Source organism: Neopusillimonas maritima, from assembly GCF_003576595.1.
In the GTDB taxonomy this organism is placed as follows: Bacteria; Pseudomonadota; Gammaproteobacteria; order Burkholderiales; family Burkholderiaceae_B; genus Neopusillimonas; species Neopusillimonas maritima.
On the sequence record NZ_NQOU01000001.1, the window covers coordinates 57,672 to 115,342 of the forward strand.

The 57,671-nt window shown below is 53.9% G+C and carries 52 protein-coding genes and 1 tRNA gene (2 of these 53 cut by a window edge); 28 read left to right on the forward strand and 25 right to left on the reverse strand.

Features of this window, described 5'->3' with window-relative positions:
- A protein-coding gene (gene lexA, locus CJO09_RS00285; RefSeq protein ID WP_119440599.1) for a transcriptional repressor LexA crosses the window boundary here: on the forward strand, nt 1-245 show its end. The gene continues 412 nt to the left of window position 1, outside the view; only the last 245 of its 657 coding nucleotides appear in the window; its start codon lies beyond the left edge, outside the window; it ends in the stop codon at nt 243-245.
- Between the two features lie 11 nt (nt 246-256).
- On the opposite strand, the gene CJO09_RS00290 is transcribed toward lexA, so the two are convergent.
- The 3 genes from CJO09_RS00290 to CJO09_RS00300 are packed head-to-tail and all read right to left on the reverse strand — an operon-like array spanning nt 257 to nt 3,424.
- Nucleotides 257-1,069 carry an enoyl-CoA hydratase-related protein gene (locus CJO09_RS00290; protein ID WP_119440600.1) on the reverse strand — a complete coding sequence of 271 codons (813 nt, stop codon included), beginning with the start codon at nt 1,067-1,069 and terminating at the stop codon, nt 257-259.
- A 19-nt stretch (nt 1,070-1,088) separates the two neighbouring features.
- Nucleotides 1,089-1,898 carry an enoyl-CoA hydratase/isomerase family protein gene (locus CJO09_RS00295; protein WP_119440601.1) on the reverse strand — a complete coding sequence of 270 codons (810 nt, stop codon included), beginning with the start codon at nt 1,896-1,898 and terminating at the stop codon, nt 1,089-1,091.
- Nucleotides 1,895-3,424 carry a class I adenylate-forming enzyme family protein gene (locus CJO09_RS00300; RefSeq protein WP_119440602.1) on the reverse strand — a complete coding sequence of 510 codons (1,530 nt, stop codon included), beginning with the start codon at nt 3,422-3,424 and terminating at the stop codon, nt 1,895-1,897. The genes CJO09_RS00295 and CJO09_RS00300 overlap by 4 nt, the downstream gene beginning before the upstream one ends.
- Before the next feature lie 134 nt (nt 3,425-3,558).
- On the opposite strand from CJO09_RS00300, the gene CJO09_RS00305 reads away from it, so the two are divergent.
- Nucleotides 3,559-4,332, forward strand: a complete 774-nt coding sequence (locus CJO09_RS00305) for an IclR family transcriptional regulator (protein ID WP_119440603.1) — start codon at nt 3,559-3,561, stop codon at nt 4,330-4,332.
- 14 nt (nt 4,333-4,346) lie between these two features.
- On the opposite strand, the gene lon is transcribed toward CJO09_RS00305, so the two are convergent.
- The 8 genes from lon to CJO09_RS00345 form a co-directional block, all read right to left on the reverse strand.
- Nucleotides 4,347-6,830 (reverse strand): endopeptidase La, encoded by a 2,484-nt coding sequence (gene lon, locus CJO09_RS00310; protein WP_119440604.1) that lies wholly within the window; start codon nt 6,828-6,830, stop codon nt 4,347-4,349.
- 111 nt (nt 6,831-6,941) lie between these two features.
- Nucleotides 6,942-8,255 carry an ATP-dependent Clp protease ATP-binding subunit ClpX gene (gene clpX, locus CJO09_RS00315; protein ID WP_114420666.1) on the reverse strand — a complete coding sequence of 438 codons (1,314 nt, stop codon included), beginning with the start codon at nt 8,253-8,255 and terminating at the stop codon, nt 6,942-6,944.
- A 100-nt stretch (nt 8,256-8,355) separates the two neighbouring features.
- Nucleotides 8,356-9,009 (reverse strand): ATP-dependent Clp endopeptidase proteolytic subunit ClpP, encoded by a 654-nt coding sequence (clpP, locus tag CJO09_RS00320; RefSeq protein WP_114420665.1) that lies wholly within the window; start codon nt 9,007-9,009, stop codon nt 8,356-8,358.
- Nucleotides 9,010-10,320: a trigger factor gene (gene tig / locus CJO09_RS00325; protein ID WP_114420664.1), complete on the reverse strand. Its 1,311-nt coding sequence runs from the start codon at nt 10,318-10,320 to the stop codon at nt 9,010-9,012.
- Nucleotides 10,321-10,425: 105 nt separating this feature from the next.
- Nucleotides 10,426-11,295, reverse strand: a complete 870-nt coding sequence (locus CJO09_RS00330; protein ID WP_119440605.1) for an SDR family NAD(P)-dependent oxidoreductase — start codon at nt 11,293-11,295, stop codon at nt 10,426-10,428.
- 15 nt (nt 11,296-11,310) lie between these two features.
- Nucleotides 11,311-12,126 (reverse strand): enoyl-CoA hydratase/isomerase family protein, encoded by an 816-nt coding sequence (locus CJO09_RS00335; protein ID WP_245961189.1) that lies wholly within the window; start codon nt 12,124-12,126, stop codon nt 11,311-11,313.
- Nucleotides 12,127-12,143: 17 nt separating this feature from the next.
- On the reverse strand, nt 12,144-14,018 hold the full coding sequence (locus tag CJO09_RS00340) for an AMP-binding protein (protein WP_119440606.1): 1,875 nt from the start codon (nt 14,016-14,018) through the stop codon (nt 12,144-12,146).
- A gap of 4 nt (nt 14,019-14,022) precedes the next feature.
- Nucleotides 14,023-15,204 (reverse strand): ABC transporter substrate-binding protein, encoded by a 1,182-nt coding sequence (locus CJO09_RS00345; RefSeq protein WP_245961190.1) that lies wholly within the window; start codon nt 15,202-15,204, stop codon nt 14,023-14,025.
- Between the two features lie 141 nt (nt 15,205-15,345).
- On the opposite strand from CJO09_RS00345, the gene CJO09_RS00350 reads away from it, so the two are divergent.
- From CJO09_RS00350 to CJO09_RS00375, 6 genes are all read left to right on the forward strand, one after another.
- A complete protein-coding gene (locus CJO09_RS00350) occupies nt 15,346-16,152 on the forward strand; it encodes a helix-turn-helix transcriptional regulator (protein WP_245961191.1) in 807 nt (268 codons plus the stop codon).
- 146 nt (nt 16,153-16,298) lie between these two features.
- Nucleotides 16,299-17,276: a COX aromatic rich motif-containing protein gene (locus tag CJO09_RS00355; RefSeq protein ID WP_218961002.1), complete on the forward strand. Its 978-nt coding sequence runs from the start codon at nt 16,299-16,301 to the stop codon at nt 17,274-17,276.
- On the forward strand, nt 17,273-19,402 hold the full coding sequence (locus CJO09_RS00360) for a cbb3-type cytochrome c oxidase subunit I (protein WP_119440607.1): 2,130 nt from the start codon (nt 17,273-17,275) through the stop codon (nt 19,400-19,402). Before CJO09_RS00355 ends, CJO09_RS00360 begins: the two co-directional genes overlap by 4 nt.
- Entirely contained in the window at nt 19,399-20,031 is a 633-nt protein-coding gene (locus tag CJO09_RS00365) for a cytochrome c oxidase subunit 3 (RefSeq protein WP_119440608.1), read from the forward strand. Before CJO09_RS00360 ends, CJO09_RS00365 begins: the two co-directional genes overlap by 4 nt.
- Nucleotides 20,028-20,354: a cytochrome o ubiquinol oxidase subunit IV gene (cyoD, locus tag CJO09_RS00370; RefSeq protein WP_119440609.1), complete on the forward strand. Its 327-nt coding sequence runs from the start codon at nt 20,028-20,030 to the stop codon at nt 20,352-20,354. The genes CJO09_RS00365 and cyoD overlap by 4 nt, the downstream gene beginning before the upstream one ends.
- A gap of 187 nt (nt 20,355-20,541) precedes the next feature.
- On the forward strand, nt 20,542-22,635 hold the full coding sequence (locus CJO09_RS00375) for a TonB-dependent receptor family protein (protein ID WP_119440610.1): 2,094 nt from the start codon (nt 20,542-20,544) through the stop codon (nt 22,633-22,635).
- A gap of 51 nt (nt 22,636-22,686) precedes the next feature.
- On the opposite strand, the gene CJO09_RS00380 is transcribed toward CJO09_RS00375, so the two are convergent.
- Nucleotides 22,687-23,385 (reverse strand): haloacid dehalogenase type II, encoded by a 699-nt coding sequence (locus CJO09_RS00380; protein WP_119440611.1) that lies wholly within the window; start codon nt 23,383-23,385, stop codon nt 22,687-22,689.
- Nucleotides 23,386-23,415: 30 nt separating this feature from the next.
- Nucleotides 23,416-23,500, reverse strand: a tRNA-Leu gene (locus tag CJO09_RS00385).
- A 123-nt stretch (nt 23,501-23,623) separates the two neighbouring features.
- Here CJO09_RS00385 and dapC point away from each other — a divergent pair.
- The 5 genes from dapC (at nt 23,624) to CJO09_RS00410 (ending at nt 29,747) form a co-directional block, all read left to right on the forward strand.
- Nucleotides 23,624-24,817 carry a succinyldiaminopimelate transaminase gene (gene dapC, locus CJO09_RS00390; RefSeq protein WP_119440612.1) on the forward strand — a complete coding sequence of 398 codons (1,194 nt, stop codon included), beginning with the start codon at nt 23,624-23,626 and terminating at the stop codon, nt 24,815-24,817.
- A gap of 98 nt (nt 24,818-24,915) precedes the next feature.
- Nucleotides 24,916-25,737 (forward strand): 2,3,4,5-tetrahydropyridine-2,6-dicarboxylate N-succinyltransferase, encoded by an 822-nt coding sequence (gene dapD / locus CJO09_RS00395; protein WP_114420642.1) that lies wholly within the window; start codon nt 24,916-24,918, stop codon nt 25,735-25,737.
- Complete coding sequence (dapE, locus tag CJO09_RS00400; RefSeq protein ID WP_119440613.1) at nt 25,737-26,867, forward strand: succinyl-diaminopimelate desuccinylase; 1,131 nt, start codon at nt 25,737-25,739, stop codon at nt 26,865-26,867. Before dapD ends, dapE begins: the two co-directional genes overlap by 1 nt.
- Nucleotides 26,868-26,880: 13 nt before the next feature.
- Complete coding sequence (gene prmB, locus CJO09_RS00405) at nt 26,881-27,777, forward strand: 50S ribosomal protein L3 N(5)-glutamine methyltransferase (RefSeq protein ID WP_119440614.1); 897 nt, start codon at nt 26,881-26,883, stop codon at nt 27,775-27,777.
- The gene (locus CJO09_RS00410) at nt 27,774-29,747 is read left to right on the forward strand and encodes an ABC-F family ATP-binding cassette domain-containing protein (RefSeq protein WP_119440615.1); all 1,974 of its coding nucleotides are present in this window, start codon (nt 27,774-27,776) and stop codon (nt 29,745-29,747) included. The genes prmB and CJO09_RS00410 overlap by 4 nt, the downstream gene beginning before the upstream one ends.
- A gap of 15 nt (nt 29,748-29,762) precedes the next feature.
- On the opposite strand, the gene CJO09_RS00415 is transcribed toward CJO09_RS00410, so the two are convergent.
- From CJO09_RS00415 to purN, 4 genes are all read right to left on the reverse strand, one after another.
- The gene (locus CJO09_RS00415; RefSeq protein ID WP_119440616.1) at nt 29,763-32,048 is read right to left on the reverse strand and encodes a UvrD-helicase domain-containing protein; all 2,286 of its coding nucleotides are present in this window, start codon (nt 32,046-32,048) and stop codon (nt 29,763-29,765) included.
- Nucleotides 32,045-33,256: a DesA family fatty acid desaturase gene (locus CJO09_RS00420; protein ID WP_114420637.1), complete on the reverse strand. Its 1,212-nt coding sequence runs from the start codon at nt 33,254-33,256 to the stop codon at nt 32,045-32,047. The genes CJO09_RS00415 and CJO09_RS00420 overlap by 4 nt, the downstream gene beginning before the upstream one ends.
- 77 nt (nt 33,257-33,333) lie before the next feature.
- Nucleotides 33,334-34,560, reverse strand: a complete 1,227-nt coding sequence (locus tag CJO09_RS00425; protein ID WP_119441324.1) for an RsmB/NOP family class I SAM-dependent RNA methyltransferase — start codon at nt 34,558-34,560, stop codon at nt 33,334-33,336.
- Between the two features lie 148 nt (nt 34,561-34,708).
- Entirely contained in the window at nt 34,709-35,392 is a 684-nt protein-coding gene (purN, locus tag CJO09_RS00430; RefSeq protein WP_119441325.1) for a phosphoribosylglycinamide formyltransferase, read from the reverse strand.
- A gap of 106 nt (nt 35,393-35,498) precedes the next feature.
- Between purN and CJO09_RS00435 the strand changes: the two genes are divergently transcribed.
- The 6 genes from CJO09_RS00435 to dut are packed head-to-tail and all read left to right on the forward strand — an operon-like array spanning nt 35,499 to nt 42,126.
- Entirely contained in the window at nt 35,499-36,464 is a 966-nt protein-coding gene (locus tag CJO09_RS00435; protein ID WP_119440617.1) for a bifunctional riboflavin kinase/FAD synthetase, read from the forward strand.
- Nucleotides 36,454-39,288, forward strand: coding sequence for an isoleucine--tRNA ligase (gene ileS, locus CJO09_RS00440; protein WP_119440618.1), 2,835 nt, complete (start codon nt 36,454-36,456; stop codon nt 39,286-39,288). Before CJO09_RS00435 ends, ileS begins: the two co-directional genes overlap by 11 nt.
- Nucleotides 39,281-39,781: a signal peptidase II gene (lspA, locus tag CJO09_RS00445; RefSeq protein ID WP_119440619.1), complete on the forward strand. Its 501-nt coding sequence runs from the start codon at nt 39,281-39,283 to the stop codon at nt 39,779-39,781. Before ileS ends, lspA begins: the two co-directional genes overlap by 8 nt.
- Nucleotides 39,774-40,982 carry a bifunctional phosphopantothenoylcysteine decarboxylase/phosphopantothenate--cysteine ligase CoaBC gene (gene coaBC / locus CJO09_RS00450; protein ID WP_119440620.1) on the forward strand — a complete coding sequence of 403 codons (1,209 nt, stop codon included), beginning with the start codon at nt 39,774-39,776 and terminating at the stop codon, nt 40,980-40,982. Before lspA ends, coaBC begins: the two co-directional genes overlap by 8 nt.
- A gap of 33 nt (nt 40,983-41,015) precedes the next feature.
- The gene (locus tag CJO09_RS00455; protein WP_119440621.1) at nt 41,016-41,648 is read left to right on the forward strand and encodes a DedA family protein; all 633 of its coding nucleotides are present in this window, start codon (nt 41,016-41,018) and stop codon (nt 41,646-41,648) included.
- A gap of 19 nt (nt 41,649-41,667) precedes the next feature.
- Nucleotides 41,668-42,126 (forward strand): dUTP diphosphatase, encoded by a 459-nt coding sequence (gene dut, locus CJO09_RS00460; protein ID WP_281270716.1) that lies wholly within the window; start codon nt 41,668-41,670, stop codon nt 42,124-42,126.
- A 53-nt stretch (nt 42,127-42,179) separates the two neighbouring features.
- Here dut and CJO09_RS00465 read toward each other — a convergent pair whose 3' ends face one another.
- From CJO09_RS00465 to clpS, 5 genes are all read right to left on the reverse strand, one after another.
- Complete coding sequence (locus tag CJO09_RS00465; RefSeq protein WP_119440622.1) at nt 42,180-42,869, reverse strand: PqiC family protein; 690 nt, start codon at nt 42,867-42,869, stop codon at nt 42,180-42,182.
- Between the two features lie 11 nt (nt 42,870-42,880).
- The gene (locus CJO09_RS00470) at nt 42,881-44,539 is read right to left on the reverse strand and encodes a PqiB family protein (RefSeq protein ID WP_119440623.1); all 1,659 of its coding nucleotides are present in this window, start codon (nt 44,537-44,539) and stop codon (nt 42,881-42,883) included.
- Complete coding sequence (locus CJO09_RS00475; protein WP_119440624.1) at nt 44,529-45,785, reverse strand: paraquat-inducible protein A; 1,257 nt, start codon at nt 45,783-45,785, stop codon at nt 44,529-44,531. The genes CJO09_RS00470 and CJO09_RS00475 overlap by 11 nt, the downstream gene beginning before the upstream one ends.
- Complete coding sequence (gene clpA, locus CJO09_RS00480) at nt 45,786-48,128, reverse strand: ATP-dependent Clp protease ATP-binding subunit ClpA (RefSeq protein ID WP_119440625.1); 2,343 nt, start codon at nt 48,126-48,128, stop codon at nt 45,786-45,788.
- A gap of 170 nt (nt 48,129-48,298) precedes the next feature.
- Nucleotides 48,299-48,622 (reverse strand): ATP-dependent Clp protease adapter ClpS, encoded by a 324-nt coding sequence (gene clpS, locus CJO09_RS00485; protein ID WP_114420625.1) that lies wholly within the window; start codon nt 48,620-48,622, stop codon nt 48,299-48,301.
- A gap of 174 nt (nt 48,623-48,796) precedes the next feature.
- Between clpS and CJO09_RS00490 the strand changes: the two genes are divergently transcribed.
- Nucleotides 48,797-49,045: a cold-shock protein gene (locus tag CJO09_RS00490; RefSeq protein WP_114420624.1), complete on the forward strand. Its 249-nt coding sequence runs from the start codon at nt 48,797-48,799 to the stop codon at nt 49,043-49,045.
- Nucleotides 49,046-49,074: 29 nt separating this feature from the next.
- Nucleotides 49,075-49,557, forward strand: a complete 483-nt coding sequence (locus tag CJO09_RS00495) for a DUF192 domain-containing protein (protein ID WP_119440626.1) — start codon at nt 49,075-49,077, stop codon at nt 49,555-49,557.
- On the opposite strand, the gene pcaF is transcribed toward CJO09_RS00495, so the two are convergent.
- The 3 genes from pcaF to xseA form a co-directional block, all read right to left on the reverse strand.
- Nucleotides 49,554-50,759, reverse strand: a complete 1,206-nt coding sequence (gene pcaF, locus CJO09_RS00500; protein ID WP_119441327.1) for a 3-oxoadipyl-CoA thiolase — start codon at nt 50,757-50,759, stop codon at nt 49,554-49,556. The two genes, CJO09_RS00495 and pcaF, sit on opposite strands and share 4 nt — an antisense overlap.
- Before the next feature lie 116 nt (nt 50,760-50,875).
- Entirely contained in the window at nt 50,876-51,454 is a 579-nt protein-coding gene (gene sodB / locus CJO09_RS00505) for a superoxide dismutase [Fe] (RefSeq protein ID WP_119440627.1), read from the reverse strand.
- A gap of 73 nt (nt 51,455-51,527) precedes the next feature.
- Complete coding sequence (xseA, locus tag CJO09_RS00510; RefSeq protein WP_119440628.1) at nt 51,528-52,892, reverse strand: exodeoxyribonuclease VII large subunit; 1,365 nt, start codon at nt 52,890-52,892, stop codon at nt 51,528-51,530.
- Between the two features lie 540 nt (nt 52,893-53,432).
- Between xseA and CJO09_RS00515 the strand changes: the two genes are divergently transcribed.
- The 7 genes from CJO09_RS00515 to CJO09_RS00545 form a co-directional block, all read left to right on the forward strand.
- Nucleotides 53,433-54,059 carry a MotA/TolQ/ExbB proton channel family protein gene (locus CJO09_RS00515; protein WP_119440629.1) on the forward strand — a complete coding sequence of 209 codons (627 nt, stop codon included), beginning with the start codon at nt 53,433-53,435 and terminating at the stop codon, nt 54,057-54,059.
- A gap of 2 nt (nt 54,060-54,061) precedes the next feature.
- Nucleotides 54,062-54,466 carry an ExbD/TolR family protein gene (locus tag CJO09_RS00520; protein WP_114420619.1) on the forward strand — a complete coding sequence of 135 codons (405 nt, stop codon included), beginning with the start codon at nt 54,062-54,064 and terminating at the stop codon, nt 54,464-54,466.
- Between the two features lie 6 nt (nt 54,467-54,472).
- Complete coding sequence (gene lpxK / locus CJO09_RS00525) at nt 54,473-55,570, forward strand: tetraacyldisaccharide 4'-kinase (RefSeq protein WP_119440630.1); 1,098 nt, start codon at nt 54,473-54,475, stop codon at nt 55,568-55,570.
- A gap of 43 nt (nt 55,571-55,613) precedes the next feature.
- Complete coding sequence (locus tag CJO09_RS00530) at nt 55,614-55,811, forward strand: Trm112 family protein (RefSeq protein WP_119440631.1); 198 nt, start codon at nt 55,614-55,616, stop codon at nt 55,809-55,811.
- The gene (gene kdsB / locus CJO09_RS00535; protein ID WP_119440632.1) at nt 55,808-56,572 is read left to right on the forward strand and encodes a 3-deoxy-manno-octulosonate cytidylyltransferase; all 765 of its coding nucleotides are present in this window, start codon (nt 55,808-55,810) and stop codon (nt 56,570-56,572) included. Before CJO09_RS00530 ends, kdsB begins: the two co-directional genes overlap by 4 nt.
- Nucleotides 56,573-56,665: 93 nt before the next feature.
- Complete coding sequence (gene adk / locus CJO09_RS00540; RefSeq protein WP_119440633.1) at nt 56,666-57,322, forward strand: adenylate kinase; 657 nt, start codon at nt 56,666-56,668, stop codon at nt 57,320-57,322.
- Nucleotides 57,323-57,338: 16 nt separating this feature from the next.
- Nucleotides 57,339-57,671: the 5' portion of a 3-hydroxyacyl-CoA dehydrogenase gene (locus tag CJO09_RS00545; protein WP_119440634.1), read on the forward strand. Its footprint extends 426 nt past the window's final position; only the first 333 of its 759 coding nucleotides appear in the window; it begins with the start codon at nt 57,339-57,341; its stop codon lies beyond the right edge, outside the window.

Genomic DNA, 57,671 nt, shown 5'->3' on the forward strand with positions numbered 1-57,671 from the left:
GCATGCGCGACGCCGGCATCCTCGACGGCGACCTCCTTGCGGTTCGCAAAACAGCCGAAGCACGTAACGGGCAAATCGTCGTTGCCCGACTGGGTGACGACGTTACCGTTAAACGTTTACATCGCGAGAACGGGCAAATTCAGCTTTTGCCGGAAAATCCCGACTTCTCACCCATTATTGTCGATGCAGGCAACGAATTTGCTCTGGAAGGCATTGCGGTGGGACTCATTCGTACCATGCAATAGCCTCCAATAATTTACAACCCTTTGTAATCGGGCTTGCGCTTCTCAAGAAACGCTTTCATCCCTTCTTGCTTATCTTGAGTGGCAAACAATAGCTGCAACGCTTTTCGTTCAAGCGCAAGTGCTGCGCCCAACGGCGCATCGGCACCGTGTAAAACCACTTCTTTAATTTGCTGTAAAGCAATAGGCGGCTGACCGGCCAAATGTTGCGCTAACTCAAGGCAATGTGGCATTAGTTCTGCGTCGTCAACCACTTTGCTGACCAAGCCCATATCATAAGCTTCATCAGCACTGATCAAATAACCTGTCATGCACAAGTACATGGCACGGAACTTGCCAATTGCACGGGTTAAACGTTGCGTCCCCCCGGCTCCGGGCATAATTCCCACCCGAACCTCAGGTTGGCCGAAACGAGCGCTACGCGCGGACACAATCATATCGGCATTCATGGCAAGCTCCAGGCCCCCACCCAAAGCATAACCCGCCACGGCCGCAATAACCGGAACAGGACATTCGGCCACGGCTGCCCACAAGCGTTCCGTATGTCGATGATACATCTGCACCGCATCAATCCGGGACATATCTTCAATGTCCGCCCCAGCGGCAAAAAACTTGTCACCGCCGGTGAGAATAACGCAACGTAATTCAGCGTTATCGGCCAACGACCTGAACACCGCGGCCAGCTCTTTACGAATCCCCAGATCGAGCGCATTGCGCACATGAGGACGATTCAAACGCACAATCGCAATATGTGCAGATGGGAACTCGAGTAATACCTCATTATCTGCAGACGAAGCTTCAAGTTGAACTTTTTTTTGATCGGACATTCTTTTTCCTCGCGGCTATTTATAACGGGCAATTTTGATCAAAATCAGGTTTTCGCTTTGCTTTCAGCGAGGCCAACCCCTCTTTCGCATCGGGGCCTGTAAAACCCATAAACTCCAATGCTAACGACGTATCGAAAGTGGGCCCAGCCATACGCAACCAGTTATTCAGCGCATATTTCGTCCAACGCAAAGCGGAAGGCGAACCGTTTGCCAGACGGGTGGCAATTTCAAGCGACTTTTCTTCCAGCTCCGACGCATCGGTACATAGCGACACCAAGCCGATTCGCTCAGCCTCCTCACCAGAAACACTTTCGCACAGCATCAAATAGTATTTCGCCTTGGCCATTCCACACAGCAACGGCCACACAATTGCCGCGTGGTCTCCGGCGGCCACACCCAATCTGGTGTGGCCATCGATAATGCGTGCATCTTTGGCGGCAATAGAGATATCCGCCAACAAGCCGGCCACCAGGCCTGCACCCACTGCCGGTCCTTCCATCGCCGAAACAATAGGCTTGGAACAGTTAATCACGTTATAGACCAGGTCCCGTGCCTCCTTCCAGACACGTGACAGCACCGTGAAGTCTTCCGTCATCTCTTTGACGAGATCCAGGTCACCACCCGACGAAAACGCCCCCTTTGAACCACGGATAATGGCAACGGAAACATCGGGGTCAGCATCGATATCACGCCACACCCGCACGAGTTCCCCATGCATGACGGCATCGGCGGAATTCAAACGTCCTGGGTTGGCCATGGTAATGCGCAAAACGCCTGGTAAAGGCTCATCGAACTGCAAGCGCTGATAACTTTCATAAACTGGGTTCATATTTTTTTCTCCTTGCCTTGCCAATATTTGTCGCGCAGCAGGTTCTTTTGAATTTTGCCGATCGGCGTTTTGGGAAAGCTCTCAACAAATTTGACTTGCCGCGGACGCTTGAAACGCGCCAGACGCCGGGCACAATGATCAACAATTTCTTCTTCCGTTAACGAGGCCGCTGACTTCAGCAACACGTACGCAATCGGTATCTCGCCCCATTTATCGTCGGGAATGCCAAACACTGCGCACTCGGCCACAGCGTCAAGTTCATAAATGGCATTCTCAATTTCTTTGGGATACACGTTTTCCCCACCGGAAATAATCATGTCTTTGGCGCGGTCAACCAAGGTAATGAAGCCATCTTCGTCCATAACGGCCAAGTCGCCGGTTACCGCCCAACCATTGCGCCAAAAGGCTGCCGTTTGCTCGGGTTCGTTGTAATACTCAAGCATAACGTTATTGCCTCGGGATGCCACTTCGCCAATTTGGCCTCGTGGCACCGGATGTCCTTCAGTATCAATAAGCGCAATGTCTACGTTGTATGCCTGACGCCCGATCGAACCGAGTTTGTCTTGCAGATACCATGCCCGTAACGACGTTAACACGCCCATTTCAGACTGGCCGTAAATTTGTGTCATAGCCACATTAGGCAACAACCGCATCATCTCCTTCTGAACCCAATCGGGCATGGGCGCACCGGCGAACGACACCTTGCGCCAGCTTTCATAGGCGCCGGCATCGAAGCCCGGATCGCTCACAACCATGGCTATTTGCGTCGGCACCATAAACGCGGCCGTCATGCGGTTTTGTCGCACCATTTGCGCAAAGGCATCGGGGCTCCACTTGGTTAGAAAAACGCTTGTTGCCCCAACCAGCACTGCAGGCTGAAACATGATGTTCAAAGCAGCAACATGAAATAGCGGCGTAACCATGCCAATGGCATCACGCTCATCCAGCGCTTCCTCCATGGCCACGGTATGCGCCGTGATATAGCGATTCAAATGACTGCAAAGCACACCTTTGGGGCGCCCGGTCGTGCCACCGGTATACGTCATGCAAAATGGATCACCAGGCTTAAGCTCAATGTCGGGGTAACTTTCATCGCCGGCGGCATAAAAATCAGCCAAATCAGTATCATCGGTACCGCCGCCAATACTTACATACCGGCTCAAAAGAGGTGGCTGCCCTTTCACACCCTCGATCTTGTCCTTAAAAAGCGACTCATAAATCAGTGTCGTGACATCGGCTTTTTCCAGAACAAAAGCCAATTCGTCAGGTGAATACAAAGTCGAGACGTTTACCAATACGGCTCCCGACCGAGCGACACCAAAAAACACAACCGCATATTCGAGGCGATTACGACACAGCATCGCAACTTTTTCGCCCTTTTTAATACCGGCGGAAATTAAAGCATTCGCTAACTTATTTGCCGTCCGATTCAAGTCCTCATAGGTAATCGTCTGGTCCTCCCAGATGACAGCCGTTTTCAAAGGGAAGCGCTCGGCGGAACGGCGCAACATATCGCCAGCCAACATAACGGTCTCCTGTTAGTCAATGCACGATCGTTCGGCGAACATGGCACATTGATCATCATTTGTGTAATCGAGCCAATCTTAATATGATTGCGCGAAAAACTATTCCGCCATGCAAAAAACAGGAGATAGAACGAATGTCTGGAGCCAAAGACCGGCAGTTTGTTGACGCATTAGCCCGGGGGCTGGCTATTCTGGAATGCCTTTCTCGCGCCGAAAAGCCATTGGGAAACGGCGACCTTGCCAGGCTGATCACATTACCCCCATCAACAGTCAGCCGCTTAACACACACATTGACCGAACTGGGCTACCTTCGACGCTCCGATCAGGGGCGAACTTATGAACTGACCCCAAAAAATCTCACGTTGGGCTATCCGCTACTGGCAGGCATGGGTCTGCGCGACCGGGTTCGCCCTCACCTGGCCCGAATCAGCGAACAAACCGGACACACCGTGGCTTTGGCAATCCAGGATGGTCTGCACATGTGCTACGTCGATGTTGTGCAAGGAAGCGATTTTCATGCCATTCGGCTGGCTACCGGTGGGCGCTTGAGAATGAACGTATCGGCGGCCGGTATTGCAACGTTGGCGGCTATGCCGAAACAAAAGCGCTGGTCTACCCTGCTGCGATTAAGAACTGAAATGGAACAACGCAATGAAGATGTACGTGGATTGGAAAATGCACTGGAAGCTTGCTATCGCCTGGGTTATGCCATGGTGCGCAACACCTGGCATGAAGGAATTGGCGGCGTTTCTGTTCCTATTCTTTGGCAAGGTGCCTACGGTGCATTGGCCATGCCGGTTCCAACAAAAACCGTCAGTGCACAACGCATGCACAACGAACTAGCGCCGAAGTTACTGAGCGCGGCAGGCGAAATTGGGGCGGCACCATTACAAATGCCGGCATACTAACCGCCCCAGAGTACTTAGTGCTTAATTACGTTATCGGTACCCGACTCACCCGATGTCTTTGAATTGGCGATCGACTCAGCCGTGAGGCGTGCCACTTCTTCGTCAGACAAAGCCTGTGGCATGTCTTGCAACGCAACTTCAAGCACACGGTCAATCCAGCGAACCGGCACAATCTCCAACTGGTTTTTAACGTTGTCAGGAATATCCTGTAAATCCTTCACGTTTTCCTCGGGAATCAAAACCGTTTTGATACCGCCCCGGTGTGCTGCCAAAAGTTTCTCTTTCAGGCCGCCAATGGGCAATACTTCGCCACGCAAAGTAATTTCACCGGTCATGGCGACGTCGGACCGAACGGGAATGCCGGTAAGGGCCGAAACCATGGCTGTTGTAACTGCAATACCCGCCGATGGGCCATCTTTGGGTGTTGCTCCCTCGGGAAAGTGGATGTGAATATCGCGCTTTTCAAAAACCGACGACAAAATACCCCATTTCTGCGCCCTTGCACGAACAACGGTACGCGCGGTTTCAACCGACTCTTTCATGACGTCGCCCAGCGAGCCGGTACGAATGACATTGCCCTTGCCCGGCATATCCGCCACTTCAATAGTCAGCAAATCGCCGCCCACTTCAGTCCAGGCCAAGCCGGTGACCTGGCCAACCTTGTTCTCTTTTTCGGCCATGCCGAAATTGAAACGACGAACGCCCAGAAAGTCGTTCAAGTTGGCGGACGAAATCACCACTTTCTCGATGGATTCATCCCCTTTCACTGCCTTGCCGCGGCGACGTGCCATAGTTAACTCGGGGTACTTTTCCAGCATTTGCTTAACAACCTTACGGCATAACTTGCTGATTTCACGCTCGAGCGCACGAACACCCGCTTCCCGCGTGTAGTAACGAACAATATCGCGTACAGCGGATTCCTGCACTTCCATTTCGCCTTCGCGCACACCGTTGTTCTTCATAAGCTTGGGCAACAGGTGGTCGAACGCAATGTGTACTTTTTCGTCTTCCGTATAACCCGACAGCCGAATCACTTCCATGCGGTCGAGCAACGCAGGTGGAATATTCAGCGTATTGCTGGTGGCCACGAACATCACATCGGACAGATCGAAGTCGACTTCGATGTAATGATCCTGGAAAGTGTGATTCTGTTCCGGATCCAACACCTCGAGCAGCGCCGACGATGGATCGCCGCGAAAATCAGCGCCCATTTTGTCGATTTCATCAAGCAGGAACAAGGGGTTGCGTACCGCGACCTTGGACATGTTCTGCAGAATCTTGCCGGGCATTGAACCAATATAGGTACGACGGTGACCGCGAATTTCAGCCTCGTCGCGCACGCCGCCCAACGCCATGCGCACGAACTTGCGGTTGGTTGCTCGCGCAATGGACTGACCCAACGAGGTTTTACCCACGCCCGGAGGCCCAACCAAACACAAAATAGGCGCTTTCAATTTGTCTACCCGTTGCTGAACGGCCAGATACTCAACAATACGTTCCTTCACTTTTTCAAGGCCGTAGTGGTCGGCATCAAGCACGCTTTCAGCATTGGTAATGGAGTTATTGATACGACTTTTTTTGCGCCAGGGCAAACCAATAAGTGTATCGATGTAGTTGCGCACAACGGTGGCCTCAGCCGACATAGGCGACATGAGCTTGAGTTTCTTCAATTCCGACTCAGCCTTCTTGAGTGCTTCTTTGGGAAGCTGTGCAGCTTGAATTTTCTTCTCAAGCTCCTCAAGATCGGCCCCGTCTTCGCCCTCGCCGAGCTCTTTCTGAATCGCTTTAACCTGCTCGTTCAGATAATAGTCGCGCTGGCTTTTTTCCATTTGCTTCTTCACCCGACCGCGAATACGCTTTTCGACCTGGAGAATATCAATTTCCGACTCCAACTGTGACAACAGGTTTTCCAGGCGCTCGGTTGTATTCACTACCTCGAGCATCTGTTGTTTTTGTTCAAGCTTGAGCGGCAAATGCGCTGCAACCGTGTCGGCCAAACGCCCTGCTTCATCAATGCCGCTTAAAGAAGTCAGAATTTCCTGAGGGATTTTCTTGTTTAATTTAACGTATTGCTCGAACTGAGCGACGACCGCGCGGCGAAGCGCTTCCGCTTCAGCTGCCTGACCTTCGTCGGCGGGTAATACCTGAACATTCGAATTGAAATGTGTTTCAGCGTCGGACACTGAATTCACTTTCGCACGTTGCAAACCTTCGACCAGCACTTTTACCGTGCCGTCGGGCAGTTTCAGCATTTGCAAAATACTGGCAACGCAACCAATTTGGTGCAAGTCTTCAGGTGTGGGGTCATCCTTGCCGGCGGATTTTTGCGCAACCAGCATAATGTTGTTACCGGCTTCCATCGCCATTTCCAGCGCTTTGATTGAGCGAGGGCGACCGACAAACAAAGGAATCACCATGTGCGGAAACACCACCACATCGCGCAAAGGCAACAATGGGAGATCCATGGGTTCTGAGGAGAGAATCTGGCTCGCAGACATAGTCATTTCCTTAATAAAACAGCTTCAGAAACAAAAGGGAAGCCAGCGCCTCCCTTTTGTAAGTACTGCACATGCGTTGTAGGTGGTGACTAACGCCGATATTTCAAGACCCTAAGCTGCCGCATTCTTCAGTTTCGGCGAATCAGACTTTTTGTCTTTGGAGGAAGTTTGTTCAGCTTCCTCTTCAGCGTAAATCAGCAAGGGCGCACCGCCACCCACAACCGCATTTTCGTCGAGTATGACTCTTTTGACATTTTTTTGCGAGGGGAGTTCATACATGGTGCCCAGCAGCGCCTGTTCAACAATGGAACGCAAGCCCCGCGCGCCGGTACGCCGCTTGAGGGCCCGCAATGCGATGGCTTGAAGTGCTTCAGGGCGCACCTCAAGCTCGACATCTTCCATTTCAAACAATTTCTGGAACTGTTTGATAATAGAATTGCGCGGCTCGGTAAGAATACGGACCAGGGTACCTTCCTCGAGCTCTTCCAACGTTGCCACAACGGGCAAACGCCCAACCAACTCAGGAATAAGCCCAAACTTAACCAAATCTTCCGGTTCAACTTCGGCAAAGAGTTCGCCTACCCCACGTTCCGATTTGGCACGCACGGAAGCAGAAAAACCAATACCCGATTTTTCGGTGCGGTCGCGAATGACTTTTTCAAGGCCGTCGAAGGCGCCGCCCACAATGAACAGGATATTGGTGGTATCAACCTGAACGAAATCTTGATTCGGATGCTTGCGCCCACCTTGCGGCGGCACGGAAGCCACAGTACCTTCAATGAGTTTCAGCAGTGCCTGCTGCACCCCTTCCCCAGACACATCACGGGTAATGGAAGGGTTGTCGGACTTGCGCGAGATCTTGTCGATCTCATCGATGTAAATAATGGCGCGTTGAGCCTTGTCGACATCGTAATTGCAGTTCTGCAGCAACTTTTGAATGATGTTTTCGACGTCTTCACCCACATAACCCGCTTCGGTTAGCGTTGTGGCATCAGCCATGACGAAAGGCACATCGAGCATACGGGCCAGCGTTTGTGCCAGCAGGGTTTTACCCGAGCCGGTAGGCCCGATAAGTAAAATATTACTTTTCGTGAGCTCAACGTCGTCGCCTTTGACCTCACCGTAACGGATCCGCTTGTAATGGTTGTAAACCGCAACCGCCAGGCTACGCTTGGGCATTTCCTGACCAATAACGTAGCCATCGAGAAACGCTTTGATTTCCTGCGGCGTAGGCAACTCATTACGAACGGCGTTGCGCGCAGCTTCCCGGGTTTCCTCGCGAATGATATCGGTGCACAGGTCAATACACTCATCGCAAATGAACACCGACGGACCCGCAATAAGCTTTCGAACCTCATGCTGGCTTTTGTTGCAAAACGAGCAATGCAACACTTTCTCGTCGGCGGATCCTTTTTTTTCTGCCATAAAAACTCTTTGACCTATCCGTTGCAGTTGCACCGGCCAAATAGAACCCGGGCAACTTTGAGTTTGTGGTAATACCTATGGTACCACCAGATATTGACGTTTATTCGTCGGTACGGGAAACCAGAACCTTATCGATCAGGCCGTAAGACGCTGCGTCTTCTGCCGACATGAAGTTGTCTCGCTCAGTATCCTGGGCGATACGCTCAACAGGTTGACCCGTGTTTTCCGCCAAAATGTTGTTCAGGCGCTCACGCAAGCTAAGAATTTCCTTGGCTTGAATTTGAATGTCGGATGCCTGACCCTGCGCCCCACCTGACGGCTGATGAATCATGATCCGCGAGTTGGGCAGCGCATAACGCTTGCCCTTGGCGCCGGCAGCCAACAAAAACGCACCCATGCTCGCAGCCAAACCCGTGCATAACGTGGATACATCGGGTTTGACGAACTGCATGGTGTCGTATATGGCCATGCCCGCATATACCGAGCCACCGGGCGAATTAATGTACAAGGAAATATCCTTGCCTGGATTTTCGGACTCAAGAAACAGCAATTGCGCCACAACCAGGTTGGCCGACTGGTCGTTGACCGGGCCAACAAAGAAAATTACGCGCTCGCGTAGCAAGCGAGAGTAAATATCGTAAGACCGCTCGCCACGGCCCGATTGCTCAACCACAATCGGGACATAGCCTAGACCAGTGGGCGTAACTGAGTTGTCGCCATGCATGGCGGCATAGAAATCCGTAAATCGCTGCATTTATGCAGTCCCCATTAATTCGTCAAAATCCACTTTTTCGTCGGTAACCTGAGCCTTGGACAAAACGTGATCAACCACGTTGTCTTCCAGTACCACCGCCTCGATTTCAGCACGACGCTGACGATCTGACAAATAGTAGGTTACAACTTGAGCAGGCTGCTCGTAATTCTGGGCCATTTCTTCAATGCGGGCGCGAACCTGTTCAGGCTTGGCCTGCAATTCGGCCGTTTCAACCAATTTCGAAACCAGCAAACCAAGGCGTACACGACGCTCGGACTCCGCCGAGAATGCCTCTTTAGGAATTGGGATTGATTCGGCGTTAGGTACACCACGCTGTTTCAGGTCTTCGCGAGCCGCGGCGACCCGGTTTTCGGCATCGCTATCGACAAGCGCTTTGGGCACGTCGAATTGACCGGCTTCAAGCAGGGAGTCGAACACGCTGGCTTTCGTGCGGGAACGGGCACGCGCCTTCACTTCACGCTCGATGTTGGAACGGATATCGGTCATGAGCTTGTCGACGTCGCCATCGGGCTGGCCCAATTGCTTTGCAAACTCGGCATCGACTTCCGGCAAAATAGGTTCAGCCACTTCCGTGATGGTGATCTTGAACTCTGCCGTTTTACCTGCCACTTCCTTGCCCTGGTAATCTTCAGGGAACGTAAGCGGGAAGGTGTTGGTGTCGCCTGCTTTCAGACCGCGCACGGCCGTTTCGAACTCGGGCAACATGCGACCCTGGCCCAATACGAACGGAAATTTTTCAGCCGACCCGCCTTCAAAAGGCTCGCCATCGATAGTGCCGACGAAATCGAGCGTTACGCGATCGTCGTCTTGTGCTTCACGACCCTCACGCGCTTCATAGTTCGCCCGCTGCTTGCGCAGGATGTCAAGTGTACGATTCATTTCGGTTTCGCCCACTTCTGATTCCGAACGTGTCACCTTCAACGCGGCAAGATCGGGAACGGTAATTTCCGGATAAACCTCAAACGTGGCGGAGAAAGCCATGGTGCCCTCTTCTACGCCCTCTGTTTTGGGTTCCAGGTTCGGTGTGCCGGCAATACGCAGGTTGGCTTCTTCAATAACCTTCTCGAACGCTTTACCTACTTCAGTATTGATAACGTCGTAGCGAATGCCGGGACCATGGTTACGTTCAATGATGGACAGCGGCGCTTTGCCTGGGCGAAAGCCTTGAATTTTGGCGGTACGTGCAACGCGCTTGAGCTGCGATTGGACTTCTTTTTCGATATCTGCGACCGAAACGACCACATCAACACGACGCTCAAGGCCTGAGAGATTTTCAACCACGGGCTGCATTAGGAACCTATATAAAAGATTTAAAAATTGAAAGACAAATAATCAAATGGAACAGACCATTTTACCGGAAAGTTTACGACGTTACAGGCGAGTGCTTATTTGCGCCTAAGACGCGCCAAACACGCTGCCCCACACACTGGCAATATCGTCGGCCTGCCACCCGCCCTGTTGATAAGCCACCTTGACTTCCTCGGGGTGTGACCACAACGCCAGTTTGTCGCCACCCAGGCCAACGCACTGGCCGGTTATGTGCTGTGCCTGCGCCGACGCCAGAAACACAAACAAAGGGGCAACCTCTTGCGGCAACCCCATACCCATGCCCATACGAACCTCGGGCGGTAAAGATTCACCACGCCGGGCGGCGGCCACGTGCGCTTCCATTCCTGGTATGGAAGCCACCATTTGAGTTAACGCCATCGGCAACACGGCATTCACCGTTACGTTCATGCGTGCACACTCCATGGCCCACGTGCGTGTGAACCCTACAACGCCCGCTTTGGCAGCCGAATAATTACCCTGGCCAAAATTACCTTTTTGGCCCGCCAGAGACGAAACCAGAATCAACCGGCCGCCTTCATTTTGGCTGCGAAAATGTCGCACTGCCGCGCGAGCGCAGGTAAACGTCCCGCGCAAGTGGGTCTCAATGACGCGGTCAAAATCATCGTCACTCATATTCCATAGGACCTTGTCGCGCAATATGCCCGCATTAGTCACCATGATATCCAGGCGCCCAAAAGCAGAAACAGCCCGCTCAACACACTGGTCGGCCGCCTCGCTACTGCCAATAGCAACCACTTGCGCAGTTGCCCGCCCCCCCGCGGCAACGATTGAATCTACCGCTGCCTGGGCACGGTCGGCGTCGATATCGTTCACAACCACCGCCGCACCCGCTTTTGCCAACGCCTGAGCGGCCGACAAGCCCAAGCCCTGGCCGCTTCCCGTCACGACGGCCACTTTTCCTTGCAAATCAATCATTTTTTTTCCGAGAAATTATCGACCGCGGAAAACCGGTTTGCGTTTTTCCATAAATGCACGTGGCCCTTCCTGGGCATCCGCGCTGGCCATTATCGTTTTGTAACTGTCGTCTTCCAAGGCATAACCCGCAGACAACGGTTCATCCATTGCCGAACGCGCAACCCGCTTGATTTCCTTAACCGCCAATGGGCCATTGGCGGCGATGCGGCCCGCAATTTTTCCGGCGCGTTCTAATAATTGTTCCGGCTCAACCACTTCGTTAATCAGCCCCATCTGTAAAGCTGTTTCGGCATTAATCATTTCGCCGGTAAGGAGCAGGTGCATTGCCTGACACCAGGAAACCTGGCGCGGCAAACGTGCCAGTGTTCCTGCAAAAGGAATCAGCCCATGCTTAACCTCGGGCCATCCGAACAACGCCTGAGGCGTTGCTATTCTAATATCGGTTCCCAGCAAGATCTCAGCCCCGGCGGCGACACACACGCCATTGACTGCCGCAATAACCGGTTTACTCAACGGTTCCTCACGCAGCGGTGCAACGGATCGCACGCGGGGATCGTCGAGCAAACGCTGGTCCCAATCATCGGCCGGCAAACGTGCGCCGCTGAATAGCGGCAATGTCTTGCCCAGGTCGCCCCCAGAGCAGAACGCCTGTGTTCCGGCCCCGGTTAAGATCGCAACCTGCAAATCAGCGTTTGCTTCGAACGCATCGAACTCATCGACCAAACGACACAATAACTCCGGACTGAGCGCATTATGTGCGTCAGGCCGGTTTAACGTAATGGTTAGCACGCCATCCGCAACATCAGTCAGTAAAACAGGGGTCATCATCATCCAAAGTAAACGACACCCTACCCCTGAAGAAAATCAACCCGCAAAGGCAAGGTACCTAATGTTTGTTTAAGATTGGCAACCTGATCACCACCAAGTGACGCAGGAATATTAACTGTGGCCACCACGCCGCTTGCCTGAGCGGAACACTGCACAGTCACGGTATCAGGCAAACTCAACGCCTGAATGATATCCCTGATTTTTGTCTCGGCCGCCAGCGCACGCAAGGCCGGTTTGTAAATTTTCCCGATTGGCGTGGTTGGCATCGTCTCAAGAATCATGACCCGTTTGGGCACAGCCGGCCGCTCGGGCACATAGGGTGTAGCCTGCTCCAGCAATGCGGCAGGGCCCGATGCGGCGCCCTCTTTCAACGTGACGAATACAACTGGTAACTCGCCTGCATAGGCATCAGGTTCACCCACCGCGGCGCATGTACTCACATCGGAAAGCTTTAAAAACGCCTCTTCGATAAAGCCTGGGTCAATGTTATGGCCGCTGCGGATAATTAAATCTTTACTGCGCCCGGTAAGGTAAATATAGCCATCCTTATCCACATGCCCCAAATCGCCGGAAAGCAACCAGTTATCCTCAGTAAAAGTACCCTGGGCCTGGGTGGGATCGAGATACCCCGTGCTAACGTGCGGCCCTCTTATGGCAATGATGCCGGTTTCCCCCGGCACGCAAAATGCCGTTAAACGCGGTTGCGAAGCCGTTTCAAGCGGCACCGCAACCACTTCGGAGTAAGGAAGGCGTACGCCGACTGAGCCCGGATGACGCGGCGCAAGGCAAGGTTCAATCGACACAATACCCGCGCATTCCGTCATTCCGAAGATATTACGCACAGCAACATCGCATTGCGACTCAAACTTCTGCGCCAACTCACTGGGCAAAGGCGAACCACCGGTTAAAGCCCAGCGCATCGCTTTCGCCTGCCCTGGTAACCTGGGCACACCCAGTAAGGCGGACAACACAGTTGGCACGCAGCCGAAATGGGTAATTTCGTGTTTGTCGGCAAATCGCCAGGCGTTCTTGATGAACGCCTGATTGCGCAAGCCGGTTAGTGTAGGCAAAAACAACGTAGCACCGGCGGCCAAAGGTGCCAGCCCGTACACAAACGTTCCGGCAACGTGAAACAGCGGGAACCCATTTAAAATACGGTCGCCGGGCTGCATAGCGTAATAACATGCACCAAACCAACTGGTATGCACCTCGTTGCGATGGCTATGCCGCAAAATTTTTGGTAATCCGGTCGTCCCCCCGGTATGAAAAAGCGCAGCGGTGCTATCCGGATTCAACTCATCCTGAAAACCGCCCTCTTCAGGATACTCCAGCAGCCGCCTCTGAAATGAGGCATCCTGCGGATTACGCTCATTCGGATCGATTTCCAATACATGTTCGACGCAGCCGGCCAATTCGGCTGCACGATGCGCCTGCGCGTTAATCGACAGCGACTCACATGGGGCCAGGGTCACCACCACACGCGTACCCGTTTTACGCAACAGTTGGGCAATATGTTCGGCACCCAACAGGTAATTGATCGGGAAAGCGCAACCGGCCATTTGCGCCCCCCACAACGCGAACAGCGCCGAAGGAATGTGAGGCACCAGCAATGCAACCGGCTCCTCGCGCTGCACACCAAGAGAACGAAAAAGATGGGCGGCACGAATGCACTGGCGCTGAAACGCGTCAAACGTCCAGGTCATATAAGGCCCGTCAGGGTCCGCATTTTCCTGGAAATGCACCGCAGTGGTGGCGCCGTAGCTTGACACCGCGTAGTCGAGCAACGCAGCCGTTGAGTGAAACGGAACCGCCTTCTCATACGGTTCGCGTTCCATCGCCACAATATCGCTCAGGCCGGCAATCTCGGCACGGGAAACAGACATCACACTACTCATGGCTTTACTGCTCCAGTGTCCACTTGCCGTTTTCAATGCTCACCATCACCTGGCCACGCTCATCCAAACCATTATGGTTTTCCGGACTCATGTTGAAAACACCCTCCGGGCTCACGACCTCTTCCATGTTTTCCAGTGCATCGCGCAATGCCTGGCGAAACTCGGGCGTGCCCGGCTTTGCACTCTCCATTGCGACAGGAATGGCGGCATTCAACATGCTGTAGGCCGTCCATGCCGTCGAGCCAAATAAAGAGCGAGAACCGTCGCCGTATTCACTTTCGTATTGGGTTACATACTCCATGCCCGCTTTTTTGGTTGGGTGATCCTCCGGAAGTTGCTCGGCAACAAGAACCGGCGCAACCGCTAAACGGGTTCCCTCAACCGCCTTTCCACCGATACGCAAATAATCGGCATTCGCGACGCCGTGGGTTTGATAAATCGTACCCTTGTAACCGCGCTTGACCAGCTCTAACTGAGGCGTGGCACCGGGCGTACCGAAACTGAAGATATAAACCGCGTCGGGTTTAGCCGCCATCACTTGCAGCGCTTGGGTAGTGGCCGAGATATCCTGGGCGCCAATCCGGGCGGTTACTGGAATCTCGATACCCGCTTCTTTTGCCTGATCCTGAAATGCCTTCAGAAACCCCTCGCCGTAACCCGTGGTTACCGCGATGACTCCCACGCGCTTGATATCACGTTCCTTCATATCTTTAATAACACGTTGAACCGACAGCGCTTCGGGCGCGGGAATCTTGAATGCCCAAGTGCGGGACCCCTCCTGAGGCTCAATAATGGCGTTACCGCCCCCCAGCGATACCAGCGGTGTTTTATTGCGACCAGCCACCTCCATGATCGCAATGGAAGGTGGAGTAATTGACGAGCCAACCAGCACATCCACTTTTTCTTCTGAAATCAACTTCGATGCCAATCTCCCGGCTTCGGTCGGATCACTGCCATCATTCATGATAATGACGCGAGCAGGTTCGCCACCGATTTCTTTCGGCCAGAGCTTAACGGTATTCTCTGCCGGCTGACCCAACGAAGCGGCCGGCCCGGTGAGGGAAAGAATCACACCTACCGTCACTTCAGCTGAAGCGGGAGCACTTGCAGCAAAAGCCAGCGTCGTCGCGCCGGCCATCATTGTTTGACGCCAGAATGACGCCTTCCGGATAAATTGAAAACGCATTACGTGTCTCCTTTTGGTTTATTTTTAAGCTGCCCCAGTGTTTCACTATTGATCTGCGGCCTGCCTTATACTAGGCAAATAAGAAAAAAAACACTGTCATCCGAAAAGATGACACGTATTCGACAAAACACGGGGTACAAAATGCGTGCATGGAGACTCGAGGGCGCGGCCTCAGATGCTGCGCTAATACAAGATGCCGTTGCAAAAATCGTCACCGGCATTGGTGTGGAGAATTTCTCCCACGAAGTCTTGCAGCAGGTAAACCGCGTCATGCCGGTGGGGTGTTGGTCGGTTTACCGGGTGGGCGGGTCGCAACCTCGCATGTTCTTGTCAAGCACCTACCAACGCAAAGACACCACTGCCGATAGCTGGCGTGCCTATCTCTCCGGCCCTCACCTGGCCGACAAAAGCTTCATTCTCGACAGCTCCGGGGTTACCAGCCCCGCCATCACGCATTTAACAGCAGAAGAAATTCCCACGCCCCTACACCGAGACAAAGTCTACCGGCAGTTCGACATGAGCGAACGCCTGTCCGTTGTGGAAGCAGAGTCGCAAAGCGAAATTTTCGCCCTGAACTTCTATCGTTATAACGACCAACGTTTATACAGCGATCACGAACTCGCCGCGTTTGAAGCTTTGGCGCCGGCCCTGCTGGCCGCCGTTCGACGTCACCTGGCACTTTCGCTGCAGTCGCACTTAACCAATGCCATGTCGGTGGACGCCGTTCGCCTGACATTCCAGGCGCGTCGCCCAGACCTCACAGAACGAGAGCTCGATGTTGTGGCCAGAACCGTATTGGGAATGAGCTACGAAGGCATTGCGACAGACCTGGGTTTAAAGCTACCCACAGTAAAAACCTACAGAAACCGGGCGTTCGACAGATTAGGCATTCATTTTCGAAACGAGCTGGTGAGATATTATTTGCTGCTCGCTAGCGCGACCAAATAAAAACAATCTGGTTTTCCTCGCCTTTAGTCGCAACTGACATGAAAAGCTGAACCGCTCGGCACAACTACGCCAAAGCATTGCCTCTCTCGCTATAAGCATTGCCTCTCTTCATGTAAGTCTTGTATCCTTTGGTTAAGCGAGGAATTATGTTGAATCATGTCAGTGGTGCCCGCTTAATCTATAAACGCATTTCCTCCATTTTTTGTGCTCTGGCCGCGCTACTGATTCTCCCAGGTATCTTTGCCACCACACTGGCTCAGGAAACCTCAAAGTCCGGCGCCGTAGCACCATCGCAAGGCTTTATGGATCCCGCAGGCCCCGTAGCTGCAGCCCAGCTATCACACTTCGGAACGATCAGCTTGATCATGGCCGCACTCGTGGTCATTCCCATCTTTATTGCGATTCCTCTCATTCTGATACGCTACCGCCGCGGAGCACGGGGCGCCTACAAACCCGATTGGGAATTCAACTGGGGGGTCGAGCTGTTCATCTGGGGCTTGCCCGTCGTAATCATTATCCTGCTGGCCACCGCCTTATGGAAAGACACCCACAAATACGACCCTTATGCGCCGTTAGGTGAAGACCCACTTCAAATTCAGGTCGTATCGCTCGACTGGAAGTTCATTTTTCTTTACCCGGAACAAGGTGTCGCCACGGTCAACCTTCTTGCCCTGCCCGAAAAACGCCCGGTCACGCTAACACTAACCAGCGGCACCGTCATGCAATCATTCATGGTGCCTCGCCTGGCCGGGCAGATATACACAATGGCCGGCATGACAACAAAACTGAACCTTATCGCTGACGAACCAGGCACGTATCTGGGCCGCAACATGCAATACAACGGCACCGGGTTTGCCGCTCAATCGTTCCGAACGGAAGTCATGACCAACGATGCGTTCACTGCCTGGGCCGAAAAAATGCGCAACGCCCCTAAGCAGCTTAACTGGCAAGGGTACGAAACGCTGCTTAAACCCTCTATTGTCAGGGAACCCATGCTCTATTCCTCATTCGACCCAGACCTTTTCAACAAAATCATTGCCAGCTTTGCACCCGAACGGCTCAACATGACTGCCGACATGCACAAACAACACGGCCATCAAGAAGTGGCGAAGGTGAACCAATGACCTGGGAAACGATATTTGGGCGACTCACGTGGGACTCCCTGGTTTTTTCCGGTGCCATCGAAAACCCGTCCACCAGCGAATTCGTTGCCTCAGGTGCGGGCAGTGTTGTGGTACTTGGGGGCATTGCCTTATTCATATTGCTCACCGTCATGAAGTGGTGGCGACCGCTCTGGACAGACTGGCTCACCAGTGTCGATCACAAGAAGGTCGGCATCATGTACATCGTACTGGCCATTGTCATGTTCTTGCGCGCGGTCATCGAAGCCGCCGTGATGCGTTCGCAACAATTGGCCGCCTACGATGGCTCCGGTTACCTTTCGGCCGACCATTTTGGCCAGCTCTTCACCACGCATGGCACGATCATGATTTTCTTCGTTGCCATGCCCTTTATCACGGGTCTGATGAACTACGTGATGCCACTGCAAATCGGCGCACGCGACGTCAGTTTCCCCCGGCTTAACGCCATTTCGCTCATGTTGACGGTGGCCGGCGCCATACTGGTGATGATTTCGCTGGTCGTGGGCAAATTCTCAACCGGTGGCTGGACAGCCTACCCGCCCTACACCGGCATCGAATTCAGCCCCGGAGAAGGAGTCGATTATTGGATATGGGCCGTCACGCTAGGCTCCATAGGCTCCACACTAACAGGCATTAACTTTGCCGTTACGATCTACAAGAAGCGCTGCCCAGGCATGAACCTTTTCCGCATGCCCATGTTTACCTGGACAACGCTCTGCACATCAATCCTGATGATTTTCGCCATGGCGCCGTTAACGGCGGCCAGCTTAATGCTTGCACTCGACCGCTATGCCGATTTCCATTTCTTCACCAACGGCGACGGCGGCAACATGATGAATTTCGCCAATCTTTTTTGTCTGTTCGGTCATCCCGAGGTTTACATTCTTGTGCTCCCCGCCTTCGGCGTATGGTCTGAAGTGGTCTCCACGTTCTCGGGCAAGCGCATCTACGGTTATACCTCTCTCGTGTGCGCAACCATGTGCATCGCCGTCTTTTCATTCTGCGTCTGGCTGCATCATTTTTTCACTATGGGCCAAAGCGCCGGCGTGAACGCTGCATTCGGCATTGCCACCATGCTCATCGGCATTCCTACAGGGGTCAAAATCTATGACTGGATGCTAACCATGTACCGTGGCCGTATCCGTTTTACCGTACCCATGCTGTTCCACATCAATTTCCTGTTCATGTTCGTGCTGGGTGGTTCCACCGGCATCTTGCTCGCCAACCCCACCATCGATTTCCAGGTCCACAACTCATTGTTCCTGGTAGCGCATTTCCACAACGTGATCATTCCCGGCGTTTTGTTCGGTATGTTTGCCGCCGTGCAGTTCTGGTTTCCAAAGGCGTTCGGCTTTCGCCTGCATGAAGGGCTGGGCCGCAAGGCGTTCTGGTTCCTCGCGCCCGGCTTCGTGTTGGCTTTCTTCCCGCTGTACTGGATCGGCATGATGGGGGCAACGCGCCGCACAGCCACATGGGCCGACCCCGCCTATCTCATCTGGTTCGCCATCGCCATGTTGGGCGCCGCAATGATTTTGGCCGGTACTGCGCTACTCATTGCCCAAGTGATTGTTTCGGTGAAGCGCCGCAAAGAGCTGGCCGTGCCGCTGGGCGATCCCTGGGACGGCCGTTCGCTGGAGTGGTCTATTCCCGCTCCTGCGCCGAGCTGGAATTTCGCAGTCGTGCCCACGGTGTCTTCTCAAGACGCGTTCGATGCCGCCAAATGCAACGGCACCGCGTACCAAACGCCGGCCAAATATGAAGACATACAGGTGCCACGTAACTCTGCCATAGCCCCGCTGATCGGTCTTTTTGCCTGCGCCAGTGCCTTCGGCCTGATCTGGCACATTTGGTGGTTGGCAATTATCGGGTTCATCATGATCTGGGCAGTCGTCATTGCCAGTTCATTCAATCTCGATACCGAAGAAACCATCCCTGCCGACGTGGTCCGCGCTCAAAACGAAGCCTTCCTCGAAGCCGTTCGCAACGCTCCCGGTGTCACGCGTGATGATGAAACCGGCTCAGCTAACCAAGGCAAAGCATTACCGGAACGACATGAAAAGAGATTTGCGCAGAATATGAAAGGCAACATGACCGAGGCTACGACATGAAGCTTTATCAACGTCTCCATCCCGGCGTCAATCTGGGGCCAACCGACCCGGAAAACCACGAGGAGGCCGAAGAGAAGATCTTCGGTTTTTGGATCTTTCTGATGAGCGACCTGGTCCTGTTTTCGGTCCTGTTCGCCACTTATGCAGCAATGAGCATACAGGGTGTTGCACTAGGCCCAAGCCCGAAGGACATTTTTGACCTGAGCCCTGTCTTTCTTGAAACAATGGTACTGCTTGCCTCCAGCTTTACCTTCGGGCTGGCCATACTCGAGCTGAAATACCGTAAGAATCAAGGCCGTCTAGCGCTCTGGCTTACGCTTACGGGCCTGCTGGGTGCCTTGTTCGTCGGCCTTGAATTAAACGACTATCGCATACTGCTAACAGAGCACGGCGCCGCCCCGCAAACCAGCGGTTTTCTGTCTGCTTATTACCTTCTTACCGGCACGCACGCGCTGCACGTTTCGGTTGCCATCATTTGGCTCATCGTTCTTGCTGTTCAGCTTGCCACATTGGGCCCAGTTGGTCCGGTCAAACTAAGGCTGATGCGGCTGGCGCTTTTCTGGCACATGCTCGACATCATCTGGATCGGCATTTTCACCTTTGTTTATTTATACGGGGTCGTTCTATGAAACAGGGTGTTTCTTCAACCGAGCATCACGAGGAAAGTGCGGAACAGCGCGATTACGTTAAGGGTCTTGTGCTCGCCTTTATTTTAACCGTCGCCTCTTTTTCAGTGGTCTGGTTCAAACTGCTAACCGGCCCGGCTGCATTAATTTTGCTCGGCATCCTCGCACTGGTTCAGTGCGCCGCGCAGATTCGGTATTTTTTGCATGTGGATGGCCGCTCACACCGCGACGACCTCCTGTTGATCCTGTTCACATCGCTTATCGTTTTGATTATCGTGAGCGGAACGATCTGGATCTTGTGGAATCAACATGCACGCATGATGTAATCGTGATACTTGACCTCCAAATGTTGTGCCACAGGACCGACATCTTTCACAGCCCCTCTCCCGAATGATTGACCGTAACACCTGTCTGACAAGGTGTTCGATGATCACTGGCCGTATACCTCCATTAAGTTTATGGTAAGAATTCTCATAGTAAAATTGAGAATTATTATCAATAAAGGGAGAGAAAATGTCCAAAGTCGTTAACAGGACGGCGCATACAGCTCGTCGCTTGCATTCGCTGGCTGTCAGCATGACACTGCTTGCTTTGCCTTCTGTGGTTGACGCTCAGGTTGTACAACAACAGGCACTCGATACTATTACCGTTCAGGGCGACTGGATCGGAAATCCAACAGCGGAAGACGCTAAGGAATACTCCGGTGCCAGAACGGTCATCGACCGGCGGCAAATTGAGCAAAGCGGTGCACTAAATCTTGAAGACGCATTACGCTCGTCACCGAGCGTCCAGATTCTCGATGAGACAGGTACCGGTATCTTGCCAAACATCGGGTTACGAGGATTAAATCCTTTGCGCAGTGAAAGACTACAAATGCTTGTGGATGGTTATCCGATTGCCATTGGCCCCTACAGTAATGTCGGCGTATCTCTCTTTCCCCTTACCATGGCAAGTGTCGACACAATCGATATTGTGCGTGGAGGAGCAGCGGTGCACTACGGCCCCAACAATGTGGGCGGGGTGATGAACTTTATTACTCGTCCAATTCCCGGCAAACTAGAGCAGACATTTCAGCAGCGCGCAACCATTGCGAGTGAAACCGGCCATATCTTTAACGACTCCTATTATCGAATAGGCGGATTCGTAAATGATGACCTGGCTTTACAGTTGCAAGCCAATGTCCAGCGTGGAAACGGATTTCGTCAGCATTCGAATACTCAGGTTAACAATTTCATCTTCGACGCAGAGTATTACTTGAATGCACGTAATGATTTTGATTTCAGTCTGCAATATTACGACGTAGACGCAGACTTACCCGGAGCTCTAAGCCCCAATGCTTATGAGGAAGACCGTTATCAGTCCCAGCGACCTTATGATGCTTACAAAGCAAAAATGTGGCGTGGAACCTTCGCCTGGACTTATCGACCTAACGAGAACGTTGAACTCAAATGGCGAAACTTTGCTCATCGCGCTGATCGGACTTTCTACTTTGGACAGAATTTTAGTGACGGCGCCGGTTGGTCGGACCCCGCTTATCAATCAACCGACGTTGCAGACTCACCACGAAAGTTCGATGTATGGGGGACAGAACCTCGCCTCACCGTACGTCATGGTATTCAAACCATTACCATTGGGGCGCGCTATGTGCATGAAAAAGTCGATTTCGATGTAAACCGGATGAAATTGGCTACCGGCAGAACCAGCGCAATTCGCGAGTGGGACCTTGAAACTAATGCAATAGCGCTGTACGCCAGCGATACGTTTAGCTTATTAAACGATACGCTCAAAATCACACCCGGTGTCCGATATGAAAGCGTACGCATGAACTTCACCGACGTGCTTGGCGGCGCCACTTCAGCCAACAAAGCAAACGAAGTATTGCCGGGTCTCACCATCGGGTTTGACGTCAGCAAGGACTTATTTGTCTTTGCCAATGCGCAAAAATCGCTTGTGCCAGTGCAGATTGCACAAGCAACAAAGAAACAAGCCGTGGCCAACGAAACTGCCTGGAATTATGAGTTAGGCGCCCGTTGGCAAGCAACAGATAAAGTGGCTCTTTCCAGCACTTTGTTTCAAATAGATTACACCGACCAGATTCAATATGACAAAGCTGGTGATCGCTACGTAAATCTAGGGGAAACCCAACACAGAGGCGTGGAGTTGCAAACAGACTTCGAACTGACCTCTAACCTGGACTTACGCCTTGGCTACACATATCTGCAAACAAAACAGAAGTCAGGACCCTTTGCGGGTAATCAATTACCAAACGCACCAAAGCATCATTTCAGCGCAGAGTTTGGTTACGAATATCAAAATTGGCACGCTAGTGTCGCAGCCTTTTACGTAGGCGAGAGTTTCAGCGATGCTGCCAACACGGTTCAAGAAACCCCTAGCGGCTCAGCAGGGCAATTGCCCGACTATACCTTGGTCAACGTCCGCATCGCACGCGACTTCAAAATGGGCGACGGACAAGTATTAAGCCTAGGTTTGGTGGCCAACAATTTATTGGATGCAGACTACTATTTCCGAGGCGCCGATGTGAGTCCAATTGGCCGTATTCCTGGCCCTGGCCGCTCAATCATCGCCGAGGCAAACCTCACTTTCTGATGATTTTTGTTGCGACAAGAAGGCACGGTGTCGCGCTTTAATGTCGTGCTTTCAGGAGTTTTCCTGAATTATTTCGAATAACTCCGAAAGATTGGCGCACATATAGTGGGGTTGCCGGCCGATAGTTTCGAAAGGCAACCCTTGTCGATTGACCCAACACGTTGTAAACCCATACCAATTAGCGCCCAGAATATCCCAGGCGTTAGACGACACGAAAAGAATTTCCTGTGGTTTAAGTTTCAAAGCAGACGGAGCTAGGTCATAGCAGGCAGGATGCGTTTTGAACTGCTTTACCTCATCAACCGAGATCACATGATCGAACAAAGACTCCAACCTGGAGTTGTTTACGGCCCCCTTCAACATCTCGGGTGAACCATTGGATAAAATGGCGGTGGGCAGCCCCAGCAACTTAGTGTATTCAAGAACACGATGACAATCCGGATAAGCTTCCAATTGGTCATAGCTATCCATCAACAATTGCAGGTGCCCATCGGTAAATGGCAAATTAAGGCGTTTCAGACTATAACGCAGTGCCGCTTCGGTTAGCTCGCGAAACGGAAGGTAATGAAGGCTGCCGCCCGGCGACGGATCAGACAAAGAGCTCAGTTGCGAATACTCAATCTGCTTTTGGCGCCACAATATTGATATCTGCGAGCCAGAGTCGGGAAACAACTGTTCAGCCAACCGAACGATGGAATGTACATCAAACAACGTCCCGTAGGCATCGAAAGTCAATCCACGTATCGCCATGATGTCTCCTAGGAGATGCCCGCCAATACATGGTGCGAACGGAGAGACTCGAACTCTCACACCTCTCGGCGCCAGAACCTAAATCTGGTGCGTCTACCAATTCCGCCACGTTCGCATGTATGGGAAGCCAGATAGTATAACAGTAGAAACCAGCCCCAGTAAAACCAGAACGCAATATAAACAAGTTTTTGGGGCTTGTTAAAATGGCCGGCTACACGCAACCAGCGCATACAACATAATGAACCCGCTTCTTGGCAACCTGCATCCTTATCCTTTCGAAAAACTTCGACAACTATTAGCGCAAAATACCGCCGCGCCTCATTCCGACCCTATCAGCCTATCAATTGGTGAACCCAAGCACGATACGCCGCCTTTCATCAAGGAAGTGCTTAGTGCATCGTTGGATGGGCTTGCCGCGTATCCGCCCACCAAGGGCGACGCAGCGCTGCGGGAAACGATTGCACAATGGATTGCACGGCGATACGACATTCCGGCGCCGAACCCCGATACGCAAATCCTGCCGGCACTGGGGTCGCGCGAGGCGCTGTTTTCGTTTACCCAGGCCGTCATCGACCCAACGGCCAACGCTTATGTTGTTTGCCCAAACCCCTTCTACCAAATCTATGAAGGTGCCGCCATTCTGGCCGGTGCGCAGCCTTACTACATTAATGCCGAGGCTGAACGTCAATTTGGGTATAACTGGCAAGCCGTCCCGCGCGATGTATGGCAGCGCACGCGGTTGGTGTTTGTATGTTCGCCCGGCAACCCGGCCGGCAATGTGATGACACTGGACGAATGGCGCACCTTGTTCGCGCTCAGTGAGGAATTCAACTTTGTCATTGCAGCCGACGAGTGCTATTCCGAAATCTACTTCAATGATACTGAAAAGCCGCTGGGCGGCCTGCAAGCCGCACAAAAACTGGGGCGTGACACATACAAGAACCTGGTCTGCTTTTCCAGCCTGTCGAAGCGGTCTAATGTGCCAGGGTTACGCTCAGGCTTTGTGGCAGGCGATGCCGACATCATGAAAGCCTTTCTTTTGTATCGAACTTACCATGGCAGCGCCATGAGCGCGGTGGTGTCGCAAGCCAGCATTGCCGCCTGGAATGACGAGCAGCATGTTGTCGAGAACCGGCGCCTTTACCGTGAAAAATTTGATGCTGTGCTACCCATTTTGCAACCCGTGCTAAATGTTGAAAAGCCGCAAGCCGGTTTCTACCTATGGGCCGCCACACCCTACTCTGACACTGAATTTGCGCTAGACCTGCATACCCACACAGGCGTAACCGTTTTGCCAGGCAGTTTTTTGGCCCGCGAGGCACACGGCGTGAATCCAGGCCATAACCGCGTGCGAATGGCACTGGTGGCGGGTAAGGAACAATGCATAGAAGCCGCCCATCGCATCGCCGCCTTTTTAAAGCAACGGGCGTAGCAATAACAAAGAGACTCACCAGACCCAACAGGCCAGGCAGAGTCAACTACAATCAAGTCATCGTTTTCAACTTCCAACCTTTAAGCTAAAAAACCATTATGAGTCACGATTTACAAAACACCATTGAACAGGCTTGGGAAAACCGTGCCGATATCAGCCCCACCACTGCCGGTGCAGCCGTGCGTGAAGCCGTTGCAGATACCCTGGCCAAGCTCGACCAGGGCACCTTGCGCGTCGCTGAAAAACAAGACGGCGACTGGGTTGTGCACCAGTGGGTTAAAAAAGCCGTGCTGCTGTCATTTCGCCTTGAGAACAACCATATTGTTGGTCAGGCACCGGTTCAATACTACGACAAAGTGGGCCTGAAATTTGCCGACTACACCGAAGCCGATTTCGCCAAAGGCGGATTCCGCGTCGTACCACCGGCCGTTGCGCGCAAAGGCTCCTTCATTGGAAAGAATGTGGTGCTGATGCCTTCTTATGTCAATATCGGCGCCTATGTCGATGAAGGCAGCATGGTAGACACCTGGGCCACCGTCGGGTCTTGCGCTCAAATCGGCAAAAACGTTCACTTGTCGGGTGGCGTGGGCATTGGCGGCGTACTGGAGCCCCTGCAGGCCAACCCCACCATTATTGAAGACAATTGCTTTATTGGCGCCCGCTCGGAAGTCGTGGAAGGCGTCATTGTGGAAGAAAACTCGGTGCTGGCCATGGGCGTGTTCCTGTCACAAAGCACCAAAATCTACGACCGCACTACAGGTGAAGTCGTATACGGTCGTGTTCCATCAGGCTCCGTTGTAGTGCCCGGCACCCTGCCTGCAGCCGATGGCTCACACAGCCTGGCCTGCGCGGTGATTGTCAAGCGTGTTGATGCACAAACACGCGCCAAAACCAGCATTAACGAACTATTGAGGGCCTAATGTCTTCTGTGCTGGATTTCACCAAAGCACTCATCGCCCGCCCGTCGGTTACGCCCGACGATGCGGGCTGCCAGCCCATGCTGTCGGAACGCCTTGCCGGCGTGGGTTTCAAAAGCGAAACGCTCGTATTTGAAGAAGTCACTAACCTCTGGTTGCGCAAAGGCACGCAGGCCCCGTGTATCGTGTTTGCCGGCCATACCGACGTAGTACCCACGGGCCCGCTTGAGCAATGGGATACCGACCCTTTCGAGCCTACGGAGAAAAACGGCTTTCTATACGGGCGCGGCGCGGCCGACATGAAAAGCTCCATTGCCGCCTTTACCATTGCTGCTGAAGAGTTCGTTACCCAACACCCCGATCATAAAGGGTCAATCGCCATGCTGATTACGTCGGACGAAGAAGGTCCGTCGGTAAATGGCACGGTGAAAGTGTGCAAAGCCTTGTCGGCGCGTAATGAAAAATTTGATTTCTGTATTGTGGGCGAGCCCACGTCATCCAAAACATTGGGCGATACGGTTAAAAACGGGCGGCGCGGCTCGTTATCAGGACATTTAACGGTTAAAGGAAAACAAGGCCATGTCGCGTATCCGCATCTGGCCATTAATCCTATTCACGTTCTGGCCCCGGCTTTGCAGGAACTCACACAAGAAGAATGGGACACCGGCAACGAGTATTTCCCACCCACAACGTTTCAAATTTCCAATTTGCATTCCGGCACCGGTGCAACCAATGTCGTACCCGGCACGGCTGAAATCATGTTCAACTTCCGGTTTTCCACCGAAAGCACGCCGGAATCACTGAAGCAGCGGGTGCATGCCATACTCGACCGCCATCATATCGAATATGACCTGCTCTGGACGCTTAGCGGCGAACCTTTCTTAACGGAAACGGGCGCCTTAAGCCAAGCGCTATGCCAGGCCATTAAAGATGAAACCGGGGTAAAAGCCGAACTGTCCACCACGGGTGGTACTTCAGACGGCCGCTTTATTGCAAAAATTTGCCCGCAAGTGGTGGAGTTTGGCCCCATTAATGCCAGCATTCATCAAATTAACGAACATATCGACCTTACCGCCCTGGAGCCGTTAAAGAACATTTATCGGCGCACACTTGAAAACCTGTTGCTTAATTAACCAGGAGTCGGTTATGCACCCCTCTGCCCATTCCGAACTTTTCACTGTCCGCGATTTATTACGTTACACCGTTACCCAGTTCAACGCGGCTCAGCTGAGTTTTGGGCACGGCTCCGACAACGCTTGGGATGAAGCAGTTTATCTGTTGCTGCACACCTTGCATTTACCGCTCGACACGCTGGATCCGTTCCTCGACGCCAAGGTGTTGCCCGAGGAACGCGAGCGCTATCTAAAACTGGTAGCGCGTCGGTTGGACGAACGTGTACCTGCTGCTTACCTAACCGGTGAAGCCTGGTTGCAAGGGCACCGCTTTTTTGTCGATCCTCGGGTCATTGTGCCGCGCTCTCCCATTTCCGAGCTACTGGCCGACAACCTTGAGCCGTGGGTGGTCGACCCCGACGACATAGACTTTGTACTCGACTTGTGCACGGGCTCGGGGTGCCTGGCGATTCTGGCTGCGTTGGCTTTCCCCAATGCGCAGGTCGACGCCGTCGATGTGTCGGAACACGCACTGGAAGTGGCCGACCAAAATATTGAATACTTTGGGCTGGACGGCCGGGTAACCGTGCACCAAAGCGACCTGTTCAACAATCTGCCCGATTGCCAATACAACCTGATTATCTGCAACCCACCTTACGTGAACAGCCACTCAATGGAATCGCTTCCCGCCGAATACCGCCATGAGCCCACCAATGCACTGGCAGGGGGGGATGACGGCATGGATCTGGTGCGGCGTATTCTGAACGATGCACCACAATTTCTGGCGGCCAACGGGCTACTGGTGCTTGAAATCGGCAATGAGTTCGAAAATTTCATGACGGCATTCCCCGAGCTTGAGCCCGTTTGGCTCAGCACCGCCAATGCCGACAATCAGATTCTGCTGCTGACGCGGGAGCAATTGGCGTCGTGATTCGTGCAAGTGGCATTACTCTGCGTCGAGGAACCAAAGTTTTACTGGACGACACCAGTTTTGTTGTAAACTCAAGCGAGCGGTTGGGCATTGTGGGCAAGAACGGCGCCGGCAAATCCACCCTTTTCTCCTTGTTGAAAGGCGAACTGGATCTGGATGCCGGCAACCTGGAAATGCCGGCCTCCTGGCGCATTGCCAGCGTAGAGCAAGACATTCGTCACCCCAGCCGACCCGCCCGCGAGTTCGTCATTGACGGCGACCAGGGGTTGCGGCAACTGCAAGCCAAACGCGAACAAACGCCCGACTCAGAAGGCCACCGCATAGCCGAGCTGGAAACCGCCCTGGTGGAGGCTGACGCCTGGACGGCGCCTTCGCGCGCGGAACAGCTTTTGGCAGGGCTGGGTTTCGCACCCGACACTTGGATGAAACCGGTAAACGAATTTTCCGGCGGCTGGCAAATGCGGTTGGCACTGGCCCGTGCCCTCATGGCACCGTCAGAACTATTGCTGCTGGACGAACCCACCAACCACCTGGACCTTGACGCCATGCTATGGCTGGAAAAGTGGCTGGCAGCCTATTCAGGCACGGTCATTGTCATTTCCCACGATACCGAGTTCCTCGATGCCGTTGCCCGCAGCATTCTGCATTTCGACCAGGCCAAACTGGTTCGCTATAAAGGTGGTTATGAAGATTTCCTGACCCAACGCGCAGAACGGATGCGCCAAACCCGTTTGGCGTGGGAGCGGCAAACCAGAGAAACCGCCCGTTTGAAACAGTTTATTGACCGCTTCAAGGCCAAAGCCACCAAAGCCAAGCAAGCCCAAAGCCGGGTTAAAGCGCTGGCACGAATGGAAACGCTGGCGCCCCTGCACGCCGAAGCGGGGATTGATCTGTACCTGCCCTCGCCTGACTCAATGCCGGATCCGCTTTTGATTCTGGATGACATCACAACGGGATACCGGTCGGAGCAAGGTGACACGCCGATTTTAAAAAACGTCAAGCTGATGCTGCGTGGCGGTGCACGAATTGGCGTTCTGGGCGTGAATGGTGCAGGCAAAAGCACCCTGATCAAAACGCTGGCGCAAGAGCTGCCTGCGTTGGCCGGACATTACCGCCCTTCCAAAGGCTTAAATATCGGCTACTTCGCGCAACATCAACTTGAAATGCTGGATGCCGGCAGCACGCCGCTGCAACATCTTGCCCGTATCGCCCCTGAAGAACGCGAGCAAACCCTGCGTAATTATCTGGGCCGTTTTGGTTTTAGCGGGGATATGGTCAACCAGCATATTGCACCTTTATCGGGCGGGGAAAAAGCGCGTTTGGCCCTGGCGCTGATTGTGTGGCAAAAACCTAACCTATTGTTGCTCGACGAGCCCAGCAACCATCTGGATGTCGACACCCGAGAAGCGCTGGCCACCGCGTTGGCAGAATATGACGGCAGCATGCTGCTGGTATCACATGATCGCCACCTATTGCGCACCACAGTTGACGAGTTCTGGATTGTGGCCGACGGTGGCGTAACCGAATTCGATGGCGATCTGGACGACTACCGCGAGTGGCTTTTGCAACGTAGCGCCCAGCAACGTGCTGAAGCGCGGGAAGAGGCCCGAGATGCCGGCAATGAAAACTCAAACAGCGGCGCAGGCGAAACGGAAGCCGATCGAAAAGCGCGTAAGCGGCTAGAAGCTGAAGCACGCCAGCGTTTGTCGGCTCAGCGCAAACCGCTTGAAAAAGAATTGAATACCATTGAAAAAAAGATGGACACCTTGCGTGTACGCCTGCAAACGCTGGATGCCACAATTGCCGACACCGAGTTGTACACCGACGCCCGACGTGATGAGCGGGTGAAAGTATTGGCGGAGCATGGCGAACTGAACAAACAGTTAGAGCAGGCAGAAACCCGTTGGCTGACGCTGCAAGAAGAGATAGAAGCGCTGGAACAGCAATTTAATGAAGCAACGCAACAGTAGCTGGGCGCATTAACCTTAACTGGAAACAATATCCAATTTCGCCACACCCAGCGCCAGCGTTTTCGTCCCCACGTCGCGAAACTGAATTTGTGCCTGAGCATCGTTGCCCATGCCGCTTAAGCCAATAATCGTACCGTCACCAAACTTGGCATGATGTACGCCTTGACCAATACGAAATTGCTTCTCACCCACCCTGACACCACTAGTCGCGAGGCGCGGTTCGCGCGGCGACATCGCGCCGGTAGACGGGCGATTATAGGCATCGCCACGCCGATACCCGCTGCCCGACCACGACGAGCCCATGCCTGAACCCATTGCGGCCCCCATGGTCGACACCTTAGGCGTCAGCCATTTCAAATGGGCATCGGGAATTTCCTCCAGAAAGCGCGAGCGCATGGCATAACGGGTTTGCCCATGCAACATTCGGCTTTGCGCCAACGTAAGATATAAACGCTTGCGTGCCCGTGTCATGGCCACGTACATTAAGCGGCGTTCCTCTTCCAGCCCGCCTTGCTCGGTCAGGCTGTTTTCATGTGGAAACAAGCCCTCTTCCAAACCGGTCATAAACACCGAGTCGAACTCAAGCCCTTTGGCCGCATGCACTGTCATGAGTTGAATGGCGTCTTCACCGGCACGCGCCTGATTATCACCGGCTTCCAGCGAAGCATGCGACAAAAACGAATCAAGCGGTGACATGGTAGGAGGCCCCGCCATATCAAGAGGGTCAACGGTTTCCCGCGCCGCTTGCGACAACGCCGGTTCGCCCACCATACCTTCCTCACCCACAAAAACCGCCGCCGCGTTCACCAATTCCTGAAGGTTCTCAAGGCGATCCTCACCTTCTTTTTCGCCCATGTAAAAATCACGTAGGCCGCTGTGATGCACCACATGCTCAATTATTTCAGGAAGCGGCAAGTAATGTGCCTGTTCGGTTAGTTGCGCCAACAGTTCGGCGAAAGCCTGCAACTTGAGACCACTTTTACCGCTTAAGGAATCCACAGCGCCATACAGGCTGGAACCGGCCGCCCGCGCTGCGTCACCCAACTGCTCCAACGTACGCGCGCCAATGCCGCGCGCGGGGAAATTCACTACCCGAAGCCAGGATGTATCGTCGTTCGGGTTGGTAATCAAGCGCAAATAAGCCAGCGCATGCTTGACTTCCTGACGCTCAAAAAAGCGCAGGCCGCCATAAACCTTGTACGGCAAGCCGCTGGAAAATAAAGCATGTTCAATAACACGCGATTGTGCATTGCTTCGATACAGTACGGCAATGTCGCTACGAGTGTGGCCGTCGTTTACCAACGACTTGATTTCATCCACCACCCATTGCGCCTCGAGCAAGTCGGTACCTTGCTCACACACGCGCACCGGCTCACCTTCCCCTTCTTCGGTCCAAAGGTTTTTCCCCAACCGCGCGGCATTATGCGCAATCAGCGCGTTGGCGGAATCCAGAATATGACCGTGGGAACGATAATTCTGCTCAAGTCGAATGACATTGCCTTTGGCATAATCGCGTTCGAATGCAGCCATATTGCCCACATTGGCGCCGCGAAACGCATAAATGGATTGATCGTCATCACCTACGGCAAACAACGACGCACCACCCCCGGCCAACAACTTCAGCCAACGATACTGTAAATCGTTGGTGTCCTGAAATTCGTCGATAAGAATATGCTGAAAGCGACGCTGATAGTGCTCGCGGATAGGCGCGTTGCGCGACAAAAGCTCATAGGCACGTAGCAACAACTCGGCGAAATCCACCACGCCTTCACGCTCACACTGGGCCTGGTATTGCTCGTAGATGCTGATCAAACCGCGACGGTGCGCATCCCAGGCGTCAACCTGCTCGGGACGCAAACCCTGCTCTTTGGATCCGTTGATGAAACGCTGAACATCACGCGGCGGGTATTTGTCGTCATCAATACCGGCCGCCTTGATTAAACGTTTAATAGCCGATAGTTGATCGGCTGAGTCCAGTATTTGAAAGGTTTGCGGCAAGCCCGCGTCGCGATGATGCGCCCGCAACAAGCGGTTGCACAAACCATGAAACGTACCCACCCACATGCCACGGGTATTAATGGGTAATAAAGACGATAAACGCGTGAGCATCTCACGCGCTGACTTATTGGTAAAGGTAACCGCCAACAGCCCGAATGGACTGACCTGACTGGTTTGAATAAGCCAGGCCATACGGGTGGTCAGCACCCGGGTTTTACCACTGCCCGCACCGGCCAGCACAAGGGCATGGCCTTCAGGCAGGGTAACAGCGGCTTGTTGTTGTTCGTTAAGCGACCCGATCATGCCGCATAGCGGCGCAGACGCAAGGCGAACTGCTCAAGCCCTTCAATGCCGCTTTGCTGAGCCCGATGGCACCAAGCTTGCAAGTCTTGCAGCAATTGTTCGCTGCTGGCACTTGAGCTTTCCCATAAGCGGGTGAGCTCTGTGCGCATTTGAACTAATGTGGATAGCGATTGATTCTGCGCCAGAACGATATCGAGGTCGGCTTTTTGCTCGGGTTCTAATCGGCTTTCATCCGTATGATGCAACCAGTTTTTGGCACGCGCCAGCAACGACCAGTGACAATCGGCGCTGCCGATGCGACGCTGGGGTTTCAGACGAGTGAGTTCATCGGATGCCGTTTTCTTCAGCATGTCGGTGTAGCGGGCCAGCACTTCATAGCGGTGCAAAATGATGCCTTCCAATGTGCTTTCGCTTACCGCCGGCACAACCGGCTTCAGCTTCAGCTTGGGCGCCATACGACGCACTTTGGCCAAGCCTAAAACACGCAGAATTTGAATATAACCCCAACCAATGTCGAATTCGTACCACTTGGTGGAAAACTTGGCCGACGTGCCATAGGCGTGGTGGTTATTGTGAAGTTCCTCGCCCCCGATAATTAAACCGATGGGGAACACATTCGTGCTGGTGTCCGGGCTGGCGTAATTGCGATAGCCCCAGAAATGACCCAGGCCATTAACCACACCGGCAGCCCAGAACGGAATCCAGGCCATTTGGATAGCCCAAACCGTTAGGCCCAGGAAACCAAACAACGCAACGTCGATAGCCAGCATGATCAGGATACCCATCACACTGTGACGCGAATAAATGTTCTTTTCCATCCAGTCATCGGGCGTGCCGTAACCGAAACGCTTGAGCGTTTCTTCATTGTTCGACTCGCGACGGTACAGTTCCGCACCCTGGAAAAAAACCCGGTTAATACCGAATACCATAGGTGAGTGAGGGTCGCCCTCGCGTTCGCACTTGGCGTGATGCTTACGGTGAATGGCAACCCATTCTTTGGTCACCATACCGGTGGTCATCCAAAGCCAGAAGCGGAAAAAGTGCATGACTGCCGGATGCAGATCAATGCCCCGATGCGCTTGGCTACGGTGCAGAAAAAGCGTAACGGCAACGATGGTAATGTGCGTTAAAACCAGCGCCACCAATGCAACCTGCCACCACGAAAACTGCAGTAAACCACCGGAAAGAAAAGAAAGAATGTAATCCATAAACCTGTTCAGGCCTTTAAAAGTAAAACCAATTAAGTGTAGCGTAGATGAATGCTATATGACAGGGGTTGTTGCAATTAGTTCTTGGCCCGCTCCAGCACAGCAGCGAAAAAGCCGTCTGTTCCGTGGGTGTCAGGCCTTAAAACCATATAGGGAGTATCAAACGTTAGGTTTTTACAACGGTCTGTAAGAATATCCCCCGCATTCAACAAGGAAAAATCGGGGTTTTCCGACAGAAAAGCCTCCACCTGCTGCTGATTCTCTTCAGGCAACACACTGCACGTCGCATAAACCAGCCGCCCGCCCGGCGCCACGCAGGCAGACGCCTGTTTAAGAATACGACTCTGCAAGGCACAAAGCTCTTGCACTGATTCGGGGCTTTGGCGCCATTTCAAATCGGGATTGCGCCGCAACGTTCCCAACCCGCTGCACGGCGCGTCGACCAAAACCCGATGCGCCTTCCCACGCAAGCGCCGCACGCGCTGATCGTTATCGTCTGCAATAACCACCGGCACAATATTCGATAAACCGCTACGGGCAAACCGCGGCTTGGCACGCGCCAGCCGCGCAGCTGAAACGTCGAACGCATACAGGCGTCCGGTAGAACGCATCAGTGCCCCCAAGAGCAACGTTTTGCCCCCTGCGCCGGCGCAATAATCAATGACCATTTCACCGCGCTTGGGCGCCAACAAGGCAGCCAGTAACTGGCTGCCTTCATCCTGCACTTCAATTTCACCCTTCTCAAACAGAGACCACCGGTTCACGGGCGGACGGCTGTGAATTCGAATACCCCACGGTGAATAAGGCGTGGGTTGCGGGTCGAGTGTGGCAGCCGGCCCTGCCTCAAGCAAGCGCAGTACCGTGTCGCGATCGATTTTAAAAGGATTCACCCGCAAATCCAGCGGCGCATTGCTATTCAGCGCAACAATAAGGGACTCACCATCAGGCAGCGCCTGCATCCGCTGAACGAGCCAGTCGGGCAAACTTTCCCGCACGGCCAGCGGTAAGGTCCCCAAATCAACCTGCGTGACGTGCTCCAGCCATACTTGCTCATGTTCCGACAAGGCCTGCAACAGAACCTCGGGCCGCATGACACCCGATAACCCCATAATGGCCAGCCGACGCGACAATGGCCCTTGCCCGCTTTCCGCAAGGTGGCGGTATAAACGCAAATGACGCAGCGTTTTGAAAAACGCGTCAGCCAACTCGCTACGATCGCGCGAACCCATTTTTGGATTCATACGCATCCAACGCGACAGCACCGCATCAGCCGGATGAATCCACTTCACCGCCTGGTCGAGCACGGCCCTGAGCTGTTCAATACGGATTGCGGCCGGCGACACCGCACCGGCGTCATTTTTGCCGCCCCGGTTGTTGCGTGCGGCCGACTTGCCTTTATCCGATGTTCTGTGACGTGTTGGTGCGGTATTACCTGCACCCTGCGTTCGACCTTCAGACCTGCGTGGATGATTCATTTCCTGCCCTAAGTATTTTCAATTGCGCCGGAGACTCCGACGACGACAATGCAACATAGGCGCGCGGCGCAACGCCCGCAACATCGACCCGCCCGCCTTTATTCAACGAAACGCGCCCCTGTACCAGCCAGGTCACCACGTCGGGATACAGACGGTGCTCGGCCAGACGCACCCGGTCGGCCAAACGCCGGGGCGTGTCGTCGGGATGCACAAAGACGGCAACCTGGGCCACGATGGGCCCGCTATCGAGATCGGGCGTCACAAAGTGTACCGTGCACCCATGCCACTGAACGCCGGCTGCCAAAGCCTGCTCATGCGTTCGCAACCCCGGAAAGGCCGGCAGCAACGAAGGATGGATGTTCAGCATGCGGCCGGCATATTGCTCAACGAAACCGGGTGCCAGCACACGCATGAACCCGGCCAGCAAAATGTAATCGGGCCGCTCCCGGGCAACCACATCCGCCAGAGCGGTATCCCATTGGCGCCGTGTTGAAAATGCGGCTGGCGCCACCACATGCGTAGTGAGACCTTGTTCAAGGGCCCAAGCCACACCGGGGGCGTCGGGGTCGCTGGACACGACCGCCACTACCTCGGCGTTCAGGTTTTGTTGCCGAATTCGGTGCACAATTGCCCGCATATTTGTGCCCTGCCCGGAAATCATGATGAGCAGACGACATGAACGGCCGTCTTGCGGTGCATCGGTAGTTTGAATGGATGACAAAATGATTTCCCTGAGCAACCCAACATAAAATTGTAAACTGTTGTTCGTGAAAAATACCCTTAAAATTTATCGGTCTCTGCCCCGCCACGATAATCATTGTCCAAGTGCCGTCACAATCGGCAATTTCGACGGTGTGCATCGGGGCCACCAAACCATTCTTGCGCGGGTGGCGCATATCGCCGCGCAACGCCAGTTGGCCTCAACGGTCATGACCTTCCATCCGCATCCGCGCGTGTATTTTGCCCGCAAAGGCAATCGGCCGGAACTCATGCCTACCCAAATCAGTAGCTTGCGCGATAAGGTTTGGGGCATTAATCGCCTGAATATTCAACAACTGGCATTATTGCGGTTTAACGAAGCGTTAGCCAACCTGACGGCCGACGAATTCGTTGAGCAAATGTTAATTCAGGGTTTGAACACGCGCTGGCTCCTGGTGGGCGAAGATTTCCGCTATGGTCATAAACGGTTTGGCGATATCGAACACCTGCGCCGCGCCGGCCGACGTAACGGCTTCGAAGTGGAAATCATCACCGATGTCGTCGATGAACACGGCCACCGTATTTCCAGCTCGGAGGTCCGCACCGCCCTGGCCGTGGGCAACCTCGACCGTGCCGCGCATTTGCTGGGGCATCCTTATCGCATCAGCGGGCACGTGGTGCATGGCAAAAAGCTGGGACGCACACTGGGCTACCCCACGCTGAATATCCGCGTACCCGAGCTATGCGCTGCCCGCTCGGGCATTTACGTCGTGCAAGCCTACGGTCTGGCAGAGCAACCATTAAATGGTGTGGCCAGCCTGGGCGTGCGCCCCACCGTTGATGAAGCGGGGCGAATCATGCTGGAAGTGCACTTGTTCGACTGCAATATCAACGCTTACGGTAAACTCACACGTATAGAATTCCTGAAGTTTCTTCGCGACGAAGAGAAATTTCCCGACTTACCGACAATGACCGCCGCCATCGACAACGATGCGCAGCGCGCTCGCGATTACTTTTCGCTCCATGGACTATAGAAAAACGCTTAACCTGCCTGAAACTCCTTTCCCAATGCGCGGCGACCTAGCCAAGCGAGAGCCCAAATGGGTTGCCGAATGGGAGGAAAACAGAATTTACGCCGCCATCAGGCAAGCCAGTAAAGGCCGCCCCAAGTTCGTACTGCACGACGGCCCCCCCTACGCCAACGGCGATATTCATATCGGCCATGCCGTCAACAAGGTGTTGAAAGACATCATCGTGAAAAGTCGTAATATGGACGGCTACGACGCGCACTACGTGCCCGGCTGGGATTGCCATGGCATGCCCATTGAAATTCAGATTGAAAAGAAATACGGCAAACATTTACCGGTAGAGGAAGTGCAAGCGAAAGCGCGCGCCTATGCGCACGAACAAATCGAACGTCAGCGTGTCGACTTCAAACGCCTGGGCGTGTTGGCCGACTGGTCGAACCCCTACCTCACCATGAACTACCAGAACGAGGCGAACGAGCTACGCGCGCTGGGTCGCATCATGGAAAAAGGGTTCGTATTTCGCGGCCTGAAACCGGTTAACTGGTGTTTCGACTGCGGGTCGGCGCTGGCTGAAGCCGAAGTTGAATACGCCGATCGCACCGACCCAGCCGTTTACGTAGCCTTCCCGTTCAATGATCCTGAAGCCGTTGCCAAAGCGTTTGATCTGAAGGAAGCAAAAACAGGCGCGATTGTGATCTGGACGACCACCCCCTGGACACTACCTTCCAACCAGGCATTAAATGTGCATCCGGAACTGGATTACGCGCTGGTTGAACTGAACAGCCCGCGCGCCGGCGGCAGTTGCCTGTTGATCGCCGCCGAACGAGTGGAAAGTTGTTTGCAGGAATGGGGGCTGGAAGGCACGGTTATTGCACAATGCAAAGGCAGTGTCCTGGCCGGCCTGGCATTCCGCCATCCCCTCTACAGCGCTCACGAAGGTTATCAGCGTATTGCCCCTGTTTATCTGGCCGACTACGTTTCCTTGGAAACCGGTACCGGCGTGGTGCATGCCGCCCCGGCATATGGGGTCGACGATTTCTTGTCATGCCGCTCGCATGGTTTGCACGACGACGACATCATTAACCCGGTCATGGGCGATGGTCATTACGTCAACTCGCTTCCCCTGTTTGGTGGCCAACTTATCTGGAAAGCCAACCCGGAAATCGTGAAAGCGATCGATTCAGCGGGCAACCTGCTTAAACAGGAACCACTCAAGCACAGCTACATGCACTGCTGGCGCCATAAAACACCGGTTATTTACCGTGCCACCAGCCAATGGTTTGCGGGCATGGATCGCGAACCCTCAAACGGGCCCACACTGCGCGAAATGGCGCTGAACGGCGTGGAAAGCACACAGTTCTTCCCCTCCTGGGGCCGTGCACGCCTTCATGCCATGATTGCCAACCGTCCCGACTGGACCTTATCGCGCCAGCGTCAGTGGGGTGTACCGATGGCATTTTTCGTTCACAAGGAAACCGGCGAACTTCACCCCCGCACACCCGAATTGCTTGAACAAGTGGCACAGCGCGTGGAAAAAGAAGGCATCGAAGCCTGGCAAAGCCTGGATCCCGCTGAGTTACTGGGTGACGAAGCTCCACTATACGAAAAGAATCGCGACACACTCGACGTCTGGTTCGACTCGGGTACCACGCATGCCACCGTGCTGGGCGGACGTGACCACGACATGAACGGGTCGCACGCAGATGAACTCACCTGGCCGGCCGACCTGTACCTGGAAGGCTCTGACCAACATCGCGGCTGGTTCCACTCTTCATTGCTTACCAGTTGCATGCTCTATGGGCGCGCACCCTATAAAGCCTTACTGACCCACGGTTTTGTGGTCGACGGCAAAGGGCGCAAAATGAGCAAATCAGTCGGCAATGTGGTGGCCCCACAAAAAGTATCCGATGCTTTAGGCGCGGAAATTCTGCGTCTGTGGACAGCATCCACCGACTATTCCGGTGAGTTGTCGATTTCCGATGAAATTCTGAAACGGGTTGTTGAAGGCTACCGCCGGATTCGCAACACCTTGAAGTTTCTTTTGGGCAACATCAACGACTTCGACCTGGAACGCGATGGCCTGGCCGTTAACGACTTGTTCGAAATCGACCGCTATGCCCTGGTGATGACCCAGGCCATGCAAGACGAAGTGCTGGAATGCTACCGACGCTACGAATTCCACACGGCCGTATCGCGCTTGCAGATTTTCTGCTCGGAAGACCTGGGCGCTTTTTACCTCGACATTCTTAAAGATCGCCTTTACACAACCGGTGCCCAAAGCCAGGCGCGCCGCTCGGCGCAAACAGCGCTTTATCACATTACTCATTCGCTGCTACGCCTCATGGCGCCTATTTTGTCGTTCACAGCCGAAGAAGCGTGGAAAGACTTACACAACGGCGATGTGCTCACTATTTTTACCGAACGCTATCATGACCTGCCGGCACAAGATAATGCCAATGAACTGGCGGAAAAATGGGCACGTTTGCGTGAAATTCGCGCCGAAGCCATGCGCCGCATTGAAGACGTTCGGGCCACCGGTCAAATCGGTTCCTCACTGGCTGCAGAGCTCGATATCTATGCGCACGGCAGCGACCTTGTCTTTTTACGCTCGCTGAATGACGATTTGCGCTTTATTATGATTGTTTCCCGCGCCAACGTACACGAGCGCGAAGGCGACATGGCGATTGAGGTGAGTGCAACCCAACAGGAAAAGTGCGAACGTTGCTGGCATCATCGCGCCGACGTCGGGCAGAACACGGACCATCCCACCTTATGTGGCCGATGCACGTCCAACCTGTTTGAAACAGGCGAATCACGTCATTATGCCTAAGCAGCCACGCGCCTTTGTTGCCTGGCTGCTTGGGGCGGCCGTCATTGTCGGCCTCGACCAGTGGACCAAGGTGTACTTCGACTCGACCTTCACGTATGGCCAGCGTCTGCCGGTTTTGTCATTCTTCGATTTCACCTTGTTATACAACCCAGGCGCCGCATTTAGCTTTCTATCGGATGGCCAGGGATGGCAACGCTGGTTGTTTACCGTTATTGCAGTAGGCGCGATTGTGCTCATTTTGCATTTGCTCTGGCGTAGCCGCAACCAATACCTGTTTTGCGCGGCGCTTATGGCAATTCTGGGCGGCGCAATCGGTAACCTGATCGATCGTGTCCAACATGGTCACGTCGTCGATTTCTTGCTATTTTATTGGCAGCAATGGCATTTTCCGGCATTCAACATCGCCGATGTTTCGATTACCGTGGGTGCAGTATTGCTGATTCTTGATGAAATACGCCGCATTCGGCGGCAGGCGAAGAAAGACCATGGGTGATCTTGATCACAAACAGATTGTGCTGGGCCTGAGCGGCGGTATCGCTTGCTATAAAAGCGCCGAGCTACTGCGCAGAATGCAAGATGAAGGCGCAGCCATTAACGTTGTCATGACACAATCGGCCACTCGGTTCATTACGCCGGTTACCTTCCAGGCATTGTCAGGTAACCCCGTTTACACCGACGCCTGGGATAATCGGGTGCCGAACAACATGGCACACATTAACTTAAGCCGCCAGGCCGATGCCATTGTCATTGCCCCGGCCAGCGCCAACCTGCTGGCGCGCTTAGCCACTGGTATGGCCGACGACTTGCTCACCACTCTGTGCCTGGCGCGTGGGCAATGCCCTTTGCTGGTGGCCCCGGCCATGAATCGTGAAATGTGGGAGCACCCCGCCACGCAGCGAAATATACGGCAACTGCGTAGCGACGGCGTGCTTGTTCTTGGGCCGGGAACCGGTGATCAGGCTTGCGGGGAAACGGGTGACGGCAGAATGCTGGAGCCGCATGAACTGCTTGCTGAAGTCATTGCTTTTTTTCAACCCAAACTACTGTCCGGAAAGCGCGTGCTTGTTACGGCGGGTCCCACGGCTGAACGCGTAGACCCCGTACGCGTGATCAGCAACCGCTCATCAGGGAAAACCGGTTACGCCATTGCCCGCGCTGCCCGCGAGGCCGGCGCTGACATTACGCTGATTTCTGGGCCAACAGCATTGCCGTGCCCTTACGGGGTTAAACGCATTAACGTGGAAAGTGCACGGGAAATGCATGCGCACGTATTAGGACAAGCGCACAACGCAGACATCTTTATTTCGGTTGCGGCAGTCGCCGATTGGCACATAAGTAACGCAAGTGAACAGAAACTGAAGAAAACCGATAAAAATGGCCCACAGCCGCCGCACATTGCATTTGCGCCCAACCCCGACATTCTTGCTGAAGTGGCTGCGCTTAAGGACGGCCCCTGGTGTGTGGGCTTCGCCGCAGAAACCGAAAACCTCCATGAATATGCGCAAGCCAAACGCCAACGCAAAAACATTCCGCTACTGGTGGGCAACCTGGCACAAGAAGCCATGGATGCCGACACCACCACTTTTGTCCTGTTCGATCAGAACGGTCATCAAGACCTTCCCCTTCTGCCCAAGCAGCAAGCCGCACGCGAGCTGATTCATGCCATCGCCAACCGCCTTTCCGATCGCGCCTGAAACGCCCGCCGTCGACTTTATTCTGAGTAATCAATGGAACAACTGGTAAACGACCTGACGCAATTTATTCACGCCAACCAGGAATGGGCGGGGCTTATTCTTGGGCTGATGACAATGGGCGAATCGTTGCTTATTGTCGGCATTGCGATTCCCGCTACCGCCATTATGTTGGTCGTTGGGGGTTTAATCGGCAGCGGCACCGTAGAACCTCTACCCGTCATTGGCTGGGGCATTCTGGGCGCCATTATCGGCGACGGCATCTCGTACTATATTGGCCGTTGGCTGGGGCCACAGATTATCCACCGTTGGCCGCTCAATCGCCAAAAGCGCGCTGTGGCACGAGCCCGTTTGTTTTTTTACAAATATGGCATGTTGTCGATATTCGGCGGACGTTTCCTGGGGCCGTTGCGAGCTGTAATACCAACTGTTGCCGGCATCATGAAAATGCGCCATTGGCGTTTTCAGGTAGCCAATATTGCGTCGGCATTTGTATGGGTTCCGGTTATGCTTGTGCCCGGTTACCTTACCGCGCGCAGTATTGGCTCACTCGGCTCGAACGGGGGCAACGCCAGTATTATCATCAGCTCCGTTCTATCGGTTGTCATTGCGGTTTGGATTACCCTGGTCGTCATTCGCAAACGCCGTGCTCGCCCAACCGATCAATAAACAATCAACAGCAAATACCGTGAACCAACGTAAAACCATCGACGTCAAAATTCTTGATTCGCGCATGCGCGAGGCACTTCCCCATTACGCAACCGCGGGTTCGGCCGGTCTCGATTTGCGGGCTTGCCTGGACCAAACGTTAGTTCTGGAGCCGGGTCAAACCGAACTTGTGCCTACCGGTCTGGCAATCCACATTGCCGATCCCAATTACGCGGCCATGATTCTGCCGCGTTCAGGCCTTGGGCACAAGCACGGTATTGTGCTGGGCAACCTGGTCGGTTTAATCGACTCCGACTACCAGGGCCCCCTGATGGTGTCAGCCTGGAACCGAGGTACACAGCCCTTCAAACTGGAACCCATGGAACGACTGGCGCAATTGATCATCGTGCCGGTTGTGCAGGCCAACTTCAACCTTGTAGACGCATTTGAAGACAGCGACCGCGGACAAGGTGGATTCGGCAGCACCGGCCGAAGCTAACCGCTAAGGCCGGCGGGCCACGCCCGATTTTGCCGGCCAAGTTAAGCCCTTATTCAGGCCTTCGCCTGCGCGCACCCTTGAAACACCAAACCTGGTACGTTTAGCTGCGCAGGCGGCGCAATGTTTCCATTGGGCTGCGCTTGTGCCGCTGAGATTTGCTGCGCAATTAACCCCGCAAGTACTTGCAGACTTTCGCGATGAGTATCTATTAACGGTGCCAAACCTGTGCCTACTGTTTTGGACATCGTGGCCCGACACACTGATGTAGGAGCTTTTTCTGTCGTGCCCGTTTGCCCCTGCAAGCGCCACGTTACATCAATAACGGACGCGGCGTTATACACAGAATCAAACCGCTGTACATCAAGATTAACCAACCATACACGCAAGCCATCGGGCACGGCAGAGAGCGGTAGATCGGGCACCCCCAGGCGCTGGGTGAGCACACTGGACACCGCCAGACGAAGCTCATCGGGCAATGGCGATGCCCACAAACTCGCGTTCAACACGCTAACCTCGCCACTGCGCCCCTTAAGCACTATTTGTGAGCGGTCCAACTGAGCTGGAACCTGCACCGGCCGCACACTGACAACGTAATCGAACTCATCTTGAGTACGTGTTTGGTCAGCGCCGTCGGAAGCGGACGGTTGCAAGCTGTAGTACTGCTCAGCATCGGTTGCGCAGGCGGTCAGCCCGGCAAGCATCATGGCGGCCAGCAATACACGCCCGGTTTTCAACAACAGCACGATCTCCCCTCCTATTCCGGATAGCGGTCTGGTGGCGTTCCGGTAATTAACGCGTTCGGGTGGCTTTGCAAATAATCACCCAGATTACGCAAGGAACGAGCCGCTCCGTTCAGTTCGCGCAGGGTTCCTTGCAGATTTTCATTCATGGAGGAATCGTCGGACAGCATTGCGTCGATTCGCTCGAGTGCGTCTTTCGCTGCAGCCAGCGCTTCGGTTGTTTGCGGCGCAACTTCAGTATTCAGCGTGTTCAATGTGCGATTCAACGATTGCAAACTCTTTTGCAAATCATTGCCGATGCCTTCAAACGGAACCGCCTCTATTTTGCTGACAATCTTCATAATCTGCTCTTGCAAACGATCGAAACTGCCTGCAATGGTTGGAATAACGAGCGGCGTGCGCATCGGGTCGAAGTCTACCGGCTCTGCGTCGCGAATGATATCCAGCGAAACGTATTGCTGCCCGGTCAGCAGGTTTGACGTTTTCAGCTGCGCGCGCAAACCATGGTGCACCATTGGCCCCAACAGTTGACGGCCGGGGTATTTATTTTCCGGATCAAGTGATTTCACCCGGTCATAGGCAGTGCCAAACCGGCGCGGATAAATATTCGTTTTTACAAGAATGTAAAAACGCCGTTTCTCGGTATCAAACTCAAGGTCGATATCGTAGACCTTGCCCAGCTCCATTCCCCGAAAATCAACTGGTGCCCCAATTTCAAGCCCACGCACCGAGTTGTTGAAAATCATATCGACCCTGAACGGTGGCCCATCGGGTTCGGCCTTGGCTTCAAGTTCAGAATTGAATAAATCAAAAACCGTTTCCGGTTTCGCGGGTATCTCGTTGGCCGGATTCACATTCGCAAATGCAATTCCACCTGCAACAATGGACGACAGCGTGCCTGTTTGCACCTCAACACCCGAAGCACCCAAGGAAACGCGTATGCCACTGGCATTCCAAAAACGCGAATCGGACGTGACATAACGATCGTTCGGCTCGTCGACGAAAATCTGGATGTCGACCGAACTGCCGTCTTTGTTGAGTTCGTAATCAATGACCCGCCCGACCGGAATTTGCCGGTAATAAACCTGCGAGCCAATTTCCAGCGAGCCCAGGTCGGCGGCGTGCAAGACATAACGCGTCCCAGAACGATCGTGGGTTACCGCCGGTGGTTTCTCCAGGCCGGTGAACGTATACTTTTCCGCCTGGTTCTGGTTATTGTCACTTTCAATATCAACGGCAATGTAGGGCCCCGACAAAAGCGTACCCAAGCCCGATACCCCACTCATTTCCAGGCGCGGCTTTACCACCCAAAAACGTGTGCCGTCTCGGGCAATGTAATCGGCTGATTCATGATCAATTTGTGCTTTCACAATCACATTCGACCGATCGGCACCGACATCGATGTCGGTGACCACGCCGATCACGACATCTTTATAACGAACCTTGGTTTGATCGATCTCAAGCCCTTCGGCCGACTCAAACGTGATGGAAAGCGTTGGCCCCGTGTTGAGCCAATTACGCACAAGCAGCGACCCACCCACCAGCGCAGCCACAAACGGAACCAGCCAAATCCAGGAAATACGCCAGGCGCGACGTTCCTTCACGCTTGGTTTATGGGCCTTCAAAGTTGAGGGCGACTTTTGTTCTGTTTGCCTTACCGGTTCATCCGCCATGCTGTGTGCTCTTCTCCAACCGATTACCGTGATCCCAACCCAGCCTCGGATCATAACTCATGGCCGCAAACATTGTAAGGATAACCACCAAACCGAAACTGGCCGCGCCCAGACCGGGAATAATCTGAACCAAACCAGGAAAGTCGGCCATGGATGACAGGAAAATCACCACAAAAACGTCGAGCATCGACCACTGCCCCACCAACTCAACCATTTCATACAAACGTGTTCGCTGACGCTGCATTAAAGGCCCCCGCCAATGCCGTACTGTCATGAGCGCCGCCAAAACCAATATTTTGGTTAACGGCACAACAACGCTGGCAATAAAAACGATCAGGGCCAGATCCCAAGAACCCAACTGCCACAACTCAATCACACCACCCAGAATGGTGTGCGACTCAGTGCCAATCGGCATGCGCATCGTCATAACGGGATACAGGTTGGCCGGAAAATACAAAATAGCAGCGGCCGCCAGAAACGCCCAGGCACGCGAATTGGACTTCGGTTTGCGCAAATGAAAGTAAGCACTGCAACGATCGCATGTTTTGCCGGGTTCATTACGCGGCATGTCTTGCACGTAACCACATGCCGTGCACCCGGCAATATGGTTTGTGGCGAGCCCCGCACCCGAGCGGGCGACCAGCCCTTCGTCTTCGGCGTCGTGCCACAGCCGGTGGGCTGAAACGCGGCTAAGCGCCGTTAACATAAACGCCAGCACCCCAAACGCCCATAGCCCGGTCGCGGGCGTCAAGCGTGCCAAATCAGCCATTTTCACCATGGAAACCAGCATTGCCAGAAACAGCACCGGTATCATGCTCCAATGCGATAACACTTCCAGCATTCGCAAACCAAAACGAAAATCCCACGGTAAACGACGCTTTCGTACTGCCTGTATGGCCCACATCAAAAACAAAATCTGTCCCAATGGAAACGCAAACACAAACAAACCGGCCATGAGCGCTACGGCGTAATCGCCACTAAGCCACGTTAAGTAAAGCGCATGAGGAAAAGACGCCTCAACGGTTTTACCGGATAAGGAGATATGCGCAACTGGGAACAGGTTAGCCAACATGAAAACAAACAACGACGTCCAGCACAACGCCAGCCAGCCTTCCAGCGACACTCGTGAATGACGGTAGAGTTCGTAACCGCACTGAACGCACGAAGCGATTGCGCCCGGGGCAATGGGCGTTCGCTCATGCAACCGGGCGCAGTGCGGGCAAATAACCAAAGGAGGATTGGCCATTTAGTCTATAAGTTCAGCTTCCGAAACAGTGGGAGGCGATTGTTTCGACTGCCCCGAAGCTGAAGAATCATCGGGGAACAACAAAACCACCTGATCCTTGTCGTCGAGGTCGACCGTGACATTACCGCCGTCGGTAAGGCGCCCAAACAAGAGCTCGTCGGCCAATGCCCGCCGAATGGTGTCTTGGATAAGACGCTGCATAGGACGTGCCCCCATGAGCGGATCGAATCCTTTCTTGGCCAGATATTCGCGCAGGGTATCGGAAAACACCACTTCAACCCGTTTTTCGTGAAGCTGATCTTCAAGCTGCATGAGGAACTTGTCGACCACCCGCAGAATAATTTCGCGGGTAAGCGGGGTAAAGCTGATGATGGCATCGAGACGGTTGCGGAACTCAGGCGTAAACAACCGCTTGATTTCCGCCATTTCATCGCCGCTTTCCTTGGTGTTGGCAAAACCAATCGTATTGCGATTCAGCACTTCAGCGCCCGCGTTTGTCGTCATGATAATGATGACATTACGAAAATCAGCCTTGCGCCCGTTGTTATCGGTGAGCGTGCCATGATCCATGACCTGCAACAGAATGTTGTAGACATCGGGATGCGCTTTTTCGATTTCATCGAGCAGCAGAACACAATGCGGCTGCTTGGCAACGGCCTCGGTAAGCAAGCCCCCTTGGTCAAAACCGACATAACCCGGAGGCGCGCCGATAAGCCGTGAAACCGCGTGTCGCTCCATGTATTCCGACATATCGAAACGCAGCAACTCAACACCCAATGTAAAGGCAAGCTGGCGTGCCACTTCAGTTTTGCCCACACCGGTTGGCCCTGAGAACAGGAACGAACCAATGGGTTTGTCGGGGCGGCCCAAGCCGGAACGCGCCATTTTAATAGCGGCCGACAACGCCTCGATAGCCGTGTCCTGCCCAAATACCGTCGCTTTAAGGTCGCGGTCGAGCGTGGCAAGCTTGTTGCGGTCGTCGGACGACACACTGGCCGGTGGAATACGTGCAATTTTCGCTACTGTTGCTTCGATTTCGGCTTTACCAATGGTTTTCTTCTTGCGCGAACGCGGCAGCAAACGCTGGGCGGCGCCCGCCTCATCGATGACGTCGATGGCCTTGTCGGGCAGGAAACGGTCATTAATATGGCGCGCCGACAACTCAGCAGCAGACGTAAGCGCAGCGGCGGTGTATTTCACCCCGTGATGCGCCTCAAAATGAGACTTCAGGCCACGCAAGATTTGAATGGTTTGCGGCACGGTTGGCTCGGCAACGTCGATTTTCTGGAAACGACGCGACAACGCGTGATCTTTCTCGAAGATGCCGCGGTATTCGTTATAGGTGGTAGCGCCAATGCATTTAAGCTTGCCGGAAGATAAAGCCGGTTTCAGCAGGTTGGATGCATCAAGCGTGCCGCCCGACGCCGAGCCGGCACCGATAAGAGTGTGGATTTCGTCGATGAACAGCACTGCATTGATATTATCCTGCAATGATTTCAGCACCGCTTTCAAACGTTGCTCGAAATCACCACGGTATTTGGTACCCGCCAGCAGTGCCCCCATATCTAGCGCATATACCTGGGCGTTTTCCAGAATTTCCGGGACATCGCCACGCGTAATGCGCCATGCCAAACCTTCAGCAATGGCCGTTTTACCCACTCCGGCCTCACCGACCAGTAGCGGGTTGTTCTTGCGTCGCCGACACAAAACCTGAATGACGCGCTCTACTTCCGACTCACGGCCAATAAGGGGATCGATACGACCCTGGCGAGCTTCGGCGTTAAGGTCGAGCGCATAGAGTTCGAGCGGCGATTTCTGCTGGTCGGACTTGGCTGAATCGGTTTCACTACCTGAGCTGGACGACGAGGCGGCCTTGGGAGAAGGCTCGGTACGCGGGGGCTCAGGTGTTTTGGTGATACCGTGCGATAAATAATTCACGACGTCAAGACGTGTGACGCCTTGCTGCAGCAAATAGTACACGGCATGTGAATCTTTTTCGCCATACATCGCCACCAGCACATTGGCACCCGTTACGGTGTTCTTGCTGGAGCTGCCGGAGGACACATGCATGATGGCGCGTTGGATAACACGTTGGAAACCCAAAGTGGGTTGCGTGTCGACCTCACCTTCCCCCGGCGCAATAGGCGTGTTGTCGGCAATGAATTTGCGCAAATCGGCGCGCAACGTTTCAACGTCGGCCGAGCAGGCTTTCAAAACCTCGGCCGCAGCAGCGTTGTCGAGCAGCGACAACAGCAAGTGCTCGACGGTAATAAATTCATGTCTTGCGTTCCGGGCTTCAACAAAGGCCAGATGCAAACTAACTTCCAGTTCTTCAGAGATCACGCTTCCTCCTAGTGCCGAAGCGGATAAACCACTATTTCAACAACTATTCTACGACTAATCCGACTTAACAGTATCACCCATTAAGCGCCGAGTACACTGGGTGTGACCCGATTACATCAAAAAAGTTTAACTGCCCGATGCGTTGCATTCGAATAACAACATTGTGGGCTTCATGCATCGGGCGCCGGTTCCATTATGCACTGTAAAGGGTGTTGCCGCGCGCGTGCCAGTTGCCGCACCATTTCAACACGGGTCGCGGCAATGTCGCGGGTGTAAATACCGCACACGCCCCGACCTTCATGATGCACTTTCAACATAATGTGCGAGGCCTCCTCCGGTGTTTTCCCGAACACGCGTTGCAGCACATTCACCACAAACTCCATCGGCGTGTAGTCATCATTCAGCAGTACAACCTGGTACATGGGCGGCGGCTTAAGTGCTTCTTTTTCGCGCTCCAGGACGGTATCCCGTTGAATATCTGTATTTGTTGCCATGATTTCAGATCAAAAACTAAGTAATTTCCATAGTTGACTGCTAATGATTACATTGCGCATTATCAACATGTTCTGGTTACAACGCTGGTTCACCAGCTTATCCCGAACCCACAGGCTACCGCAAAAGACGGTTTCCTGGTTTTAACCCAACATTAGCAGAGAGAGGCAGTACGTATGTCCGAAGACTTAAGCACCACCGCAGTCGGGGAGGCCCCTAAGCTGAGTGGAACCGTTAAATGGTTCAACGACGCAAAGGGTTTTGGTTTTATCACCCCTGATAATGGGGGCGAAGACCTTTTTGCCCACTTTTCGTCCATTCAAATGAACGGGTTCAAAACCCTGAAAGAAGGTCAGAAAGTTATGTTTGAAATTGCCCAGGGCCCCAAGGGTAAACAGGCTTTGAACATTACCGCTGCCTCCTGAAAAACAATTATTTCAGAACACCAATAAGAATGGCTGATTTTTTACAAACAACGAGGCAACGCCTCGTTGTTTTTTATTTTGCAACAATTATCTCGGTATTGGCGGCTTTGGGCACCCAGCCACTTTGGGCTCAGTCAATCCTGCCAACCACCGAACTTTCCATAAACCAAATTACGGTTCATGCTGAAATCGCAGCCACACCGGCAAGCCTGAAACGCGGGCTGATGTTTCGCGAATCGCTCCCACTCAATCACGGTATGCTGTTTGTTTTCAACCAGCCGCAGATTCAATGCTTCTGGATGAAAAACACCCCTTTGCCGCTATCGATTGCGTTTATTGATGAAATGGGGGTTATTACCCGCATTACCGATATGCAACCGCTCTCGGAACAAACACACTGCCCGCCGGGGGAAGTGTCCTACGCACTGGAAATGGCGCAGGGCTGGTTCAGCCAATACGGCATTACTGCCGGGACCCGTATCGACAACCTGCCTGCGCCACCTAAGCGTTAAACGCGCTCAAGAATCACTGCAATACCCTGGCCCACGCCAATGCACATGGTGCACAAAGCGTAACGGCCACCGGTACGATGCAAGTGATACATAGCCGTTGTAGCCAGGCGTGCACCACTCGCACCCAATGGGTGACCCAATGCGATAGCGCCACCATACGGGTTCACACGCGGGTCGTCGTCGGCCACGTTCAACATACGCAAGGTTGCGAGGCCTTGGGCGGCAAACGCTTCATTCAGCTCGATAACGTCCATTTGGTCAATGGTTAATCCCGCCACCTGAAGCACTTTTTGCGACGCAGGCGCCGGGCCGATACCCATAATGCGCGGCTCAACACCGGCGGTTGCCATCGCCACCACGCGCGCTTTCGGGGTTAAACCCAACTTGCTCGCAGACTCTTCCGACGCCACCAGCATTGCGCAGGAGCCGTCGTTCACGCCCGACGCATTGCCGGCCGTTACCGTGCCGTCTGGGCGAACAACCGGCTTCAAACGCGCCAGTGCTTCCATCGACGTTTCACGAGGGTGCTCGTCGGTATCCACCACCACCGGATCACCCTTGCGCTGGGGAATGGTGACCGAAACAATTTCGTCTTTGAAAATGCCTTGCTTCTGGGCAGCAGCGGTTTTGGTTTGGCTGGCCAGCGCAAATTTGTCTTGATCTTCGCGCGAAACCTTGAACTGATCGGCTACGTTTTCCGCCGTTTCGGGCATGGAATCCACGCCATATTGCTGCTTCATGAGCTTGTTGACGAAACGCCAGCCAATGGTGGTGTCATAAATGGAAGCACTGCGGGAAAATGCGGTTTCAGCTTTCCCCATGACGAACGGCGCACGGCTCATGCTTTCAACCCCACCGGCAATCATGAAATCAACATCACCCGACCGAATGGCGCGCGCAGCAGAACCAAGAGAATCGAGACTGGAGCCGCACAGACGATTGACGGTTGAACCTGGCACTGTATGCGGCAAGCCTGCCAACAATGCCGCCATACGCGCTACGTTGCGGTTATCTTCACCCGCCTGGTTGGCGCAGCCGTAGATCACATCGTCGAGTTGCGCCCAATCAACGTTGGGATGACGCTCCATGAGCGCCTTTAGAGGAATCGCGGCGAGATCGTCGGTGCGTACAGACGACAAAGCGCCGCCATAGCGACCAAAAGGGGTGCGAACAGCGTCGCAAATAAATGCTTGTTTAGTCATGATGAAAACCTGAGGGTTTTGAAAAAACAAACCCTGCCACGCAGCGCGCAGCAGGGGTTGGAGCACTGAAGTAAATCAGTGAGAAATGCGCTGCAGAGAAAACTGCGCCCCTGAGATTAACCCAGGTTCTTGGCCGCGAAATCCCAGTTCACCACATTCCAGAAGCTTTCCAGATACTTGGGACGCGCATTACGGTAATCGATATAGTAAGCGTGTTCCCATACGTCACAGGTTAGCAGCGGCGCATCGGACGTCGTAAGCGGTGTAGCGGCATTGCTCGTGTTCACGATGTCGAGCGAGCCGTCGGATTTCTTTACCAGCCAGGTCCAGCCCGAGCCGAAGTTGCCGGCAGCCGACTTGTTGAAAGCTTCTTTGAATGCAGCAACGCTGCCCCATTTGGCATTGATGGCTTCGGCCAACTTACCGGAAGGCTCACCACCGCCATTGGGCGACATGCTGTTCCAGTAAAAAGTGTGGTTCCAAACCTGGGCTGCGTTGTTGAACACACCACCGGAAGATTTTTTGACGATATCTTCCAGGGAAGCCGATTCAAACTCAGTTCCTGCAACCAGATTATTCAGGTTCGTGACATAAGTTTGGTGATGTTTGCCGTAATGGAACTCGAGCGTTTCTTTCGAAATGGTGGGTTCCAGCGCGTCGAGCGCGTAAGGCAGTTCAGGAAGCGTAAAAGCCATAATCAATTTCCTTATAAAAGGTGAATGAACAATACATCACAAAGCCTGTGTTAACGCTCTATTTTAAGCGTTTCTATAACAGGCTGCGCGTTTTCAATACTTCGACATCGGCCGCGCCCTGAGCCAGCTCAAGCAGCAGCCGGTCGCCTGCGTTCAAGTCTAACGCATTTTTAACCAGAACCCCGTTCTGGTCGCGAACCAGAGCATAACCACGCGCCAGAATATGCTTCGGGCTAAGCGCCTGCAGCGTTTGTTCCGCGGCTTCAAGCCGCGCCCGAGGCCGGCGAAACTGGCGTGAACCCACTGCAGCCAATCGCTGGGTTAAACGATCAAGCTCCTGGCGCCGACGCGCGACCGACGGTAACGCGGCATTCAAGCGTGTTTTTAACAAATTCAACCGTGCCGCTTCAAGCTCGGTATTTCTGCGGGCGGCACGATGCAGCCGCGCGGTAAGCGATTGCAAACCTTCACGCTGCTGATTCAAACGCTGACGGGGTGACACCAATTGTGACATTGCACGGTCGAGCCGCATTGAAAGACGCTCGAGCAAACGTTGCTGATGTCGCGATAGTGCCCGATAAAATTCGAACGTTTGATCCAGCAAGGCCTGGCGCGGTGCGCACGAAAGCTCGGCGGCGGCAGTGGGCGTGGGCGCCCTTAAATCGGCCACAAAATCGGCAATGCTGAAATCGGTTTCATGACCCACACCGCAAATCACCGGGACCGGACTGGCCACAACCGTTCGGGCCAGAGCCTCGTCGTTAAATGCCCAAAGATCTTCCAAACTGCCCCCGCCCCGAACCAACAGAATCACATCGACCTCGGCCCGACTGTATGCGGTTTCCAACGCCTGCACCAAAGCCGCAGGCGCATCGGCGCCTTGAACCGGCGCAGGGTAAACCACAACGGAAATATGCGGAGCCCGACGCGCGAATGACGTGAGCACATCGCGCAACGCGGCCGCAGCCAACGACGTCACTACGCCCACCGCCTTGGGCATAGTCGGTATCGGCCGTTTGCGAGCCGGATCAAACAAACCCTCCGACTCCAGTTTCGCCTTAAGCCTTAAAAAAGCTTCGTGCAAATCACCTTGACCCGCCCGACGCAGGGTGTCGATTTGCAGTTGGTAATCGCCACGCGGTTCGTACAATGTAACGACCGCTCGAAACTCGAACTGCTCACCAACGCGGGGAACGAAACCAACAGTTTGCGCGCGCCCCCGAAACATAACGGCCCGTACGGCCGCCCGGTCGTCTTTAATGGTGAAATACCAATGCCCGGACGCTGCCTGAGTGAAGTTGGAAATTTCCCCTTTTACCCAAATGCGCGCAAAGTGCCCTTCAAGCAATGCACCCACCGCACGATTCAACTGACTCACCGTCAGGATCGTATCGGCTGGAGCAGAACCATTTGTGAAAGCAAGAGAATCAGGCGGCATGATTTTGATTTGGTTGACGGCTCAGCATTTGTAACTTAGTGTAAATTTCAATGCAAAAAAACGCCGTAGGCCAAATAACAGAGGAAAAAACAAAGATGAGCCTTGATCATAGCATTCGTCCCTGACTCGGACCTTAAAAGTAACTTCTATCCACAGAAAAGCCGGGAATGTCAAATTGGCCGTATATCAAGCCGATTAGGAGGTAATCTTTTATCGAGCTTTAAATTATCAATATAAATTATTGATTTAAAACAACTTTATATATTTCAAAGAGATGACTGATTATTGACCACTGAACTGCCAGACCACGTAAAACAACGCGTTGCCTATACTTTTGCACAAAATTATCCACAGTTTCTGTGGATACCCTTCGCAAACCCTTTATTCACGCCAATCTGTCCTCCAAAACGCCTAAATTTCCAAGGTTACAATTTGATAACTATTACTTTCCGGGTGCTTTATTGTTGCTGTCCGGCGCTTCCGGCTTAAAATGGGCGCTTCCCTGTTCCATCGAATTGGATAATTGTCCGGAGATCTGTTTTGCTGCAAATCATTCATGACGCCGGCTGGCCAATCTGGCTGCTGATTGTGACATCAGTGCTGGGCCTTGCCCTTATCATTGAACGCTTCCTGTCGTTACGCACCAAACTGATTGTGCCCGAACACCTGCTCGACCGGGTCACCGAACTCATGCGGCAAAAATCCCCCTCTTCCAATGCCTTGGAAAAACTGGCCTCCAGTTCTCCCTTGGGGCGTGTGCTGGCCGAGGTAATCGCTGTGCGCCGGCACGACACCATTTATCGCCAGGCGGCAATCGAAGATGTCGGCAAGGATGTCGCGTACCGCCTGAACCGTTATGTTCCCAGCCTGGCAACTGTTGCGGTTGTATCGCCTTTGCTGGGTTTGTTCGGCACCGTGGTCGGGATGATCGAAATCTTTGCTTCCTATACGCCGGCAGGCGGCGACCCGGCCCAACTGGCCCGCGGCATATCGGTGGCACTGTACAACACGGGTTTCGGCATTATTATTGCTGTGCCCGCCCTTATTTTTCATCGTTTCTTCCGAGCCCGGGTCGACCATTTCCTGCATCAAATCGAACACCAGGCCAGTACGCTTGATCGAATTCTTCAGCAAGATTTACGCAGCACGCCTTCGTCTCCCAACTGACTATGAATTTTCGTCGTCGCATTCAGAGTGAAGAGCCCGAGATCAACCTGATCCCGCTCATCGATATTTTGCTGGTCATCCTTATTTTTTTGGCGGCCACGACATCGTTCACACGCTTTCAGCAACTTAGCGTCACGCTACCCCAAGCCGGCGCGCAAGCCATCGACCCTAACCCGCTCCGCTTAGCCATTAATAAAGACGGCCTGTTCGCACTCGGCGCCAATTTAATTGCCGACACTAGCACGCAAGGCCTGACCAACGCCCTGAACAATGCTGCAGGCAACCAAGCGGAACCGGTGTTGCTCATTAATGCCGACGCCCAGACCGCGCACGAAAACGTGGTTAAAGCCATGGAGGCGGCCCGTCTGGCGGGCATTCAACGCGTTAATTTCGCTACGCAACAATAAAAAACCATGCAGAAACTGCACACCTTGCTCGCCCAGTTCGCACATGGAGTCTGGCAGCGCAAAGGGCTAATCAGCACACTCTTGTTGCCGCTTTCCTGGCTGGTGGTGGCCGCGGTTCTTATCAAGCGTCGCCGCCATACACACATTGCCGCCCACCCCACCTACGGTGTGCCGGTGATCGTTGTGGGCAATATTATGGTGGGCGGTACCGGGAAAACACCCGTGGTGATTGCGCTGGTGAACGCCCTAAAAGCCCTGGGGCGCCGGCCGGGGGTAATCAGCCGGGGATATGGGGTAAAGCTTCCCCACCACCAAGCGCGCGTCGGCAAAGGAATATTGGACCCTAAGCTGTTTGGCGACGAACCCACCCTGATCGCCGAGGCCACAGGTGCCCCCATTGCCGTTCACCCAAAACGGCGTTTGGCCTTGCAGTCTCTAGTGGAAACATATCCCAACGTCGACATTGTGGTATCGGACGACGGCCTACAGCATCTGGCATTGCCGCGCGATATCGAAATCGTAGTGCAAGACGAACGAGGATTGGGCAATGAGCGTGTATTGCCGGCCGGCCCGCTGCGCGAGCCCGCGTCACGACTGAATCATGTCGATTTAATCGTATTACATCAATCAGGGCCCACACCCCAGGAAGGCAGCCTGCCCGAAACGCACGGGGTGGCGCCGCGCGCTTCCGCCACGAAAGTGGCACGGGTACGCATGCGTTTGCAACCAACCAGTTGCACCCAAATCAGCACGGGCCAAGTCGTACCGTGGCCGGAATGGGCAAAAGAACATCGGGAGCGCGGTCTGGGTGCTGTCGCGGCTATTGGCCAACCCCAACGGTTTTTCGGCCTGCTTAAACAACACGGGTTGAACCCCGACCCCGCCGTTGCACTACCCGACCATTCACCCGATATTGCATCGGCTGTGCAAGAAGTGAACCAGGCGGTTATCCTGGTGACCGATAAAGACGCGGTCAAACTTCAAGGCACCACCGACCCGCGATTATGGTCGGTACAGGTGGCACCGCGCTTCTCGGATCCACAGTGGGTACAAACGCTATTAAAGCGACTACAATCGAACCCTGTGCCCGGGCAAAACGGCTAAAACGCCTCTTCCTTGCCCGCAATACGTCATACGGACACCTGTTATGGACTCAAATCTACTGGAAGTGCTGGTTTGCCCCTTGTGTAAAGGCCCTTTGCACCACGATCATGCCAATCACGAACTCATTTGCAAGGCCGATCGCCTTGCCTACCCCATTCGCGACGGCATTCCGGTTATGCTGGAAAACGAAGCACGTGACCTGAATGAGTCGAATGCGGCACAGAACACATCAAATTCGTGAGCTTTACCGCCATTATCCCCGCACGGCGGGCTTCCACCCGGTTACCCAACAAGCCATTGCTCGACATCGCCGGCAAGCCGCTGGTTGTACGTACCGCTGAACAAGCAGCCAAATCAAACGCCGACCGCATTCTTATCGCCACCGACGACACGGACATTCTTCAGGCAGTTGAGCATGCCGGGTTTCAGTGCCAATTAACCCGTGCCGACCACCCCACCGGCACCGACCGTTTGGCCGAGGTTGCGCAACAGTTAAACCTGAGCCCCGACGACATTGTCGTGAATGTGCAAGGTGACGAACCCCTGATCGACCCCGAACTCATTAACCAGGTTGCCGCGTTGTTGCAAAGCCAACCCGATGCGGCCATTGCCACCTGCGCCTCGCCCATTACTGAAGCACATAAACTGTTCAACCCTAATATTGTCAAGGTGGTGTGCAATCATCGCCAACAAGCCTTATACTTCTCCCGGGCGCCCATCCCTTGGGCGCGCGATGCGCTTGCCGATGGCAGCCACGTACTCGCACCCAATCTTCCCGCATTGCATCATATTGGCCTTTACGCGTATAAAGTCGGTTTTCTGAACACGTTTCCGCACTTGCCCACCGGCCCACTTGAAATGTTCGAGTCACTCGAGCAGTTGCGGGCGCTTGAGAATGGTTTCGGGATAGCGGTTCACATTACGCAAGCTCATCCGGCTGCGGGGGTCGATACCGCCGCCGATCTGGAACGCGTACGCGCCATTTTCGCAAATCGGTTATAAAAGCGTGTTCAAAACGAGGTGTCCGGCGGTTATATTGCTGCGTCGCGACAAAACAAAACACCAGAAAGAAGAAGTTTTTACGGAGGTATTTCCATGCGACTGATCCTGCTCGGTCCACCCGGTGCCGGCAAAGGCACGCAGGCCACGTTTATTACCCAGGAATTTGGCATTCCCCAAATTTCCACGGGCGACATGTTGCGGGCGGCGGTAAAAGCACAAACGCCGCTGGGCCTGGAAGCCAAAAAAATCATGGATGCCGGCGGTCTGGTTTCCGACGACATCATTATCGGCCTGGTTAAAGACCGCCTGCAGGAAGACGACTGCCGCAACGGCTACCTGTTCGACGGCTTTCCGCGCACCATTCCGCAGGCGGATGCCTTGAAAGAAGCGAATATTTCGCTGGACTTCGTCGTCGAAATGGTTGTGCCCGAAGAAAACATTATCGAGCGCATGAGCGGTCGGCGTGTCCACCCTGCCAGCGGCCGCAGCTACCACGTAAAGTTCAACCCACCTAAAACCCCCGACACCGACGATGTCACCGGTGAGCCGCTGGTACAACGCGACGACGACAAGGAAGAAACAGTACGCCATCGTCTGGCCGTTTATCAAGAGCAAACCCGCCCCCTGGTGGATTACTACTCTGGATGGGCACAATCGAACGATGCCGCCGCCCCGCGGTTCCACCAGATTCAAGGTGTGGGCAGTGTGGAAGAAATTCGCAACCGTATTTTTGCAATCCTGAAGAAGTAAAGCGTAAAGGAGCAACATGGACATCAAAAACAAAGTATTTATCGTCACCGGCGGCGCCTCGGGATTGGGCGCCGGAACCGCACGCATGCTGGTCAAAGAAGGCGCCAAAGTCGTCTTGGCCGATGTACAAGACGAACCCGGCCAGGCACTGGCCAAAGAGCTCGGCCAAACCTATGTGCACTGCGACGTGACCCAGGAAGCCGATGCGCAAGCCGTTATTGAGGCGGCGCGTCAACAAGGTCGCCTGTTCGGCCTGGTGAACTGTGCCGGTATCGCCCCAGCGTCACGCACAGTGGGCAAAAACGGCCCTCACGCCCTGGAAACATTCCAGAAAGTCGTAATGGTGAAT

What these genes read in the sequence shown, in the direction of transcription:
- tig (WP_114420664.1), bottom strand. Translation starts at nt 10,320, where the DNA reads ATGCAGCCCGTGGTTGAAAATCTCTCAGGCCTTGAGCGTCGTGTTGAT.
- ileS (WP_119440618.1), top strand. Translation starts at nt 36,454, where the DNA reads ATGGACTATAGAAAAACGCTTAACCTGCCTGAAACTCCTTTCCCAATG.
- cyoD (WP_119440609.1), top strand. Translation starts at nt 20,028, where the DNA reads ATGAAACAGGGTGTTTCTTCAACCGAGCATCACGAGGAAAGTGCGGAA.
- CJO09_RS00330 (WP_119440605.1), bottom strand. Translation starts at nt 11,295, where the DNA reads ATGATTGATTTGCAAGGAAAAGTGGCCGTCGTGACGGGAAGCGGCCAG.
- CJO09_RS00490 (WP_114420624.1), top strand. Translation starts at nt 48,797, where the DNA reads ATGTCCGAAGACTTAAGCACCACCGCAGTCGGGGAGGCCCCTAAGCTG.
- lpxK (WP_119440630.1), top strand. Translation starts at nt 54,473, where the DNA reads ATGCAGAAACTGCACACCTTGCTCGCCCAGTTCGCACATGGAGTCTGG.
- pcaF (WP_119441327.1), bottom strand. Translation starts at nt 50,759, where the DNA reads ATGACTAAACAAGCATTTATTTGCGACGCTGTTCGCACCCCTTTTGGT.
- CJO09_RS00420 (WP_114420637.1), bottom strand. Translation starts at nt 33,256, where the DNA reads ATGGATTACATTCTTTCTTTTCTTTCCGGTGGTTTACTGCAGTTTTCG.
- CJO09_RS00290 (WP_119440600.1), bottom strand. Translation starts at nt 1,069, where the DNA reads ATGTCCGATCAAAAAAAAGTTCAACTTGAAGCTTCGTCTGCAGATAAT.
- CJO09_RS00355 (WP_218961002.1), top strand. Translation starts at nt 16,299, where the DNA reads ATGTTGAATCATGTCAGTGGTGCCCGCTTAATCTATAAACGCATTTCC.
- CJO09_RS00375 (WP_119440610.1), top strand. Translation starts at nt 20,542, where the DNA reads ATGTCCAAAGTCGTTAACAGGACGGCGCATACAGCTCGTCGCTTGCAT.
- sodB (WP_119440627.1), bottom strand. Translation starts at nt 51,454, where the DNA reads ATGGCTTTTACGCTTCCTGAACTGCCTTACGCGCTCGACGCGCTGGAA.
- dapE (WP_119440613.1), top strand. Translation starts at nt 25,737, where the DNA reads ATGTCTTCTGTGCTGGATTTCACCAAAGCACTCATCGCCCGCCCGTCG.
- CJO09_RS00350 (WP_245961191.1), top strand. Translation starts at nt 15,346, where the DNA reads ATGCGTGCATGGAGACTCGAGGGCGCGGCCTCAGATGCTGCGCTAATA.
- CJO09_RS00345 (WP_245961190.1), bottom strand. Translation starts at nt 15,204, where the DNA reads ATGCGTTTTCAATTTATCCGGAAGGCGTCATTCTGGCGTCAAACAATG.
- CJO09_RS00365 (WP_119440608.1), top strand. Translation starts at nt 19,399, where the DNA reads ATGAAGCTTTATCAACGTCTCCATCCCGGCGTCAATCTGGGGCCAACC.
- CJO09_RS00520 (WP_114420619.1), top strand. Translation starts at nt 54,062, where the DNA reads ATGAATTTTCGTCGTCGCATTCAGAGTGAAGAGCCCGAGATCAACCTG.
- CJO09_RS00360 (WP_119440607.1), top strand. Translation starts at nt 17,273, where the DNA reads ATGACCTGGGAAACGATATTTGGGCGACTCACGTGGGACTCCCTGGTT.
- CJO09_RS00415 (WP_119440616.1), bottom strand. Translation starts at nt 32,048, where the DNA reads ATGATCGGGTCGCTTAACGAACAACAACAAGCCGCTGTTACCCTGCCT.
- CJO09_RS00340 (WP_119440606.1), bottom strand. Translation starts at nt 14,018, where the DNA reads ATGAGTAGTGTGATGTCTGTTTCCCGTGCCGAGATTGCCGGCCTGAGC.
- lon (WP_119440604.1), bottom strand. Translation starts at nt 6,830, where the DNA reads ATGTCTGCGAGCCAGATTCTCTCCTCAGAACCCATGGATCTCCCATTG.
- CJO09_RS00305 (WP_119440603.1), top strand. Translation starts at nt 3,559, where the DNA reads ATGTCTGGAGCCAAAGACCGGCAGTTTGTTGACGCATTAGCCCGGGGG.
- purN (WP_119441325.1), bottom strand. Translation starts at nt 35,392, where the DNA reads ATGATTTCCGGGCAGGGCACAAATATGCGGGCAATTGTGCACCGAATT.
- clpX (WP_114420666.1), bottom strand. Translation starts at nt 8,255, where the DNA reads ATGGCAGAAAAAAAAGGATCCGCCGACGAGAAAGTGTTGCATTGCTCG.
- CJO09_RS00455 (WP_119440621.1), top strand. Translation starts at nt 41,016, where the DNA reads ATGGAACAACTGGTAAACGACCTGACGCAATTTATTCACGCCAACCAG.
- CJO09_RS00295 (WP_119440601.1), bottom strand. Translation starts at nt 1,898, where the DNA reads ATGAACCCAGTTTATGAAAGTTATCAGCGCTTGCAGTTCGATGAGCCT.
- CJO09_RS00530 (WP_119440631.1), top strand. Translation starts at nt 55,614, where the DNA reads ATGGACTCAAATCTACTGGAAGTGCTGGTTTGCCCCTTGTGTAAAGGC.
- adk (WP_119440633.1), top strand. Translation starts at nt 56,666, where the DNA reads ATGCGACTGATCCTGCTCGGTCCACCCGGTGCCGGCAAAGGCACGCAG.
- lspA (WP_119440619.1), top strand. Translation starts at nt 39,281, where the DNA reads ATGCCTAAGCAGCCACGCGCCTTTGTTGCCTGGCTGCTTGGGGCGGCC.
- coaBC (WP_119440620.1), top strand. Translation starts at nt 39,774, where the DNA reads ATGGGTGATCTTGATCACAAACAGATTGTGCTGGGCCTGAGCGGCGGT.
- CJO09_RS00495 (WP_119440626.1), top strand. Translation starts at nt 49,075, where the DNA reads ATGGCTGATTTTTTACAAACAACGAGGCAACGCCTCGTTGTTTTTTAT.
- CJO09_RS00380 (WP_119440611.1), bottom strand. Translation starts at nt 23,385, where the DNA reads ATGGCGATACGTGGATTGACTTTCGATGCCTACGGGACGTTGTTTGAT.
- dapD (WP_114420642.1), top strand. Translation starts at nt 24,916, where the DNA reads ATGAGTCACGATTTACAAAACACCATTGAACAGGCTTGGGAAAACCGT.
- clpS (WP_114420625.1), bottom strand. Translation starts at nt 48,622, where the DNA reads ATGGCAACAAATACAGATATTCAACGGGATACCGTCCTGGAGCGCGAA.
- CJO09_RS00470 (WP_119440623.1), bottom strand. Translation starts at nt 44,539, where the DNA reads ATGGCGGATGAACCGGTAAGGCAAACAGAACAAAAGTCGCCCTCAACT.
- clpP (WP_114420665.1), bottom strand. Translation starts at nt 9,009, where the DNA reads ATGCAGCGATTTACGGATTTCTATGCCGCCATGCATGGCGACAACTCA.
- prmB (WP_119440614.1), top strand. Translation starts at nt 26,881, where the DNA reads ATGCACCCCTCTGCCCATTCCGAACTTTTCACTGTCCGCGATTTATTA.
- CJO09_RS00475 (WP_119440624.1), bottom strand. Translation starts at nt 45,785, where the DNA reads ATGGCCAATCCTCCTTTGGTTATTTGCCCGCACTGCGCCCGGTTGCAT.
- dapC (WP_119440612.1), top strand. Translation starts at nt 23,624, where the DNA reads ATGAACCCGCTTCTTGGCAACCTGCATCCTTATCCTTTCGAAAAACTT.
- CJO09_RS00335 (WP_245961189.1), bottom strand. Translation starts at nt 12,126, where the DNA reads ATGATGATGACCCCTGTTTTACTGACTGATGTTGCGGATGGCGTGCTA.
- CJO09_RS00300 (WP_119440602.1), bottom strand. Translation starts at nt 3,424, where the DNA reads ATGTTGGCTGGCGATATGTTGCGCCGTTCCGCCGAGCGCTTCCCTTTG.
- xseA (WP_119440628.1), bottom strand. Translation starts at nt 52,892, where the DNA reads ATGCCGCCTGATTCTCTTGCTTTCACAAATGGTTCTGCTCCAGCCGAT.